Raw genomic sequence first — 55,519 nt, 5'->3', positions numbered from 1 at the left:
CAAGACCTGGGGATCGATGGCCAGGGTGCGGGCCAGGGCGGCGCGCTGGCGCATGCCACCCGACAACTGGAAGGGGTAGTGGTCGGCAAAGCCTTGCAGGTGGCAGCGTTTGAGCAGATCTTCAGCGATCGTCTGGCGTTTGGCCGCAGGCATGCCCTGGATTTCCAGGCCCAGCTCGACATTGCGGCGGATGCTGCGCCAGGGCATCAACAGGTCCTTCTGCAGCATGAAGGCGACCTTGGAGACGGGGCCGTTCACTACTTCACCTCCGACCCGGACCTCGCCCTCGCTGGGGCGGTACAGGCCCGATCCCATGTTGAGGATGGTGCTCTTGCCGCAACCGGAGGGGCCGATGATCGAAACCACTTCGCCACGGCGAATCGTGAAGTTCACGTCACGGATGGCGAAAGGCGCTTCGGACTGGCCTTTGGCCTTGAAGCATTTGCCGACATTGCGGAATTCGATTTCCGCGGGTGCCGGATTGTCCTGGGGGTGTGGAACATCCCAGCGCGGGGCAATTGCGTACATCTCTTTCACAGCCATTGGGGGAGCTCTCTGGTCTGTTTTATAGGTGATACGCCGTTTAGTGCATGAACAATGCCAGTTGCTGGAAAACCTTTTTTTAATTGAAAAGTCTTTATTAATTAATGGGTTGGTGTAGATGGATGAAAAATGGCATGTTTTATATATGAAACATGGTTTTTTATATGGCACGAAATTGCACAGCGAATGGGCACGCTATGTCGTCCGTGCGAGCGGAGGGGGCATTTCCGGTAACGCTGAAGAAACACATCGAGGAGGGGGTGTTTCGTAGGTGGAACGGCGCGGGGCGTATGCCCCGGCCAGTCATGAACCGATCTGAAGCCTTACGCGCGGCGGGCAGGCTTGAGTACCAGCCACAGGGCCGCGGCAATCAGCAGCCCGCCATACAGGTGCGCCATGGACAGCGGCTCGTCCAGCAGCCAGGCGCCCCAGAGCACGCCGAAGGCTGGGATCAGGAAGGTCACGGTGCTGGCCTTGACCGGGCCGATCTCGCTGAGCAGGCGGAAATAAAGGATGTAGGCGAACGCCGTGCACACCAGGCCCAGGCCCAGCAGCGACAGCCACACCGGCCAGCCGCCCCAACTGGCCGGAGGCTGGGTCAGGACGCTCCAGGCGAACAGCGGCAATAGCAGCAAGGTCGCGCCGAGCATACTGCCCAGGGCGGACAGGCGGCTGTCGAGGCCGCCTTGCTGGTCCAGCCAGTGGCGGGCGAGGTAGCCGGCGAAGCCATAGCAGGTGGTCGCCGCCAGGCACGAGGCCGCCCCCTGCAGCAGCGATATGTCCAGGGCCACCGGGCCGGCGCCACTGAGGATGCCGACGCCGAACAGGCCGAGGAAGATGCCGCACAGTTTGGCCAGGGTCATGGGTTCGCGGAAGAACAGCACGCCGATCAGTACGCCCATCAGCGGCGTGGTGGCGTTGAAGATTGCCGAGTAACCGGCTGGTAGCACCTGCGCCGCCACCGAATAGAAGGTGGCCGGGATCCCCGAGTTGATCATGCCCAGTATCAGGCAGACGCCGAGTTTGCCGTTGAAGTCCCAGCGCACCCGCATCACGGCCAGGATCACCATCAGCCCTAGGCAGGCGATCGACACCCGGAAAAAGGCAGTCGGCAAAGTGCCGAGGACCGGGGCGATGATGCGCATGAACAGGAAGCTGGCGCCCCAGACAGCGGCGAGTGTCAGCAGGCGGGTAAAGGCAATGGGGCTCACGCGGGTCTCCGGCAGGGGGGCAGGGCGCGAGTGTACGCCAGATCGGCGAAGGCCTTCTTGTCCTTTCTTGCGCTGTAATTGGACTGGCGCGCAACCGCGGACGCTGACTAAGCTCAGCGCTTGAACCCCTGCTGAGGTCTCGCTTATGCCCCCGTTATGGCCGGCTGCCGATATTGCCCGGATGATTCTCGATGGCTTCGATAACTACCGCGAGCATTTCCGCCAGATCACCATCGGCGCCCGCGAGCGCTTCGAACAGGCGTGCTGGCAGGAGAGCCAGCGTGCGGCCGCGGCGCGGATCAGCCTCTATGAAGAGAAGGTCGGCGAAGTCAGCGGTTGGCTGCGCAAGGGCTTCGCCGAGGACGTGCTGCTGGATGTGAGCCAGTGGCCGCTGGTCAAGAGCGCTTATATCACCCTGATCGACCCGCGCCTGGACGATGAGTTGTCCGAGACCTGGTACAACTCGATCTTCTGCAGCCTGTTCAGCCATGACCTGATCAGCGATGGTTGCATGTTCATCCACACTACGCGGCCCTCGCTCCGTAGCCACGAGCGCGCCGCGCAAACCCGGACCTACCGCCCCGAGGGCAGCCTGGCCGGGTTGCTGCAACGGATATTCGCCGATTATGGGTTCGACGTGCCCTATGGCGACCTTGGCACTGACCTGGCGCGCCTGGAAGCTCAGTTGCGCGAGAGCCTGCCCGACTGGGTGTGCAAGGACCCGGCGCTGGCGGTGGAGCTGTTCTCGCCGGTGCTGTACCGCAACAAGGGCGCCTACCTGGTCGGCCGTCTGTTCACCCCCGAAGAGCAATGGCCGCTGGTGATACCGTTGCTGCACCGTGAAGGCCATGGCATCGAGATCGACGCCCTGATCACCGACGAGGCAGAGGTGTCGATCATCTTCTCCTTCACCCGTTCCTACTTCATGGTCGATGTGCCGGTGCCGGCTGAGTTCGTCGGTTTTCTCAAGCGCATCCTGCCGGGTAAGCACATTGCCGAGTTGTACACCTCGATCGGTTTCTACAAGCACGGCAAGTCGGAGTTTTACCGCGCGCTGATCAACCACCTGGCCAACACCGACGACCGCTTCATCATGGCCCCCGGTGTGCGCGGCATGGTCATGAGCGTGTTCACCCTGCCGGGCTTCAATACCGTATTCAAGATCATCAAGGACCGCTTCTCGCCGTCCAAGACCGTCGACCGCGCCACGGTGATCGAGAAGTACCGGCTGGTGAAGAGCGTCGACCGGGTCGGGCGCATGGCCGATACCCAGGAGTTCGCCGACTTCCGCTTCCCGCTCAGCAAGTTCGAGCCTGACTGCCTGGCCGAACTGCTGGAAGTGGCGCCCTCCACCGTGAGCCTGGAGGGCGATACGGTGCTGGTGCGTCATTGCTGGACCGAACGGCGTATGACTCCGCTGAATCTGTACCTGGAGCAGGCCAGCGAAGCCCAGGTGCTCGAGGCCCTGGAGGACTATGGCCTGGCGATCAAGCAACTGGCGGCGGCGAACATCTTCCCCGGCGACATGCTGCTGAAGAATTTCGGCGTCACCCGCCATGGCCGCGTGGTGTTCTATGACTACGACGAAATCAGCTTTCTCACCGAGGTCAACTTCCGCCATATCCCGCCACCGAGGTACCCGGAGGACGAAATGTCTGGCGAGCCCTGGTATTCGATCGGGCCGCATGACGTGTTTCCCGAGGAATTCCCGCCGTTTCTCTTCGCCGATATCGGCCAGCGGCGGTTGTTCTGCCGGTTGCATGGGGAGTTGTACGACGCCGACTATTGGAAGGGGTTACAGGCCGCGATCCAGGACGGGAAGGTGATCGATGTGTTCCCTTATCGGCGCAAGGGGCGCTAGGCGGCCTTGGCCGTGCAGGCATTCAGCTTTTCAGGCACTTCAATGCGCTGAAGTCGGCCCGCACCTTGGTAAGGCGGTCCTGCAGGAACTGACGCTGGCCTGGGGTGCTGTGCTTGATCAGGTCCACCAGCAGGCTGCGGGCTTGTTGTTCGGTGCGTTGGAAGGCGATGCGGTATTCCGGGGTCCACAGGCTTTCGCGGTGCTGTAGCAGTTGGGCCAGGCGGGGCTCGAAGCTGGAGGTGTGGCGTTGTTCCATGAGTAGGCCGAACTGCTGCTGCCAGTGGGCGCGGTTGGCCAGCCACTGGCGGTTCTGTTCGCCCAGATCCTGGGACCAGGTCATCACCCGCAGGCGCTGGGCCGGGTTGAGTTCGCCCAGCCAAGGAGTCAGGCGTTTTTCCATGCGCTCGGCACGGCGCTCGATCTGCCGTGCCAGCGGGGTATCCACATACTTGGCCTGGCGTTCGCGGATGTCTTCGCTGAAGGCTTCGCGCATCTTGCGTACTTGCCTGTCGTCCATGTCGCGCAGCAGTTGCGCGGCAGAAGGGGTGATCGCTTCGGCGACACGGCCAATGGCCTGGCGGGCCTCGTTGGTACGCAGTTGCAGTTGCTGGTCGGTGACATCATCGCGGGCGACCATCTGCTGGATGCGGTCGAGCCAGTCCAGGTAACCGGGCAACTGCGTCTGGCAATGCCAGGCCAGGTGCTGCTTGAGGCGCTGGTCGAGCCAGGCCTTCTGCTGGCGGTTCATGTTCAGGTAGTCGCCCAGCGACCAGGGCACCAGTACATCGAGGTTGCGGTAGGCGAGGTCGATGCGGCTGCACGCCACCAGGGCCAGGATGAAGGCGGTCAACAACAGGAGCGGGCGCAGGGCTTTGGTCAGGCAGAGGGGCATGAGCGAATCCTTGCAAGGGCTAGCTGGCTGTAGACGCAAGAAGGCTCCGGCGGTTCCCGGGGATGTGCAGTCGGGCGATCCGGCAGGTTCAGGTGTAGAATAGCTGCCTTGTGATGAGGATTTTCCCAAATGGCTCTAGTCGGGCGTTACAACAGTTTGCAAATCGTGAAACACACGGACTTCGGTCTGTACCTGGACGGTGGCGCCGATGGCGAGATCCTGCTGCCCAACCGCTATATCCCGAAAGACACGCCCACCGAAGTCGATGACTGGCTCAATGTGTTCGTCTACCTGGACAGCGAAGACCAGTTGATCGCCACCACCGAGAAACCCAAGGTGCAGGTCGGCGAGTTCGCCAGCCTCAAGGTCAAGGACATCAATAGCATCGGCATCTTCCTGGACTGGGGGCTGGCCAAGGACCTGCTGATGCCGTACTCCGAAGAGAAGCATCCCCTGAAGGTCGGCGACTACTGCGTGGTGCACGCCTACCTGGACAAGCGCACGCGGCGCATCACCGCCACCGCGAAGCTGGACCGCTACCTGGACAACGCGCCGGTGGACTACAAGCCGGGTCAGCCTGTGGAGTTGCTGGTGGCCGGGCAGACGCCGATGGGCTTCAAGGCGATCATCAACAACCGGCACTGGGGCCTGATCCACAAGAACGAGGTGTTCAAGTTCCTGCGTTCGGGTATGCACGAGAAGGGTTATATCAAGGAAGTGCGCAGCGACGGCAAGATCGCCCTGAGCCTGCAGCCAGTCGGCCAGGCCCTGGCCAGCAGCCTGCCGGAGCAGATCATGGAGCGCCTGCAGGCCGCCGATGGTGTGCTGATGGTCAGTGACAAGAGCGATCCGCAGCTGATCAGCGAGCTGTTCGGCGTCAGCAAGGGCAACTTCAAGAAGGCCATCGGCTCGCTGTACAAGGAAGGCCGGATCGTCATCCTTGACGACCGGATCGAGCGGGTCTGATCACACCTGCAGGAAGGTCTTGAAGTCCAGGTTTTCACCGCCCGGGCGGGTATCGCGCAGCAGCGAGTCGCGGTCGGCGCTCAGGGCCAGGCTGATGGTCGAGCGGCGTTTGCCCGGGTGGCGGACCTCCATCTGCTCCTGATGGGCGCGCAGGTAGCTGGTCGGCACCTTGAGGTGCTGCAGTTCGTCGGTTTCCGGTGTGTGCAGCAACAGGTTGACCCAGTCGGGCTGGCCCTTGCGCAGCAAGGCCACCGGTACTTCGAACCACCACAGGTTGCGCTTGCGGTCGAGGATGGCGAACAGGGTGTTGTCGCGGTTCAGCGCCGGCTTGGCCAGCGCTTCGTTGCGGCGGGCGATGGCGGTGGGCTTGTCGAGTTTCATGCAGGTTCCTGCGGTTGACGCGTAAAAGACCCGCCATTGTGCGGGGCCCCCGATCGCGGGGCAAGCCTGCGTCTGTTCAGCTCATCCCGGTGCTGGAGCCTGCGATAGTGTCGCCTAGGGGCTTTCGGCTTCAGCGCCGCAGCGGTTGGCTCAGCTCCGATGTGGCGCCATCGGCCGTGGTCACGGTCGCCGTGAAGCTATGCAACGCACCGGCACCTTCCAGCACATACTCGAACCGTGCCTTGCCCTGGGCATCACTGCTCACCTGTACATCCCCCAGATACTGTTCCGCCTCGCGCGCATCCGCCGTGGCATTGCCGAACAACTCCACACGCAGCAGGCTCGACGGCGGTCCCTGTACTTCACCCAGCAGACGATCACCCTCCAGCCCGGTCAGGCGTGGCGGCTGTTGGTTGTGGTTGGGCAGCGGCTGGCAACCGGCCGGGGCGCCTTGGGCGTCGCAGATGATCGCTTGGTCCTTCTCCGCCAGGTCCGCGCCGATGCCCCGCGAGCCTACGTACAGCGCGTGAGCCTGGGCCGGTACGCCGAAGACGATGGCGCCGGTGCGTTGGTCCGGCACGCAGGAGCCCCCGGCTTCGCAGCGGCGGATGTCCTGGCCGTTGTTCCAGATGCGGTTGGCGCTCAGGCGGGTGCGGGTGACGTCCGGTTCCGGACGCAGGGCTATGCCGATGCGGTTGCCGTGGATCAAATTGCCGTCGAGGATGTTGCCTTCGCCGGTGACGCTGACGCCGATGGAGTTGCCGCTGAAGGTGTTGGCACCCAGGTAGTTGCGGTGGCCCCAGTTGATCTGCAGGCCATCGGAATAGTTCTCGAAGCGGTTGCGCACCACACTGTTGTCGTTGCCCAGGAGGATCTCGATGCCCTGGGACGGCTCCGGGTTGGCCGGGGTCGAGCGGAACAGGTTGTCGGCCACCAGGTTGAAGGCGGCGCCACGGGTCAGCTCCAGGCCGTCGCCATTGTCGATCAACTGGTTGCGCAGCACCTTGTTGTTGACGGTGCTGGTGGCGGTCGGATTGCCCTTGCCGTCGTCACCGGTGAGCATGATGCCGGCACCGCCCTTGTTGGCGACGATGCGGTTGTCCTGGATGACGTTGTGGCTGGCGCGGTTGACCAGGATGCCGATGCAGAAATTGCGTACTTCCAGGCCGCTGATCTGCACGCCCTGGGTGTCGCGCAGCACCAGCCCTGGCCCAGTGGTGGTGCGCACGTTGGTGCCGTACTGGCCGGGCAGGGCACCCGGGCAGGCGCGGGTACCTTCGCCCTTGATGTAGGCCGAGCCGTCGATGGCAATGTATTGGCCGTCGCGTGCCCAGGCGCTGCCGGTCACCTGCACTGGCCCCTGGATCGGTGGCAGGGCGCGGGTCGGGCGGATCACGTAGGGCGGCTGGCCGACCGCCTGGATCTCGATGCGGTACTGGCCGGGGTTCTGGTTGTTGGTCTCGATGGCCCAGCGCAGGCTGCCGGGCTGGTCGTCATCGGCGTAGCGGTCGACGCGCAGCACGGTTTCGGGCGCACTGGCGAAGACAGACAAGGGAAGCAGCGGCAGCAGGGCTGCCAGCACAGGCAATACGCGCATGGGGCGGAGTTCCAGTAGCTGTTGTTTTTATCAGCGGCGACCCTGTGGCCCCGCTCGGGCCCGGATTCTAGGGCAGGAGGCTGCCCAGGCGCAGCGCAAGCGAGCGATTCGGTGCGGTATTCGCCCGCTGTTTTACCGTCCAGCCTGCAGAGAGCAAATAATTGAAACTCTGCTGAAGGCGGGCAGGTCGACTCTCTGTCGGCACGGTTCCCCGTGTCTTTTCCTTCAGGAGAATTTCCATGAGTGGCACCAAGGACAAAGTCAAAGGCGTGGCCAACGAAGCGGTTGGCAATATCAAGCAAGGCGTCGGCAAGGCCACCGACAATGACAAGCTGCGTGCCGAAGGCAAGGCTCAGGAACTCAAGGGCGAGGTCCAGCAGGCCGTCGGCAAGGTCAAGGATGCCGTGAAGAAACCATGACACTTAGGCAGTACATATGACGGTCACCGAGGGTGGCCGTTTTTCATGGCGCGGTTAATGAGTAGTAACGGCGGGAGCATGGTCTATTAGACTAAGTGGCAGTCACGGGCGCCCCAAGGGGGGGTGACCTGTTCCGATGACAGTCGAGCGGCGAAAGGAGACGCTATGATTTTCCCCTCCCTACAAGGTCAACCCCTGCATCGTGTGCTGGTGCGCACCGTCAGTGAGTTCCTTGATGACGAGATGTCGACCTATGCGTCAGCCCTGGCCTACCAGATGCTGTTTTCCCTGTTCCCTTTCCTGCTGTTCCTGATTGCCCTGATCGGTTTCCTGCACCTGCCGGACTTCTTCACCTGGCTGCGCCTGCAGTCGGAGCTGGTGTTGCCGCCCCAGGCCCTGGAGCAGGTCAACCCGGTGATCGACCAGTTGCAGCAATCCAAGGGTGGGTTGTTGTCGGTGGGTATCGTGATCGCCTTGTGGACTGCCTCGGCCGGCGTGCGGTTGATGATGAGCGCCATGAACGCCGCCTACGATGTGTCGGAAGGCCGTCCGGTATGGAAGCGCATTCCGCTGTCGATCTTCTATACCGTGGGCATTGCCGGCATGTTGCTGGCAGCGGCGGCGCTGATGGTGCTCGGGCCGCAGGTGATGGAATGGATCGCCGCGCAGATCGGCATGAAGGAGTTCATCGTCACCGTATGGACCATCCTGCGCTGGCCGGCGATCATCATTCTGATGATGGTGGCGGTGGCGCTGATCTACTACGTCATGCCCGATGTGAAGCAGGAGTTCCGCTTTATCACGCCTGGCTCGGTGCTGGCTGTGGTGGTCTGGATCGTCGCCTCGCTGGCGTTCGGTTACTACGTCAAGACCTTCGCCGACTACAACGCCATGTACGGCAGCATCGGTGCAATCATCGTCCTGTTGCTGTATTTCTATATCTCCGCTGCCGTGCTGCTGCTCGGCGCGGAAATGAACGCGGTGATCGAACACATGTCGGCCGAGGGCAAGAACCCTGGCGAAAAGGAAGCCGACAGTACGCAGGAGGCGCAGCCCAAGAAGCCATTGAGCGTACTTGGGCACGAGCATCCGCAACCGACGCCCTCTCATCCTCCTGAGTCGAACCACTGATGATCCGTGACATCCTGAAAATGGGCGATGAGCGCCTGCTGCGCATCGCCCCGCCGGTGCCAGAGAAGCTGATCGGCAGTGCTGAACTGCAGCAGTTGATCGATGACATGTTCGAGACCATGCGCCATGTCGGCGGCGTCGGCCTGGCGGCGCCGCAGATCGGTATTGACCTGCAGTTGGTGATCTTTGGCTTCGAGCGCAGCGAGCGCTACCCCGACGCGGAGGCCGTGCCGCAGACCATTCTGCTCAATCCGCTGATCACCCCCTTGACCACCGAGGTCGAGGACGGCTGGGAAGGCTGCCTCTCGGTGCCCGGCTTGCGTGGCGTGGTGCCGCGCTACAAGCACATCCGCTACGAAGGCATCGACCCCCAGGGCGAGCCGATCAACCGTATCGCCGACGGTTTCCACGCCCGGGTGGTGCAGCATGAGTGCGACCACCTGATCGGCCGTCTGTACCCGTCGCGCATCCATGACTTTAGCAAGTTCGGTTACACCGAGGTGCTGTTCCCCGGGCTGGACGTTCGCGAAGACTGAGCGCGGGCCAGGGCCACCAGGGTTTTGCTGCGTTGGTAACGGGCCAGGCGTTCGTCGAGGAGGGGAGGCAGGACGCAGGCTGGAGTGAAGCCCAGGCGCTGGTAGAAGGCTTGCAGGTCCGGGTGGCAGAACAGCCAGACATGGCCATGCGTATCCGCCAGCGCGGCTTCGACCAGTTGCGATGCGACCTGGCGCCCGCGCCATGGCGGGGCGACGAACAACCCGGTCAGCCATTGCCCGCCAGGCACTTCGCTCAGACTCAAACCGCCAACGATACCGGTGGTGCGTGCCACCCAGCGCTGGCCATCGGCGCTAGCGCGCATGCGCGAGCCGTGCTGGCGGTAGAAATGATCGAGCAGGCCGCGTTCGTGACTGAGTAGCGGGCTGCAGTTCAATATGGGCATGGGAATGTCCAGTAGAGGCTCTGGAGCGGCGCTTTTACACTGGAGGCGTGAGCCTTGTCGAGCGGCTTTTTCGGGGATTGTTACCATTTTTGCAACAGTGAATGTCCGAGTTCGGGATTCAAGTATTCAGGATGGGGAGTAAACTGTATCCATCCCCGGCAGTATGAAGCGGGATCGGTACTTCGTGTCATCTCCGCAGTTCGATATGACAACTTCTCCGCGCCATTCCGGCATATGAAGTCAATCAATCAGCTTGATTGCTTTTAAGGCCTAGAACCCATGAAACCATTACTGATTCTTGCATTGGTCGGTATGTCCTCGTTCGCCTTCGCCAACGAGTCCAGCACTGCGTCCACCCAGCCAGTTGTCCAGCAGTACGACTACTCGACCAACCTCGATATCAAGCGTGTCATCAGCCTTTCGACCATTCCCAATGTCTGTGAAGTGGTGCCTGCCACCATGACCTACGAAGACCACCAGGGCAAGGTCCACACCATTGAGTACCGCGCCATGGGCGAGGGTTGCAGCCAAGGCTGATTTCATCCCTGTGCCAGTGCCTGCCACACGGCTGCCAACGCCTGCTTGAGTAGAGCGGGGTAGGCAGCTGTAGGCAGGCTGTTGCGCATCTCAGGCAAGATAAGGTTTTACCTGTGTGATGCAGGGCGCTTAGGATCTGGGGTCAACCTTCCGGATTGATAGGTGACCCTATGTTCGATTTGCCTGCCCTGCAGGATGCTGCCCGACTGGTTCACGCCCATGTTCCCGCTACCCCGCAATACGCCTGGCCTCGGCTGGCCGAGCGGGTTGGTTGCGAGGTATGGGTCAAGCACGAGAACCATGCGCCGACCGGTGCTTTCAAGGTCCGCGGTGGGCTGCTCTATGTGCGCTCGCTGCTGGCCCGAAGCGAACCGCCCCGTGGCCTGGTCACTGCGACCCGGGGCAACCACGGGCAGAGCATGGCCCTGGCTGCGGGCCAGGCAGGCTTGCCTTTGGTCATTGTGATACCCCATGGCAACTCCCGGGAAAAGAACGCCGCCATGCGCGCGTTGGGCGCCGAACTGATCGAGCATGGAGTCGATTTCGACCAGGCCCGTGAAGAAGCGGCGCGCGTGGCCGAGCGGCTCGGCTATGAGATGGTGCCGTCCTTCCACCCGGAACTGGTGCGCGGCGTGGCCACCTATGCCTTGGAACTGTTCGAGGCGGTAGCGGACCTCGACTGCGTGTATGTGCCGATCGGCATGGGCTCGGGGATCTGCGGCCTGATCCAGGCGCGCAACCTGCTGGGGCTGAAGACGCAGATCGTCGGCGTGGTCTCCAGCGCTGCTGACGCCTATGCCCTCAGCCTGGAGCAGGGGCGCATCGTCACCACCGCCAGCGCGGACACCTTTGCCGATGGCATGGCCTGCCGCGTGCCCCATCCCGATGCTTTCGCCCTGATCCGCGAGCACGCCGCGCGTATCGTTCGCGTGGATGACGAAGAGATTGCCCACGCCATGCGCATCTACCATGAAGACACCCACAACACCGCCGAAGGCGCCGGTGCCGCGGCCCTGGCCGCCTTGCTGCAGGAGCGCGAGCGCCAGGCCGGGCGCAAGGTGGCAGTGGTGCTCAGTGGCGCGAATGTGGACCGGGAGCGCTATGCGCAGGTACTGGCACCGTCCTGCACTTGAGGCCGGCCAGCCCGGCCCTGCAGTGTCGGGATGACAAATTTTTTCCAGGGCCCTGTCGATTTCCTCTAGCGCCGTTCGACCAGTCATGAAGGCGCCGGATGCTCCGGCGCCACCCGCTCATGACAGGTCGGAGGAAATACCGATGAACACCACAGCCGAAACCGAGATCCGCCAACTGATCGAGCGCTGGGTGCAAGCCGTGCGTGCCCGTGACATGGACGGTATCGCCGCGCCCTATGCCGACGACATCGTGGCCTTCGATGCCATCAAGGAGTTGCAGTTCACAGACAAGGCCACTTACCGGGCGCACTGGGAAATGTGCATGAGTTTCTGTACCGGGCCGATGGTCTTCGAAGTCGCGCAATTGACCGTGTATGCCGACGGCGACCTGGGACTGGCCCACTGGCTCAACCGCTGCGGTCCGTCGGATGATGAAAGCCAGTGCGGCTTCATGCGCGCTACCGTCGGCTATCGTCGTATCGATGGGCAATGGAAGGTGATCCACGAACACTGGTCGGCACCGTTCGACATGGAAACCCAGAAGGCATTGTTCAACCTCAAACCGTGAGCTGAAAAAGCCAGGGCTTATCGCCAAACGCACTTTCCCAAACGGTGGAGACGACCATGAAATACCTGTGCCTGGTCTATTGTGACGAGGGGCTGTTGCACAGCCTGCCCGACAGCCCGGAAGACGCCGAATGCATGGCTTACGCCGAATCGCTGCACAGTTCCGGGCGCATGCTCGCGGCCGAGGCGCTCAAGCCAGTGCAGACGGCGACCACGGTGCGCATGCGCGGCGGCCAGATGAGCCTGACCGATGGTCCCTTCGCTGAAACCAAGGAGCAGTTGGCCGGCTTCTACCTGATCGACGCGCGTGACCTCAACGAAGCCTTGAGCATCGCCAAGGGCATCCCGGCAGCGCGGGTCGGCAGCGTCGAGGTCCGGCCGGTGCGGCAGTTGCAACCTTGAGCGCGCAATCCTGACAGACGGAGAACAAGAAAAATGAGCCTTGCACAAAGAGGCCAGGGAAAGGCGCAACATGAATTGTCCATCAGCCGCCTGATCGATGCACCGCCGGCGAAAGTATTCCGTGCCTGGACCGAGCCACAGTGGCTGGTGCAGTGGTGGGGGCCCCATGGCATGACCACGCCTGAGTGCGAGATGCAACTGTGGGTCGGGGGGCTGCTGCGCACCCTGATGCGTGCGCCCGATGGCACCGAGTACCCCAACCAGATGGTGTTCCTGGAGATCGCCGCACCCCGGCGACTGGTGTTCACCGATGCCTTCGGGCCCGGTTGGGTGCCGTCGGACAAGGCGTTCATGACGGCCGTCATCACTTTCGACGACGAGCAGGGCAAGACCCGCTACACGGCCAGGGCCTGGCACTGGAACGCCGACGATCGCCAAGCCCATGAGGAAATGGGCTTTTACGAGGGGTGGGGGGAGAGCCTGGATCGCTTGGTCGAGGTGGTGACCCAGCGGATGCCGGACTGATGGCTGATCCGGACCAGGTGCGTGCCCAGGTCGAGGTGGTCTATCGACGGGAGTCGCGGCGTATCCTGGCGACGCTGATCCGCCTGTTGGGCGATTTCGACTTGGCCGAGGAGGCCATGCATGATGCGTTCTTCATTGCCGTGGAGCGCTGGCAGCGCGATGGCATTCCGCTCAACCCGCGGGCCTGGCTGGTGTCCACCGGGCGCTTCAAGGCCATCGATGCCTTGCGCCGGCGTGCCCGTTTCGATCGCTCCCAGGCTGAGTTGGCGATGATGATCGAGGCCCAGGGGCAGGACCCGAGCGAGGAGGAACTGCTGGCTGACGATCGCCTGCGCCTGATCTTCACTTGCTGCCACCCGGCCCTGGCCGCCGACGCCCAGGTACCGCTGACCTTACGCGAAGTCTGTGACCTGACCACCGAGCAGATCGCCCGGTCCTTCCTGCAGAGCCCGGCGACCATCGCCCAGCGCATCGTGCGGGCCAAGGCGAAGATCCGTGATGCGCGCATCCCTTATCAGGTGCCGGTGCTGGCTGAGCTGCCCGAACGCCTGGAAAGCGTGCTGCGGGTGATCTACCTGGTGTTCAACGAGGGGTATTCGGCGTCTTCGGGCGAGGCGCTGATGCAGCATGAACTGAGCGACGAGGCCATCCGTCTGGGTCGGCTGTTGGCGCAGTTGCTGCCGGAGCCGGAGGTCCTCGGCCTGCTCGCGTTGATGTTGTTGCAGACGTCGCGACAGCGTGCGCGTTGCGATGCCCAGGGCGAATTGATCCTTCTGGATGAGCAGGACCGTAGCCTGTGGGACCGCGAACTGATCGCCGAAGGCTGCCAGCTGGTGCAACTGGCCCTGCGCAGCCGGGGCTTTGGCGCCTACAGCTTGCAGGCGGCGATCGCTGCAGTGCATGCCGAAGCCCCCAGTGCCGAGGAGACGGACTGGGCGCAAATCGTCGGGCTATACGATGTGCTGCAGCGTGGCTGGCCATCACCGGTGATCGAACTCAACCGTGCGGCGGCGCTGGCACGAAGGGACGGCCCCCAGGCCGGGCTGCGGGCGGTCGAGGCGATCCTGGCCCGGGGGCAGTTGCTGGACTATCACCTGGCCCACGCGGCCAGGGCTGAGCTGCATCGCCAGCTCGGTCATCCGGAGCAGGCCCGGGCGGCCTGGCGCAATGCCCTGGCCCTGACCCGCCAAGGCCCCGAGCGGCGCTACATCGAGCGCCGCCTGAGCGAGTTGCCGTGATCAGCCGAAGGTGATCGGCGGAGGGCTGACCAGCTCGACGGTCTGCTGCTTGCGGGGGGCGAGGATCTCGGCTTCGCCTTCGACCACCAACTCATCGTTCTGGTTGTAGACGTTGGTGGCGATGCGCACCTTGAACTTGGGCAACTTCTCGAGGATTTCCAGGCGCACGGTCAGACTGTCACCGATCTTGACCGGCTTCTGGAAGCTCATTTTCTGGCCCAGGTAGATGGTGCCAGGGCCCGGCAGGGTGCAGGCCACGGCGGCGCTGATCAGGGCGCCGCTGAACATGCCGTGGGCGATGCGCTCGCGGAACATGCTCTTGGCGGCGAACTCGGCATCCAGGTGCACCGGGTTGTGGTCACCGGACATGGCGGCGAACAGCTGGATGTCGCGCTCTTCGACGGACTTGCTGTACTCGGCGGTCTGGCCGACTTCGAGGGCTTCGTAAGGCGTGTTGGTGACCTGGGTCATCGATGTTTCCTTCAGTTCGGACAAGGGGCAATCATTCACTGCGGGTAGGGCGGCCAAGGGCCAGCGCTTGCTCCAGCCAGTCGATGATGTCTGCGGTGACCTCGTCGCGATTGGTTTCATTGAGCAGTTCATGCCGCGCTTCGGGGTAGATGCGCAGTTGCACATGCTGGTTGCCGGCCGCGCGCAGAGCAGTGGCCAGATCCTTGAGACGCTTGCCGGCACTGACCGGATCACATTCGCCGCCGATCACCAGGATCGGCAGGTTCGGATCGATCTGCGCCAGGTTCTTTGGCTGGCTGATCTGCTCCAGGCCTTGCAGCAGGTCGAGCCACAGGCGGTTGCTGCAGCGAAAGCCACACAGCGGGTCGGCGACATAGCGGTCGACCTCGCCTGTATCGCGACTGAGCCAGTCGAAGGCCGTCCGGTTGGGCTTGAAGGCCTTGTTGAACGAGCCGAACGACAGCCAGTCGATCAGCGTGCTGTGCCCCAGCGGGCCCTGGCGCCAGGCTTCGAACCGGGCAATCAGGGCTGCACTACGGTACAGCGCCGGTGGCTGGAAGTTCGAGCCACTGAGCACAGCGCCATGCAGGCTGGCGCTGTGATGCATCAGGTAGGCCTGGGCGATGTAGCTGCCCATGCTGTGGCCGAACAGGAACAGCGGCGTGCCTGGATACTGCTGGCCGATGTGCTGGCTGATCAAGGCCAGGTCGTTGACCACGGCATTCCAGCCATTTTTCCGGGCGAACAGGCCTAGGGTACCCAGCTCGGCGGTGCGTCCGTGGCCGCGCTGATCATGGGCGAGCAGGGCGAAGCCGGCCTCGGCCAGGGCGTGGCCCAAGCGCTGGTAGCGCCCGGCGTGCTCGGCCATGCCATGGGCCAGCAGCACTACCGCCTTGACTGGTGTGGCCGGCAGCCATTGGTAGACATACAGGCTGCAATGCTCACTGGCGGGCAGCCAGAACGCGTCGTGGTGCATGGCGGGTCCTTTGCGCACGGTTACCCGCACAGTGTATGCGCAATGCCTTCGATTGCAGGATGGGCAGGAATAATATTCAGAATGTTAATGACGGTACTTGGCATATTTGCCACCTGGGGCATAACTGCTAACGTCGGCTAAGCACCTTTTTGCCATCAAGGCATCCAGGTCCGGGACGGCCCAGGTAAGAGGAATAAGAATAAATGCAAGCTGATTTCTGGAATGACAAGCGCCCCGAGGGCGTGCCTTCAAGCATTGACATTAACGCTTACAAATCCGTCGTCGAGGTCTTCGAGCGTTCCTGCAAGCGGTTCGCCGACCGTCCGGCGTTCAGCAACCTGGGGGTGACCCTGACCTACGCTGAGCTGGAGCGTCAGTCGGCAGCTTTCGCCGCCTACCTGCAACAGCACACCGACCTGGCACCGGGCGACCGCATCGCGGTGCAGATGCCCAATGTGCTGCAATACCCGATCGCAGTCTTCGGCGCCATGCGCGCCGGGCTGATCGTGGTCAACACCAACCCACTGTACACCGAGCGGGAAATGCGCCATCAGTTCAAGGATTCCGGTGCCCGCGCCCTGGTCTACCTGAACATGTTCGGCAAGCGCGTGCAGGAGGTGCTGCCGGACACCCGTATCGAATACCTGATCGAAGCGAAGATGGGCGACCTGTTGCCGGCGGCCAAGGGCTGGCTGGTGAACACGGTGGTAGACAAGTTGAAGAAGATGGTCCCGGCCTACAACCTGCCGCAGGCCGTGCCGTTCAAGCAGGTGTTGCGGCAAGGCCGCGGGCAGCCGGTGAAACCGGTCAGCCTGAGCCTGGACGACATCGCGGTGCTGCAGTACACCGGCGGCACCACCGGCTTGGCCAAGGGTGCCATGCTGACCCACGGCAACCTGGTGGCCAACATGCTCCAGGTGCTGGCCTGCTTTTCCCAGCACGGTCCTGATGGCCAGAAGCTGATCAAGGACGGGCAGGAGGTGATGATCGCGCCGTTGCCGCTGTACCACATCTATGCCTTCACCGCGAACTGCATGTGCATGATGGTCACGGGCAATCACAACGTGCTGATCACCAACCCGCGCGACATTCCCGGCTTCATCAAGGAATTGCAGAAGTGGCGGTTCTCGGCACTGCTGGGTTTGAACACGCTGTTCGTCGCGCTGATGGATCATCCGCAGTTCAAGTCGCTGGACTTTTCCGCGCTCAAGGTCACCAACTCCGGCGGCACTGCGTTGGTCACGGCTACCGCCGAACGCTGGGAAAGCCTTACGGGCTGCCGCATCGTCGAGGGCTATGGCCTGACCGAAACCTCGCCGGTGGCCAGCACCAATCCCTATGGCCATCTGGCTCGCCTGGGCACCGTCGGCATTCCTGTCGTCGGGACCGCGTTCAAGGTCATCGATGACCAGGGCAATGAGCTGCCGCTGGGCGAGCGCGGTGAGCTGTGCATCAAGGGGCCTCAGGTGATGAAGGGCTATTGGCAGCAGCCGGAGGCCACCGCCGAGACCCTGGACAGCGAAGGCTGGCTGAAGACCGGCGACATCGCGGTGATCGACCCGGATGGCTTCACTCGCATCGTCGACCGCAAGAAGGACATGATCATCGTCTCGGGTTTCAACGTGTACCCAAACGAGATCGAGGAAGTGGTCATGGGCCATCCACAAGTGGCCAACTGCGCCGCCATCGGCGTGCCGGACGAACGCTCGGGGGAGGCGGTCAAGCTGTTCGTGGTGGCGCGCGAAGGCGGCGTCAGCGTCGAAGACCTCAAGGCCTACTGCAAGGCCAACTTCACCGGCTACAAGGTGCCCAAGCACATCGTCCTGCGCGATTCGCTGCCGATGACGCCCGTCGGCAAGATCCTGCGGCGAGAACTGCGGGACATCGCGTAGACGCGTGTTCGATGCCGCTCCTACAGAGTCCTACTAGATCAATGGGTTATGTGTTGTTCTGTGGGAGCGGCCTTGCGCCGCGGTGGCTGCGTAGCAGCCCAGCATTAGGCTATAAGAGAGGCCATGAACCGGCCAAATGCGACCTTTAGTTTTTTTACTCTAAAAATGACCAGTAGTATTCTTTAAGTCATTTTTGTGACTGATTGGGCCGTTATGGCTCTAGTCGACCCTTGGCAAAGCTGCTACTCTCGGCGCGCTTCCAGGTGATCCGGTTTGCAATGAGCCGTCATCCCATATCAATAATAATCGCATCGATGCGATGAAGAATTCGCTGTTGCTGAAGGAGTGGGCTTCCATGATCGAACATTTTTGGAAGGATAAGTACCCAGCGGGGATTGCGGCTCAAATCAACCCTGACGAATTTCCGAACATCCAGGCGGTACTGAAGCAATCCTGCCAACGCTTTGCCGACAAACCGGCCTTTAGCAACCTGGGCAAGACCATCACCTATGGCGAGCTGTATGCCTTGTCGGGGGCTTTCGCCGCCTACCTGCAACAGCATACCGACCTCAAGCCGGGCGATCGCATTGCCGTGCAACTGCCCAATGTCCTGCAATACCCCGTGGCCGTGTTCGGCGCCATGCGTGCCGGGCTGATTGTGGTCAACACCAACCCGTTGTACACCGCACGGGAGATGGAGCACCAGTTCAACGACTCCGGCGCCAAGGCGCTGGTGTGCCTGGCGAACATGGCGCACCTGGCCGAGAAGGTGGTGCCCAAGACCCAAGTCCAGCACGTCATTGTCACCGAAGTGGCTGACCTGTTGCCACCGCTCAAGCGCCTGTTGATCAACAGCGTGATCAAGTACGTGAAGAAGATGGTGCCGGCCTACCACCTGCCCAGGGCTGTGCGCTTCAACGACGCCTTGAGCAAAGGCCAGGGCCAGCCGGTGACCGAGGCCAACCCGCAGGCCAACGACGTTGCCGTGCTGCAATACACCGGCGGCACCACCGGCGTGGCCAAAGGGGCCATGCTGACCCATCGCAACCTGGTGGCCAACATGCTGCAATGCCGGGCGCTGATGGGCTCGAACCTGCACGAAGGCTGCGAGATCCTCATCACCCCGCTGCCGCTGTATCACATCTATGCCTTCACCTTCCATTGCATGGCGATGATGCTGATCGGCAACCACAACGTCCTGATCAGCAACCCGCGCGACCTGCCGGCCATGGTCAAGGAACTGTCGAAGTGGAAGTTCAGCGGCTTCGTGGGCCTTAACACCCTGTTCGTTGCCCTGTGCAACAACGACACTTTCCGCAGCCTGGATTTCTCGGCACTGAAGATCACCTTGTCGGGCGGCATGGCCTTGCAGATGAGCGTGGCCGAGCGCTGGAAAGCCGTGACCGGGTGCGCCATCTGCGAAGGCTACGGCATGACCGAGACCAGCCCGGTGGCCGCGGTCAACCCGGCCGAGCGCAACCAGATCGGCACCATCGGCATCCCGGTGCCTTCGACCCTCTGCAAGATCATCGACGACAGCGGGCATGAACTGCCGCTGGGAGAAACCGGCGAGCTGTGCGTCAAGGGCCCGCAGGTGATGAAGGGCTATTGGCAACGCGAGGATGCCACCGCCGAGATCCTCGACAGCGAAGGCTGGCTGAAGACCGGTGATATCGCTCTGATCCAGCCGGACGGCTACATGCGTATCGTCGACCGCAAGAAGGATATGATTCTGGTCTCGGGCTTCAACGTGTACCCGAATGAACTGGAAGACGTGCTCGTCGGCCTGCCCAGTGTCTTGCAATGCGCCGCGATCGGTGTGCCAGACGAGAAGTCGGGCGAGGTGATCAAGGTGTTCATCGTGGTCAAGCCGGGCATGACCCTGACCAAGGAGCAGGTGATGGAGCACATGCGCGCCAATGTCACCGGCTATAAGGTGCCACGCTACATCGAGTTCCGCGATGCGCTGCCGACCACCAATGTCGGCAAGATCCTGCGCCGTGAACTGCGCGATGAAGAGCTGAAGAAGCAGGGCCTGAAGAAGATCGCCTGAGCCGTTGGAGCCTTCCCGGTTGTAGTGCCTGTTCGCGGGCAAGTCGGTGTGCCGACTTGCCCGCGAATGCGTAGTAGAGGCCACCAGTCGCCTCGGTGTGGGCCAAGCGCGTTATGCCTCTCAGCGCAGTTTTTCCAGCATCTGGTAGTACCACATCCCCGCCGCCAACAGCGGATTCCCCAACAGCTCGCCCATAGGCACCTTGATGTGCTTGCAGCCGGCGAAGGTATCGAACTTCTCCAAGGTCCCGGTCAACGCTTCGGCCATGATCTCGCCCATGATGTGGCTGGTGGCGATGCCGTGCCCGGAGTAGCCCTGGCAGTACCAGACGTTGTCTGACAGCTTGCCCAGTTGCGGGATGCGGTTGACCACGATGCCCATGGCGCAGCTCCACTGGAACTCGATCGGTACGCCCTTGAGCGCCGGGAAGGTGCGCTCGATGCAGGGGCGCAGTTCGCCGGCGATGTCCCGTGAATCCCGTCCCGAATAGTTGGCGCCGCCGCCGAACAGCAGGCGCTTGTCGGCGGTCAGCCGGTAGTAGTCGAGGACGAAACGGCAGTCGTACACGGCCAGGTCCTGAGGGTTGATCTGCTCAGCCAGGTCGCCTAGTGGCGCGGTGGTGACGATGCCGCCCATGGCCGGGAAGATCTTGCCCTTTAGTTGGCGTGGTTCGAGCTTGTGATAGACGTCACCGGCCAGCAGTACCTGGCGCGCCTCGATGCGGCCTTGGGCGGTGACCACGGCCGGGCGCGGACCGTGGACGATGTCCAAGACCTGCGAATTCTCGAACACCAATGCTCCAAGCCCATGGGCGGCGCGGGCTTCGCCCATGCACAGGTTGAGCGGGTGCAGATGCAGGTTGCGGCGGTTCTTCAGGGCGCCCAGGTACAGTGGGCTCTGCAGGTGTTCGCTGACCGCCTGGCGGTCGAGCAACTGCACCTGCTCGCCCATGCCACGCCGCTGGGCCTCGGCCTCGAAGGCACGCAGCTCGTTCATGTGCGAGGGCTTCATGGCGGCATGCAAGTGGCCGCGCTTGAGGTCGCAGTCTATTCGATAGCGCTGTACCCGTTGTTCGATGATCTGGTGCCCGCGCCAGCGCAGGTGCCAGATGAAATCGTCCACCTCGCTGCCGAGCCGTGCGCGCATCTGGTTGCGCATCGCTTCGTCGCCCGAGAGGCTACCGGTGACCTGGCCGCCGTTGCGCCCGCTGGCGCCCCAGCCGATGCGGTTGGTTTCGACGATGGCGACCTTCAGGCCTCGTTCGGCGAGTTCGACGGCGCTGGCCACGCCGGTGAAGCCACCGCCGATGATCGCCACGTCCACTTGCTCGGTGCCCTTGAGGGTTGGGTACTGGACTGGGTCGTTGAGACTGGCGGTGTAGTAGGACGCGCTGCGCTGGGCCGGGCCACTGTTCACTGCTGCATTCATGGGTGTTTCCTTGGTGCGAAAAGGGGGAGGGGATCAAGCCTGGGTCAGGTACCAGCGCCAGTCCTGCTCGCTGACTTCGGCCATGAACTGGCGGTACTCGGCGCGCTTGACCTTCAGGTAGACGCCGAGGAAGTCCTCGCCCAGGGCTTCCCGTGCCCACTGCGAGCGCTCCAGGGCCTGGAGGGCGGTGAGCCAGTCGCTGGGCAAGTGTTCGGTGGCCTGGGCATAGCCGTTGCCTTCGACCGGTGCGCCCGGATCGAGTTGTTCACGGATGCCGCGGTGGATGCCGGCGAGGATCGCCGCGGCGGCCAGGTAGGGGTTGGCGTCGGCGCCGCAGATACGGTGCTCCACATGCCGGGTCTTGGCCGGGCCGCCGGGCACGCGCAGGCTGACGGTGCGGTTGTCGACACCCCAGGTCGGCGCCAGCGGTGCGTAGCTGTTGGCCTGGAAGCGCCGGTAGGAGTTGGCGTTGGGGCAGAACAGCAGCAGCGAGTCGAGCAGGCTGGCGAGCATGCCGCCGACCGACTGACGCAGCAGTGGGGTGCCGACTGGGTCTTCGCTGGCGAACAGGTTGTTGCCCTCGGCATCGGCCAAGCTGACGTGCATGTGCATGCCGGTGCCGGCGAGGTCATCGAACGGCTTGGCCATAAAGCAAGCTTGCATGCCGTGGGCATGGGCCACGCCCTTGACCAGGCGTTTGTAGCGCACGGCCTGGTCCATAGCCGCCAGGGCCGGGCCGTGTTCCAGGGTGATTTCCACCTGGCCGGGCGCGTACTCGGAGATGGCCGTGCGCGCGGGGATACCCTGGGCCTTGCAGGCGGCGTAGAGGTCCTTGAGGAAAGGCTCGATCTGCTCCAGTTCGCGCAGGCCGTAGACCTGGGTCTGGCGTGGACGGCCACCGTCCTGGTCCAGTGCCGGTTGCGGTCGGCCCTGGGCGTCGCGCTGCTGGTCGAGCAGGTAGAACTCCAGCTCGCAGGCCATGACCGGGTGGTAACCTTCGGCCTGCAGTTGCTCGATCACTTGGATCAGCGCTCGCCGTGGATCGGCTACCGTGGCTGGCAGGCCTTCAGTGGGGTGCATCGAGACCTGCACCGCCGCCATGGGAATCTGCCGCCAGGGTAAGCGCACCAGGCTGCCTTCCAGCGGGTAGGCGCGGCAGTCGATGTCGCCCACGTCCCAGACCAGGCCGGAGTCTTCCACGTCATCGCCGTTGAGGGTCAGGCCGAGAATGGTACTGGGCAGAGGACGGCCGCTTTCATAGACCGTTAGCAGCTCATCACGGTGCAACAGCTTGCCACGCGGCACGCCGTTGGCGTCGAGGATGAACAGTTCGATCATTTCGATATCGGGGTTGTCAGCCAGGAAGTTCCGGGCCTGCTCTACAGGGGCAAAGTGCATAGGGTTCGCTCGCGCCTATGGGCGCACGGGACCGGCCACAGCTGTGCGCTCGGTCGGACTGAGGAGATCGGCCAGCGGTGGCCGGGCCGGTTCAGTAGGAAGCGAGCGAAATATCCGGTGGGCGGGCATGGCGGCAGTGCCACAGGGCCCAGAAGGCGAGGATCACATGCACCAGCGGGTTTTCACCGGAACGTGCCCGGGCCTTCGGTTGCGAAGGGCAGGACAGCGGGGGTGGCGTACACGGGATGCAGGACATGGCTGGATACTCCCACGCAGAACAAGGTTGATTAAATCAGCGTTTGACTACCTTCAGTTGCAGTATGGCTAAACAAAGATCCTATCGCTTCGAACCCACGGTGCAGGCTGTTCTTCCCTGTATTTCCCCTCTGAGTCAGGCGCCGTGCCGTGGCCCGGCAAATCTGCGACAATCGCAGCCCTGCAAAATGCCGATCATGAAAAAGCAGGCTCACCTGCATCACTAAAAAGCCCCATGACAGACCACGCGATAGACCAACTGCTGAAGAACCTCGACCACGCCATGATTGCCGACCGCCATCGCCTGCGCCGGCAATTGCATGAGTTGCGCAAGCGCCCGGACGAGGCGCGCCTGGCCCAGTGGGTGGAGAAGGTCCAGGCCTCTTGCGCCCAGGTCACCGCCCGCAACGCCAGCGTGCCGCACATCCGCTACGACGACAACCTGCCGATCGCAGCCAAGCGTGACGAGATCAAGAAGGCCCTGGCCGAGCACCAGGTGCTGGTCATCGCCGGCGAGACCGGGTCGGGCAAGACCACCCAGTTGCCGAAGATCTGCCTGGAAATGGGGCGCGGCCAGCATGGCCTGATCGCCCATACCCAGCCACGCCGGATCGCTGCGCGCAGCGTTGCCACCCGTGTCGCCGAAGAACTGGGCACGCCATTGGGCGGGCTGGTCGGCTACCAGGTGCGCTTCGAGGACCAGAGCGACGCCAATACTCTGGTCAAGCTGATGACCGATGGCATTCTGCTGGCCGAGACCCAGCACGACCGCTTCCTGGAGCGCTACGACACCATCATCGTCGACGAAGCCCACGAACGCAGCCTGAACATCGACTTCCTGCTCGGCTACCTGAAGACCCTGCTGCACCGGCGACCGGAGCTGAAACTGATCATCACCTCGGCGACCATCGACCTGGAGCGCTTTTCCAAGCACTTCGACAATGCGCCGATCATCGAGGTGTCCGGGCGTACTTACCCGGTGGAAACCTGGTACCGGCCGCTGGCCAGCGAGCAAGACGAAGAGGGCAACCGGGTCGAGGACGACCTGACCGTCGACCAGGCGATCCTCGCTACCTTGGACGAGATCGCCGAGCATGAGCGGCGTGAGCGCAAGGGGCCGGGCGATGTGCTGGTGTTCCTGCCGGGCGAGCGGGAAATCCGCGATGCCGCGGAGATCCTGCGCAAGGCCCCACTGCGCCATACCGAGATCCTGCCGCTGTATGCGCGCTTGTCGCCTGCCGAGCAGCAGAGGATCTTCCAGTCCCATGCCGGGCGGCGTGTGGTGCTGGCGACCAACGTCGCCGAGACCTCGTTGACGGTGCCAGGCATCCGCTACGTGATCGACAGCGGCACCGCGCGCATCAGCCGCTACAGCTACCGCGCCAAGGTCCAGCGCTTGCCGATCGAGGCCGTTTCGCAGGCCAGCGCCAACCAGCGCAAGGGCCGTTGCGGCCGGGTCGAGCCGGGCATCTGCGTGCGCCTGTACAGCGAGGAAGACTTCAACGCCCGCCCAGCATTCACCGACCCGGAGATCCTGCGCACCAACCTGGCCGCGGTGATCCTGCAGATGCTGCACCTGCGCCTGGGCGCCATCGATGCTTTCCCCTTCATCGAGCCGCCCGATGGCAAGGCCATCAGCGACGGCTTCAACCTGTTGCAGGAGCTCTCGGCGGTCAACCGTGAGAACCAGCTGACCCCGCTGGGGCGTCAGCTTGCGCGCCTGCCGATCGATCCGCGTTTGGGTCGCATGCTGCTAGAAGGTGCACGCCTGGGCAGCCTGCAGGAAGTGCTGATTGTCGCCAGTGCCCTCTCCGTGCAGGACCCACGCGAGCGCCCGCCGGAGCGCCAGCAGGCCGCCGACCAGGCCCATGCCCAATGGAAGGATGCCGACTCCGATTTCGCAGCCCTGGTCAACCTGTGGCGTGGCTTCGAGGAGCAGCGCCAGGCACTGACCGCCAACCCGCTGCGCAACTGGTGCCGCAAGCACTTCCTCAACTATCTGCGCCTGCGCGAGTGGCGTGATGCCCACCGCCAGTTGGGCCTGATCTGCCGCGATCTGCAACTGACGGTCAACAAGGACCCGGCCGACTACCCACGGCTGCACAAGGCCATCCTCAGCGGCCTGCTCAGCCAGGTCGGGCACAAGGCGGAAGAGGGCGATTACCAAGGGGCGCGCCAGCGACGCTTCTGGATTCACCCGTCCTCGGGCCTGGGCCGCAAGCGTCCACAGTGGGTCATGGCGGCCGAACTGGTGGAAACCACCAAGCTCTATGCGCGCATGGTCGCCAAGATCGAGCCGGACTGGATCGAGCCACTGGCTGGGCACCTGGTCAAGAAGAACCACTTCGAGCCGCACTGGGAGAAGAAGCGTGGACAGGTGGTGGCCTATGAACAGATCACCCTCTATGGCCTGATCCTAGTCGGTCGCCGACCGGTGCATTACGGGCCGATCGACCCGGTGGTCTCGCGCGAGCTGTTCATCCGCGAAGCCCTGGTCGGTGGCGAGATCCAGTCGCGGGCCAAGTGCCTGTCGGCCAACAAACGCTTGCTCGAACAGCTCGATGAGCTGGAGGCCAAGGCCCGCAGGCGCGACATTCTGGCGGACGAGGAAACCCTCTACGGTTACTACGAAGAGCGTCTGCCGGCGGAGATCCATCAGACGGCAACCTTCGACGCCTGGTACCGCATCAACAGCCAGAAAGACCCACAACTGCTCATCATGCGCGAGGAAGATGTGCTCGCTCGCGAGGCCAGCGAGGTCACGGCCGCGCAGTATCCGAACAGCATGCACGTGGGCGAGCTGAGCCTGCCGCTGAGCTACCACTTCGAGCCGGGACACCCGCGTGACGGGGTCACCGTGCGGGTGCCGGCGCCGCTGCTGCCGAGCCTGCCGGGCGAGCGCCTGGAATGGTTGGTGCCGGGCCTGCTGGAGGCCAAGTGCATTGCCCTGGTGCGTAACCTGCCTAAGGCGTTGCGCAAGAACTTCGTGCCGGTCCCTGACTTCGTCAAGGCCTCGCTGCAGCGCATGACGTTCGGCCAGGGCGCCTTGCCCCAGGCCTTGGGCCAGGAGCTGCTGCGCATGACCGGAGCGCGGGTCAGCGACGAGGCCTGGGCGGAAGCGGCTGGCCTGGTAGAGGGCCACTTGCGCATGAATATCGAGGTGGTCGACGGCCGGGGCAAGTTCCTCGGCGAAGGCCGTGACCTGGCCGAGCTGACTGCTCGCTTCGCCGCGGCCAGCCAGGCCGCGTTGGCGGTGCCGCGCAACGACAAGAGCGACGAGCCAGTGCAGGCCAAGGCTTTTGCCGAGGTGGCGCAGACCGCCCAACAGAAGATCGCCGGACTGTCCATGACGGTCTACCCGGCATTGATTGAGGACAATGGCACGGTCAAGGAGGCGCGCTTCTCGACCCAGGCCGAAGCCGAGTTTCAGCACCGCCGCGCCCTGCAGCGCCTGTTGCTGCAACAGTTGGCCGAGCCGGCCAAGTTCTTGCGCGGCAAGCTGCCCGGGCTGACCGAACTGGGCCTGCTGTACCGCGAATTAGGACGGGTGGACGCGCTGGTCGAGGATATCCTCCTGGCCAGCCTCGACAGCTGCATTCTCGACGGTGAAGACAGCCTGCCGCGTGATGGCGCCGGCCTCGCCTCGCTGGCCGAGCGCAAGCGTGGCAGTTGGGCCGAACATGCCGAGCGCCTGGCGCGCCAGACCCTCGAAGTGCTCAAGCTCTGGCACGGCCTGCAGAAGCGCTTCAAAGGCAAGATCGACCTGAGCCAGGCGGTAGCCCTCAACGACATCAAGCAACAGTTGGCCAACCTGGTCTATCCCGGCTTTGTCCGCGAGACGCCGGGTGCCTGGTTCAAGGAATTACCGCGCTACCTGAGGGCGGTCGAATTGCGTCTGGAGAAGCTCGGGTCGCAGGTGCAGAAGGACCGGGTATGGAGCGGCGAACTGGGTAACCTGTGGGCCCAGTACAAGGCCCGTGCCGACAAGCACGGCCAGGAGGGCAAGCGTGACGAGCAACTGGCCTTGTACCGCTGGTTGCTCGAGGAATACCGGGTTTCGTTGTTCGCCCAGCAGTTGGGTACCAAAGTCCCGGTTTCCGACAAACGATTGAGCAAGCAGTGGAGCCAGGTGGAAGCCTAGTTGCGCTGATTTGTGGCAAACTTCCGAAGCTAGGGGCCGCTATGCGGCCCATCGCGACACAAGGCCGCTCCTACAGGAGATGTGTCTAACCTGTGGGAGCGGCCTTGTGTCGCGATCGAGGGCGCAGCCCTCGCAGAATTGAACGACGCAAAGCTCTTTTTCAGCAGGTGCATTGCGGATACAAATTGGCACCAAAGTGCCATTATGCCCCTATCCCGGCCAACGCCCGCCAGGTGATGGCCACTTGAACAGAGGAACGACCGTGCATAACGTCGTGATCAGCGGCACCGGCCTGTATACCCCGGCCCAGAGCATTTCCAATGAAGAGCTGGTGGAGTCTTTCAATACCTGGGCGCACCAGTTCAACAGTGATAACGCCGATGCCATCGAACGTGGCGAGGTCCAAGCCCTGGCCGAATCCAGCGTTGCCTTCATCGAGAAGGCCTCGGGGATCAAGAGCCGTTACGTCATGGACAAGGCCGGTATCCTCGACCCGCAGCGGATGAAGCCGCGCCTGCCGGAGCGTTCCAACGACGAGCCGTCGGTCCTCTGCGAGATGGCTGTGGCTGCGGCCCGTCAGGCCCTGGAGCGTGCCGGCCGCAGTGCCGCCGATGTCGACGCGGTAATCGTCGCCTGTTCCAACCTGCAGCGCCCATACCCGGCCATTGCCATCGAAGTGCAGCAGGCGCTGGGCATCCAGGGCTTCGCCTTCGACATGAACGTGGCCTGCTCCTCGGCCACCTTCGGCATCCAGACCGCCTGCAACAGCGTGCAACTGGGCCAGGCTCGTTCCGTGCTGGTCGTTAGCCCGGAGATTTGCACCGGCCATCTGAACTTCCGCGATCGTGACAGCCACTTCATCTTCGGTGATGCCGCCACGGCGGTGCTGGTCGAGCGCGCCGACCTGGCCACCTCGGAACATCAGTTCGACATCGTCAGTACCAAGCTGCTGACCCAGTTCTCCAACAACATCCGCAACAACTTCGGCTTCCTCAACCGGGCTGCCGAAGAGGGCATCGGTGCGCCGGACAAACTGTTCGTCCAGGAAGGTCGCAAGGTATTCCGTGAGGTCTGCCCGATGGTCGCCGAACTGATCGGCCAGCACCTGGCCGAGAACAACCTCAACGTTGGCGACGTCAAGCGTTTCTGGCTGCACCAGGCCAACCTGAGCATGAATCACCTGATCGTCAAGAAGCTGCTTGGCCGCGATGCCTTGGAAGAAGAGGCGCCGGTGATCCTCGACCGCTATGCCAACACCAGCTCGGCAGGGTCGGTGATTGCCCTGCACAGCCACCAGGACGACCTGCCCAAGGGCGCGCTGGGTGTGCTCAGTTCGTTCGGGGCGGGGTATTCGATCGGCAGCGTGATCCTGCGTAAGCGCTGATCGAGGGATTTGCTTCCCTCCTGTAGGCGCGGCAGGCAAAAAAACAGGCGGGAAGCGCTGGATGGGGTCAGCGCTTCCCGCCTTTACTGCCTGGTGAAGCCGTTGCTTAGAACTTGGCTTCCAGGTCGACCTGCAGGGTATCGACGTCAGCATTGCTGTTCGGCAGCTGGGACAGGTCGGTCTTGGCCATCAGGTAGGCCGCGCCCAGGGAGAAGTTCTTGTCGATCTCGTAGCCGACCTTGAACTTGTGGCCGCGCGAGCCAGTGAAACCTGCACCGAAGTCGGAGTCGGTGAAGGCACTGACCACCGCGTTGCGTTGCACGTCGCGGTAGTTGTAGTCGAGGCTCCAAGAGCCCAGTTTGGTCTTCAGACCAGCCAACCATGCTTGGTCTTCGCCGTCGGTGCTGTCGGTGTTCTTCACGTATTGGCCGTAGGCCGACAGTGGGATGGCAAAGCCGGTGAAGTCCACCTGACCGAAGCCTTCCACCAGGTTGAACTCGTTGGTGGTGTTGCCGAAGGCCCGCAGGGCGGCGGATTCCTTGTCGTTGTCATAGCCGTAGATGCTGGCGCCGACGGTGAACTTGAGGGCATCGGTCGCGGCGAAGCGCGCGCCCAACTGGCCATGGTACAGCTGTGCATCGTGCTTGAACTGCACGCCGTCGCCGTCGACGTTGTCCTTGAGGGTGTAGTGACCGGCGCTACCGAACAGTTCGGTGCTGCCAAGGTCGGTCTTGTAGGTGACGGCTACACCTTCTGGGTTGATGTCGCTGTCCCAGATGATATCGCCCATGCTCACCCAAGGCTGTGGCATCTTGCCGCCGATCAGGTGCAGGTTGGGGATGGCGGTCGGGTGCCAGTCGAGGTAGGCCAGGTCGACCCACAGCGATTTCTTCTCGAAGTAGTTGTCCAGGCTCTGGTTGGTGGAGCGGGCATCGGCGCTGCTGCCGGTGGCTACGCGCACGCCAGCGTCGACCTGTGGGTTGATCTCGCTGTAGATGCCTACGCGGGCACGCACGCGCTCCCGGTCTTGGTTGCCGCTGCGGCTGTTGGGGTTGTCGACATTGACATCTTCGTAACGCAGGCGCACGTCACCCTTGATCTGCGTCTTGGCGGCCCATGCCACTTTTTGTTCAAAAGAGTTCAGGCGTTCGCTCTGGGCCTTCTGCTCGGCTTTTTCCTTGGTTTCGTTGGCAAGGTCAGCTTGCAGTTCGGCGTATTGCGCCTCGTTGATCGAGCCATTGGCGCGGAGCATTTCAAGCAGCTTGGCGTCGACTGCAGCACTGGCCGGAGCACTCAGAGCCAGCATCATGCCGGTGCAAAGGCTCGCTCCGGTGAGTGTAGTGACAAGACGCATAAGGTTCTCCCTCTTGAAAAAAATGGGGAGGCTAGCGCCTGCCCCCGTATTGGCATGTCTTCGGAAAGGGCCTGACTAGACAGGTTCTGGGGTTCCGAAAAACAGGCGCAAGTATTGCGAGGGGGAGTGACAGAATAATGTCTAATTAGTGGCACTGTTGTTAAGTGATGCTGTTTCTGATCTATGGGCGCTGTGGGATTTTTCTGGGACACTGATGTCCCCTGGCGACGAGTCGACACCGTGACCACTCTGCACACCCTTGCTCATTTGCGAGACTTGCCAGCAGCGACCTGGGACGCCCTGGTGCCCGATGGCCAGCCTTTTCTGCGCCATGCTTTCCTCAGTGCCCTGGAAGACAGTGGCAGCCTGGGGCCGGACAGCGGTTGGGCCAGCGAACACCTGGTGCTACAGCGCGAAGGACAGGTCCGTGCGCTGTTGCCGGCTTACCGCAAGTGGCATTCGTTCGGTGAGTATGTCTTCGACCATGGCTGGGCCGATGCTTGCGAGCGCGCCGGTATCGCCTATTACCCCAAGCTGCTTGGCGCCGTGCCGTTCAGCCCGGTCACCGGCCCGCGCCTGCTGGCGGCGGACCCTGCTGACGCCATGCTCTTGCTGCACACGCTTCCCGACTATCTGGTTCAGGCCGGCCTGTCTGGTGCCCACTTGAACTTCACTGATAGCACACTCGATGAGCAGGTCGCACAGGTGCCGGGGTGGATGGAGCGGTTGGGTTGCCAGTTCCATTGGCGCAACCGCGGATATCGGGATTTCCAGGATTTCCTCGACACCTTGAGTTCACGCAAGCGCAAGCAGATGCGCAAGGAGCGCGAGCAGGTGGCCGGGCATGGCATTGGTTTTGACTGGTATCGCGCTGATGAGTTGAGCGAAGCCCAATGGGATTTCGTCTATGCCTGCTATGCCAACACCTACGCTGTGCGGCGGCGCGCGCCCTATCTGACCCGGGACTTCTTCAGCCTGCTGGCCGAACGCATGCCCGAGTCGGTCCGCGTGGTCATGGCTGTGCAGGGCGGGCGCGAGGTGGCCATGGCCCTGAGCCTGGTCGGTGGTGGCAGCCTGTACGGTCGTTATTGGGGTTGCCTGGACGAGTTCGACCGGCTGCATTTCGAAACCTGTTTCTATCAGGGCATGGACTTCGCTATCCGCGAAGGCCTGGAGCGTTTCGATGCTGGTGCCCAGGGCGAACACAAGCTGATTCGTGGTTTCGAGCCCGTGTTGACGCGTTCCTGGCATTACCTGCTGCACCCGGGCTTGCGTCGAGCGGTGGACGAGTTCCTCGGGCAGGAGCGGGCTGGGGTAAGGGCCTATGCCGAGGAGGCTTGGGCGGCGCTGCCGTACCGCAAGGACTGAGGCCTTGCTGTGCCCGTAGGGGCGCCGGGCCGGCGCCCAGACTCGTCCCCGAGGTCTCAGTCCACCCCGACGAACCCGCCGGTCTGGTGATGCCACAGGCGTGCATACAACCCTTGCTGGGCGAGCAGTTCGCTGTGGCTGCCGCTTTCGACGATATGCCCCTGGTCCAGCACCACCAGGCGGTCCATGCGGGCGATGGTCGAGAGGCGGTGGGCGATGGCGATCACGGTCTTGCCTTGCATCAGGGTTTCCAGGCTTTCCTGGATCGCGGCCTCGACCTCCGAGTCCAGCGCCGAGGTGGCTTCGTCCATGACCAGGATCGGAGCGTTCTTCAGCAGCACCCGGGCAATGGCAATGCGTTGGCGCTGGCCGCCGGACAGCTTGACCCCGCGTTCGCCGACCTGGGCGTCGAAGCCGGTACGGCCTTGGGCATCGGAGAGCAGCGGGATGAAGGCGTCGGCACGGGCCCGGCAGACGGCTTCCCAGAGTGCCGCTTCACTGGCCTGAGGGCGGCCGTACAGCAGGTTGTCACGGATGGAGCGGTGCAGCAGCGAGGTGTCCTGGGTGATCATGCCGATCTGTGCGCGCAGGCTGGCCTGGCTGACAGCGGCGATGTCCTGGCCGTCGATGAGGATGCGCCCGCTGTCCAGGTCGTAGAGGCGCAGCAGCAGGTTGACCAGGGTCGACTTGCCGGCGCCGGACGGGCCTATCAGGCCGATCTTTTCGCCCGGGCGGATATCCAGATTCAGGCCATCGATGACCTTGCCGCTCTTGCCATAGTGGAAGTCGACATTCTCGAAACGTACCGCGCCACGCGTGACCTTCAGCGCCGGCGCGTCGGGCTTGTCGGTGACGGTGACCGGTTGGGCGATGGTCTGCAAGCCGTCCTGCACGGTGCCGATGTTCTCGAAGATGCCGTTGACCACCCACATGATCCAGCCAGACATGTTGACGATGCGGATCACCAGTCCGGTGGCCAGGGCAATCGCGCCGATGCTGATCAGCGACTGGCTCCACAGCCATAGGGCGAGGCCCGTGGTGCCAACGATCAGCAGGCCGTTAAGGGTGGTGATGACCACATCCATGCTGGTGATGACTCGTGATGCCAGCTGGGTTTTCTCGGTTTGCTCGCTGATGGCTTCGCGGGCGTACTGCTGTTCGTAGTCGGTATGGGCGAACAGCTTGAGGGTGGCGATGTTGGTGTAGCCGTCGACAATCCGCCCCATGAGCTTGGAGCGGGCATCGGAGGAAATCACCGAGCGCTCCTTGACCCGGGGCACGAAGTAGCAGAGCGAGGCGATGTAGCAGAAGATCCAGGCGGTCAGTGGCAGCATCAGGCGCCAGTCGGCTTCGGCGAACAGCACCAACGCGCTGACGGCATAGACCAGCACGTGCCATAGGGCGTCCATGGCCTGTACCAGTGAGTCGCGCAGTGAGTTGCCAGTCTGCATGATGCGCTGGGCGATGCGCCCGGCGAAGTCGCTCTGGAAGAAGTTGAGGCTCTGCTTGAGCACGTAGGTGTGATTCTGCCAGCGGATCATGCTGGTCATGCCCGGGCTGATGGCCTGATGCACCAGCAGGTCATGCAGGCCGACGAACACCGGACGCAGCAACAGGGCAACCACCAGCATCCACAGCAGTTCGCCGCCGTGCTCGCTGAAGAAGCGCTCGCCGGGCGTTGTCTGGGCCAGGTCGATGATCCGGCTGAGGTAGCTGAACAGCGCCACCTCGATCAGGGCGACAATCAAACCCACCACCAGCAAGGCGAGGAAGGTCGGCCAGACCTGGCGCAGGTAGTACAAGTAGAAGGACAGGACACCACTAGGCGGAGCCTCGGTCGGGGCTTCGCGGAAGATGTCGATCAGTTGCTCGAAACGGCGGTACAGCATGAAGATCATGACTCCTGTTCAGCTCGACCCGAGATCGAGTTCACGTCCCTGTGAAGCTCTGGGTCAGTCGAGGCGCTTGGCGGACTTGATGAAGACCGGGTCGGTTGGCACATCACGCATGCCTTTCTTGATGGTGGTCGGCGAATTGACGATCTGGTCCACGACTTCCATGCCCTTGGTCACCTTGCCGAAGACGGCATAACCGGCATCGCGGCCTGGGTCCAGAAAGGCGTTGTCGGCCACGTTGATGAAGAACTGGCTGGTGGCCGAATTCGGGTTGGAGGTGCGGGCCATGGCCAAGGTACCGCGCGTGTTGTGCAGGCCGTTGCTGGCCTCGTTGCGAATCGGGTCCTTAGTGTCCTTCTGCACCATCTGCTCGGTGAAGCCGCCGCCTTGGACCATGAAGCCCGGGATGACCCGGTGGAAGATGGTGTTGTTGTAGAAACCGCTGTCCACGTATTGAAGGAAGTTCTTCGTGCTGATTGGCGACTTCTCTGCATTCAGTTCGACTTCGATCTGACCGAAGCTGGTGTCCAGCAGGACACGGGGTTGTTTCTCGGCAGCCATCAGGCTGGTGGCGAAGACGACCGAACAGGCGGCGAGCATGAGTTTTTTCAGCATTGGCTCAATGTTCCTTGGGAGGTGGAAGCGGCTGCAAGAAACTGCAGCAGGGTCTGGTTGAAGACCTGGGGTTGGTCCAACGGCGTAGCGTGCCGCGAATCCTCGATGACCGCCAGCCGCGCGTGGGGCATCAGGGCGACATAGCGCTCTTTCAGTTGTATCGGGGTGTAATCATGATCGGCGCTGATCACCAGCGTAGGACAGTGGATCTGGCCGATGCGTTCCGCCACGCCCCAGTCGACGATGGCATCGAAACTGGCCAGGTAGGCGCGTTTGTCGTTGCGCGCCCAGCGCTGTGCCATTTTCTGGCGCAGGTCGGCTTGCTGCGGTTTGGGGAACAGGCGTTCGGCGAGGCCTTTGCCGACCGTTTCGACGCTGAGCAGGCGCGCCAGGCTCCAGCGCTTGGCCCACCAGATCCAGTCGTTGCGGGTGCGGCGCTTGACCTCCGGGGCACTGTTGACAATGCACAGGCTGCGCAGCCAGTCCGGGTGGTCGACGGCGAACTGGAAGCCGACCATGCCACCCATGGACAGGCCAACGAAGTGCACGGGGCCGGTCTGCAGGTGCTCGAGCAAGGCCAGCAGGTCTGCGCTGAACGTCGCGATGCTGTAGCCGTCGCGGGGCTTGTCGGAGCGGCCGTGGCCGCGGATGTCCATCAGGATCAGCCGGTAATGACGGCTGAACTCCGGGACCTGCAGCTCCCAGTCCTGGCAACTGGAGCCCAGGCCATGCAACAGCACCAGTGGTTCGCCCTGGCCGTATTCCTCGTAGTGCAGCGAGCAACCTTCGTGTTCGAAAAAGGCCATGGGCGCGGTCCTGTCAGGCTTGGGCGGGGGCAGCGAAGGGCACGTCCAGTGGCGCAGTGTCGAAATTGCGCAGCAGTTCGATGAGGATCTGCGTGGCTGGGCCCATAGTCTTGTCCTTGTTCGAGTAAAGGTAGAACAGTGGATGGCGACTGCCACCCTGATCTAATGGCAAAGGCTTGAGCACGCCGTCGCGCAGTTCACGCTCGATCATGTGCCGAGGCAGCCAGGCGAAGCCCAGGCCGCTGGCGACGAAGGTGGCGGCGGTGCCCAGGCTGCCGACGGTCCAGCGTTGTTCGGCACCGAGCCAGCCGACATCGCGGGGTTGGGCGCGGCCGGAGTCGCGGATCACCACCTGTAGTTGGCTTTCGAGGTCTTGGAAGGTGAGCTCGCGTCCGAGGCGGTGCAGGCTGTGCTCCGGGTGGGCAACGGCGATGAATTCCACGGCGCTCAACTCTGTACCCAGCTGGCCCTGGATGTTGAAGCTGCTGATGGCAAGGTCCGCGATGCCTTCATGGAGCACTTCCTCGACGCCGGACAACACTTCTTCGCGCAGGCGCACGCGGCACCCGCGGCTTTGTGGCATGAAGGCGCTCAGGGCCCGGACCAGGCGGGCGCTGGGGTAGGCGGCGTCCACCACGACGCGCACTTCGGCTTCCCAGCCCTGTTCCATGTGGTGGGCCAGGTCTTCCAGCTGGCTGGCTTGCTTGACCAGTTGCCGCGAGCGGCGCAGCAGCACGTTGCCGGCCTCGGTCAGCACCGCTTTGCGTCCGTCGATACGCAGCAGCGGCACGCCCAGTTGTTCCTGCATGCGCGCCACGGTGTAGCTCACTGAGGATTGCGAGCGGTGCAGCGCCTCGGCGGCCTGGGCGAAACCGCCATGATCGACCACTGCCTGCAGGGTCCGCCACTGGTCCAGGGTTACGCGCGGCGCTTTCATGTTCGGCTCCTGTTGTCCTAAGCTGCGCTCTTTCATGGAGAGCGCCATATGAAGAAATACTGTGCGGTACTGCTGTTGTTCCTTCCCCTCAGCGCCATGGCTTACCCCATCGACGTAGAAAAGGAAGTGACCGGCGTCAAGCTCGACTACACCGCCTATGACACGGATCGCGACATCGGCTCCATCGCCCTGAACAACTATGGCGAGGTCCCGGCCCAGTGCCGGGTGACCTTCCGCAACGGCCCCGAGGCGCCTCGGGTGCGCCGGGTTCTGGTGCCGGCGGGCAAGAGCGTCGATGTGACCGCCAAGTTCAACCGGGAGATCATCAAGCTACGGATCGCCTTGAGCTGCAAAGCTCAATAAAACAAGTTACTCGATAGATTGATCCCACTTTTTACGCTTTTTTATCGATAGGTCAACCTCTAATCTAGCCTCCATCGACTCGCACCCCTTATGCCGATGGAGGCAACCATGTCCCGTGTACTGATCGTAGAAAGCAGCGCCCGCCAGCAGGACTCCGTTTCCCGTCAGCTGACCCGCGACTTCATCCAGCAGTGGCAGGCGGCTCATCCGGCCGACGAGATCACAGTGCGCGACCTGGCTGTTACCCCGGTGCCGCACCTGGACGCCAACCTGCTTGGGGGCTGGATGAAGCCCGAAGAGCAGCGTAGCAGTGAAGAGCTGCAGGCCCTGGCGCGCTCCAACGAGCTCACGGATGAACTGCTGGCGGCGGATGTACTGGTCATGGCCGCTCCGATGTACAACTTCACTATTCCCAGCACGCTCAAGGCCTGGCTGGACCATGTGCTGCGCGCCGGCATCACCTTCAAGTACACCCCGACCGGTCCCCAGGGCCTGCTGACTGGTAAGCGTGCCTATGTGTTGACTGCCCGTGGTGGCATCCACGCCGGTGCCGCCAGCGATCACCAGGAACCGTACCTGCGTCAGGTCATGGCTTTCATCGGGATCCATGATGTGACCTTCATCCACGCCGAAGGCCTGAACATGAGCGGTGAATTCCACGAGAAGGGCCTGAACCAGGCCAAGGCCAAGCTGGCTGCGGTGGCCTGAGCGACGACGAATTCCCAAACCTGACACCTGTTGCTCCTTGGGTGTGCCTGCCCGGTCGAAGCCTTGCGCTTGGCCGGGTTTTTTTATGGTTCTTTAGATCCCGCGCCGTGCGGGCGGCTTGGGATCTAAAGAGCGCCCCAGGACTCAAGGCATACTTGCCCACCGATACCCGAACCGCTAAGGTCGCCGCCTTGTTTCTCGAGAGGCAATCATGGGCTACCTGATTATCGTCGCGCTGATCCAGGCGTTTTCCTTCAACCTGATCGGCGAGTACCTGGCCGGGCATGTCGATAGCTATTTCGCCGTGCTGGCGCGGGTGGTGCTGGCTGGGCTGGTGTTCCTGCCGCTGACCCGCTGGCGCCAGGTCGAGCCGCACTTCATGCGTTCGATGCTGCTGATCGGTGCCCTGCAGTACGGCATCACCTATGTTTGCCTGTACCTGAGCTTCCGCGTGCTGACGGTGCCCGAGGTGCTGTTGTTCACCATCCTCACGCCTCTGCACGTGACCCTGATCGAAGATGCCTTGAATCGGCGCTTCAATCCCTGGGCTCTGCTGGCCGCCCTGGTGGCGGTGGCTGGCGCCGCGGTGATCCGCTTCGATAGCATCAGCCCGGACTTCTTCATCGGCTTCCTGCTCCTGCAACTGGCCAACTTCACCTATGCCGCCGGCCAGGTGCTGTACCGTCACCTGGTCGCCCGTCACCCCAGCGACCTGCCGCACTACCGGCGTTTCGGCTATTTCTACCTGGGCGCCTTGCTGGTGGTGCTGCCGGCCTTCCTGTTGTTCGGCAACAGCCAGAACCTGCCCAGCACCGATGTGCAGTGGCTAGTGCTGCTGTTCCTTGGCTTGTGCCCGACGGCCTTGGGCCTGTACTGGTGGAACAAGGGGGCGTGCCTGGTTTCTGGCGCGACCCTGGCGGTGATGAACAACCTGCACGTGCCGGTGGGGCTGCTGCTCAACCTGCTGATCTGGAACCAGGATGAGCCGTTGGGCCGGTTGTTCATCGGCGGCGGGGTGATTTTGGCTTCCGTCTGGATGAGTCGGCTTGGTAATCGACCAGCCATGCCATTAGGTGGAAAAACCTAACTCGCCTCTAGCTAGTGCCTGTGGAATGTTTTGACTACATAACATGAGCGAGTTTCTGATTGCCGAACGGATTGGTCGAAGCATTGAGTCCATGCGCAAACACCGAGGGCTCACCAAGGTGCACGCATAGGGATCACGAGACAAAAGCTGGGCGAGATAGAGAAGGGGTCGACCACTGTAGCGATGTCCTATTACTGTCGAGCGCTGAGTGCAGTGGGATGTGAGGTGGAAGTCATCCCCCGCCGCATGCCCACCTTGGATGAGCTGGACGAGGTATTTGCATGAATGGCGAGCTTTGGGTTTCGACACCTGAAGGGGAGAGTGGTCGAATCTTCCTGAATACAGAGGGGGACTTCATCTACCGCTATGAAGGTCTGGAGAGTAGCCGACGTATCAGCCTGACGTGAAGATTACGTACGCAGGGAACTTCAGATGAATCTTCCCGAGGGCTATGTGCTTGAGCAACTGAAGTATCGGCTCGTCATATCCTGCGTTCGGGTATTTCCGGTGTGCAGCCCAAAGTGCTGGTTCCTGAACTGGCAGAGCCGCCAATGAACGCCACAGCGACAACTGCGGAGCTGATCGTAAAAAGTGTCAGGGAGGCCTTCCCGCACTTGGCAATCAGAAATCCTTGTTAGCCTCACGTCTGCACTTGCTTGAGTTTGGTCGCCGCTGCCGGGTAGATGATCCGCAGGAAAGGATCAGAGAGAGATTCTCCAAGCCGTGGAGGGCACATTCCTGCATCAGCAGGACCTGGTGCAGGCAGCCCCTGAAATCGCCCAGGCCATCAGGAAGAGCACCGAGCCCTTCGAGATGGCCTTTGGGTGAAGATCGTGTCAAGGCTCGGCCGTCTCGACAGCGAGCGTGCGCTGCAGGTCGGGCAGGCTGGCCGGTAGCAGGCCTGCGCGCAGGTCGCTGCCGCTTGGCTGCTGGTACAGGCTCAGACCGAACTCCGGCATCACCGCGAGCAGGTAGTCGAAGATATCGCCTTGGATACGCTCGTACTCGGCCCACACGGTGGTGCGGGTAAAGCAGTAGATCTCCAGCGGCACGCCTTGGGCGGTGGTCTGCATCTGGCGGACCATGCAGGTCATGTGTGGCTGGATGTCGGGGTGGTTTTTCAGGTAGGCCAGGGCATAGGCGCGGAAGGTGCCGAGGTTGGTCAGGCGGCGGCGGTTGGCCGACAGCTCGGCCACCGGCCCCTGGGCCTCGTTCCAGCTGAGCAGCTCGCTGCGCTTGTGCTCCAGGTAGTCGCCTAGCAGGCGTACCTGAGTCAGGCGCTGTTCTTCATGGGGTTGCAGGAAACGCACTCCGGCGGCGTCGATGAACAGGCTGCGCTTGATGCGGCGGCCGCCGGACTGCTGCATGCCGCGCCAGTTTCTGAACGACTCGGACATCAGGCGCCAGGTCGGAATGGAAACGATGGTCTTGTCGAAGTTCTGCACCTTGACCGTATGCAGGGTGATGTCCACCACGTCGCCGTCCGCCCCGACCTGGGGCATCTCGATCCAGTCGCCGACGCGCAGCATGTCGTTGCTGGTCAGCTGCACGCTGGCGACGAACGACAGCAGGGTGTCCTTGTACACCAACAGGATCACCGCCGACATCGCGCCCAGGCCGGACAGCAGTAGCAGCGGAGAGCGGTCGATCAGGGTGGCGACGATGACGATAGCGGCGAACACGAACAGCACCATCTTGGCCAACTGCACGTAGCCTTTGATCGAGCGGGTGCGAGCGTGTTCGGTGCGGGCGTAGATGTCCAGCAGGGCATCGAGCAGGCAGGAAAGCGCTAGGGTCAGGAACAGGATGGTGAAGGCCAGGGCGACATTGCCGAGGAAGTGCTGGCTGGTGGTGCTGAGCTCCGGCACCAGCTTCAGGCCGAACTGCACCACCAGCGACGGGGTGGTCTGGGCCAGGCGATGGAAGACCTTGTTGTGGCGCAGGTCGTCGAGCCAGGCCAGGGCCTGCTGACGGGCCAGCAGGCGGGTGGCATGCAGCACCACGAATCGTGCCACGCGCCCCAGCAACAGAGCGATCAGCAGCAGGATGGCGAGGCCGAAACCGGCGTGCAGCACGGGATGTTGGTCGAGGGTGCCCCAGAGATCCAGGGCGTTACTCCAGAGTTGTTGAATATCCATACCGAATCAAGACAGTCTGTGTTGTGGAACGAGGGGGCATTAGAGCCCGGAATGGCGCGAAGTTGCCAAAAGAAATTCGGCTCCGGCGCCGGAAAACGTTACCCTATGCAACTGAATTTCCGCACTTGCCCGAGGTAACACCCGTGTTTTCCCAATTCGCCCTGCACGAACGCCTGCTCAAAGCCGTGGTCGAGCTGAACTTTGTCGAGCCGACCCCGGTGCAGGCGGCGGCCATTCCCTTGGCCCTGCAAGGGCGTGACCTGCGCGTCACCGCGCAGACGGGCAGCGGCAAGACCGCGGCCTTCGTCCTGCCAATGCTCAACCGCCTGGTCGATCTGCAGCAGCGCCGCGTGGAGATCCGCGCCTTGGTGCTGCTGCCGACCCGTGAGCTGGCGCAGCAGACCCTCAAGGAAGTACAGCGTTTTTCCCAGTACACCTTCATCAAGGCGGGCTTGGTGACCGGCGGCGAAGACTTCAAGGAACAGGCCGCGATGCTGCGCAAGGTGCCGGATGTGCTGATCGGCACGCCGGGCCGCCTGCTGGAGCAACTCAATGCCGGCAACCTGCAACTGCAGGACGTGCAGGTCGTGGTGCTGGACGAAGCCGACCGCATGCTCGACATGGGCTTTGCCGAGGATGTCGAACGCCTGTGCGGCGAATGCGCCAACCGCGAGCAGACCATGCTGTTCTCCGCCACCACTGGCGGCGCCGGCCTGCGCGACATGATCGCCAAGGTGCTCAAGGACCCTGAGCACCTGATGCTCAACAGCGTTTCGCAACTGGCCGAGGGCACCCGCCAGCAGATCATCACTGCCGACCATGACCAGCACAAGGAACAGATCGTTCAGTGGCTGCTGGCCAACGAGACCTACCAGAAGGCGATCATCTTCACCAACACCCGGGCACTGGCCGACCGTATCTATGGCCACCTGGTGGCCAAGGACGTGAAGGCTTTCGTGCTGCACGGCGAAAAGGACCAGAAGGACCGCAAACTGGCCATCGAGCGCTTCAAGCAGGGCGGTTCCAAGGTCTTGGTGGCCACCGACGTCGCCGCCCGCGGCCTGGACATCGATGGCCTGGACCTTGTGATCAACTTCGACATGCCGCGCAGCGGTGACGAATACGTGCACCGTATCGGCCGTACTGGCCGTGCGGGGGGCGAAGGCCTGGCGATCTCGCTGATCTGCCACAACGACTGGAACCTGATGTCGAGCATCGAGCGCTACCTCAAGCAGCAGTTCGAGCGCCGGGTGATCAAGGAGGTCAAAGGCACCTACAACGGGCCGAAGAAGGTCAAGGCGTCGGGCAAGGCTGCTGGCACCAAGAAGAAAAAAGTCGAGAAGAAGGGTGACAAGAAGGCCGTTGCCAAGCGCAAGCCAGTTGCCCGACCTAAGACCAAGGCGCCACTGGCCAGTTCCGATGGCATGGCACCGCTCAAACGCCGCGCGCCAGCTGCCGAGTAAGCGTCAGCCTATCACGGGGCAAGCCGGTTCCCAGGGTCTCATGGGAGCCCGCTTGCCCCGATGCATTTCTAGGTCTTCCTCTCGGCTTCCTTCAGCTCCTGTAGCCGCTGGTCTATCAGTTTGCACTTGTCCGGCAGGTCCTTGCTCGCCGTATCGAGATTCATGCCTTGCAGTTCATCGTTGATCTCCTTGGCCTTCTGCGGGTCCTGTTCGGTCAGCTGGGTCACTAGCCTGGCCAGCTCCTCGCGTTTTTCCGTGGCTTCTTCCAGCGTGCAGGCCCAGGTGGGCAAGGCGCAGAAGAGGGTGGCGACGAAGGTGATACGGTGCAGGTTGTTCATGGGTTTGGCCTCGCAGGGGCAGATATCCGGTTGAGGCCATCGGGGTAAGGAAAGTTCAGACAAAGCGCCGTGATGCTGAGTGACATCACGTCTCTCAGCCTGGTCATGCCAGCCTGAAGCGTTTTCCTGCTTGCCGTAGTTCTTTTCCCAAAAAGCAGGCTGTGACAATCCGCCTGAATGCCGATGTCCTGGCATGGTTCAAGGGTCAGGGGGGCGGGTATCAGACGCGTATCAACCAGTTGCTACGCCAGTACATGCAGGCTCACCAACGGCATCACTAACGATCCGTCGGAACGCTTGCCTGTCTGCTCCGGTCCCAATCTGTGTACCCCATCTCTTCGCAGCAGGAGGTCGCCTCATCATGAGCACCTACGACTGGGACCTGATCGAACGATTGCTGCACGAAGTGCAGAACGGCGGCGGTCATAGCTTCACCCCACGCCCCTATGCCGAGCAGCATGCCGCCGCACAGGCCGCGCAAGGCGAGCCGATTGGGGACCTGGATGTCCTCAAGACTCGTGCTTGCGAGTATGAAAAGCTGCTGTTCGAGCGTGGCTTCATCGAAAGTCGCCCCCAAGAGGATGGCGGCAACGGCGAAAACTTCGTTCTCACGGCGCGCGGTTCGCGGTTGTTGAGCCTGATCGACAGCAGCATCCCGGGCAACGAGCACCCACGCCAGGTGCTGGACGAGCAGGAGGACGCGCTGGACGAGGCGACTTTCGAGCGGGTATCGGCAAAGGCGCAGATTGCCTGAGGGCAATTGGAGGCTGGCAAGTGCGGCGCTGGTAAACCCATAATCGGCGCTGGATCCATTCTTACTGCCGAGCCTTTCAATGCCACCGACCACACAAGGGGCTAGCCTATGAGCCAGTCCCGCAAGAATACCGATACCTTCGCCCTGCAGGTGATGCTGCTGCTTTGCCTGATCTGGGGTAGCCAGCAGGTCATGATCAAGTGGGCCGCTGTCGATATCGCTCCGGTGATGCAGGCGGCCTTCCGTTCCGGGATCGCCGCGGTACTGGTGGGCCTGCTGATCTGCTGGCGCGGTGGCTGGGAGCAGGTCGGCAGCACCTGGCGTGCCGGATTGCTGGCAGGCGCCTTGTTCGGTCTGGAGTTCCTGTTCATTGCCGAAGGGCTGAAGCTGACCTCGGCGGCACACATGTCGGTATTCCTCTATACCGCGCCAGTGTTCACGGCGCTGGGCTTGCACTTCATGCTGCCCAGCGAGCGTCTTCGATTGCTGCAATGGCTAGGCATCCTGCTGGCCTTTGCCGGGATAGCTACGGCCTTCGCCGGGGGCCTGTCACTGGAGCACCTGGATAGCCGCATGTTGCTCGGCGATGCCTTCGGCGTGTTGGCCGGACTGGCCTGGGGCGCGACCACAGTGGTCGTGCGTGGCTCGCGGTTGTCGGAGGCACCGGCGACCCTGACCCTGTTCTACCAATTGTTGGTCGGTTTCGTCGGCCTGCTGTTGATGGCCCTGGTCAGCGGCCAGATCGGCATGGTCTCGCTGACCACATTGGCCGTGGGCAGCGTGCTGTTCCAGGGGCTGGTGGTGTCTTTCTTCAGCTACCTGACCTGGTTCTGGTTGTTGCGCAAATACCTGGCGTCGAACCTGGCGGTGTTCTCCTTCATCACGCCGCTGTTCGGCGTCACCTTCGGCGTGTTGCTGCTGGGTGAACCCTTGAGCTTGAACTTCGTGCTGGGCGCCATCATGGTTCTGCTCGGGGTGGTCCTGGTCAGCGCAGAGCCTTGGGTGCGCGGGCAATTGCGCAAGGTGTTGGGCTAGACGATGGCGTTTCCCCGGGACGGACACCTGGCTCTTGCGCTGTCTTTGGCCAACAACATCAGCACGCCGGCCAGGCCAAGGCCGCTGGCGGCGAGCACCAGTGCGGGCTGCAGGCTGCCGCTGAAATGGTTGCTCAGGGCCGCCAGCAGCGGCCCGCTGAGTTGGCCGAGGGCGAAGCAGGCGGTCAGCAGTCCTGCGTTGCGCTGGGCCGTGTGAGGGGCCAGTTCCCGCGAGCGCTGCATCACCAATTGCATGCAGGCCAGGAATGGTGTGCCACACAGCACCACACCCAAGGCCAGGCCAATACCGTTGCCCAGCAGGCAGGCGAGTACGCCGGCAGCCTGCAGCCAGAGGGTGGCGATCAGCCAGGGTGTCGTGCGGCCCGGACGGCGCAGGCCGACCAGCACCACACCTAGCGCTGCCGCCAGGCCGAAGGCCGGCCAGAACAGGTCGGCTTGCCACTGGCCGTGAAAGCGCTGGCTGGCCATCTGCGATAGGAAGGTGGCCGGCAGGATGTAGCCGATCCCATACAGGGCGTAGACCAGGCCCAAGCGGCCGATGCCGGTGTGGTGGGGCGAGCGCAGGGTGGCGGCTGGGCTGACAGGGGCTGCCTGGGCCTGCGGACGGGGCAGCCAGGGCAGCGCGGCCAGCAGCATCAGCAAGGCACTGGCGGCATAGACCAACCAAAGTGTCGCCGAGTCCAGGCCCAGCAGGTGCGCAGCCAGAGCCAGCAAGCCCGTCAGGGCGATCCCCACGCCGGGGCCGGCAAACACCAGGGCGCCGAGGCGCGGACGGTTGTGCGCCGTCGCCAGTTGCTGGGTAAGGCTGGTGATCATCACCAGTACCCAGGCACTGGCGATCCCCGTGCCGAAGCGCAACAGCAAGTGACTCCAGAAGCCATGCGCCGCCCAAGAGAGCAAAGTCAGCAGCACGCAAAGCCAGAGGCCGGTATGCAGGCGCAGGCGCACTTGCGCCGGCCGGCGGGCGAACATGGCATCCACGGCACCGAGGAAGTAACCCAGGTAGTTCGCTGCAGCGACCAGCCCGGCAGCCGTCAGGTCGAACTGGCCTTCGGCGATCAACTGCGGCAGTTGCGGGGTCAGGGCGAAGCGGCCGATACCCATGGCCATCATCAGAGCCACGGCGCTGGCCAATAGTTGTATGAGCGGTGACATAACAGACGACCTAGGTGTTGAGTTCGATGAGTGACAGGGTAGGGCGCATTGACTTTCAGAAAAATTGAATAATGATGATTAAGTTGTTCTGTTTTGGAGAATGCAATGGACTTCAGCCAACTACGCATCTTCCAGGCCGTGGCCGAGGAGGGCTCGGTGACCCGCGCTGCCGAGCGCTTGCACCGGGTGCCATCGAACCTGTCGACACGCCTACGCCAGCTCGAGGAGCAATTGGGTGTCGAGTTGTTCCTGCGGGAACGCCAGCGCCTGCAACTATCACCGGCAGGCAAGGTGCTGCTGGATTACGCAGGGCGCTTGTCGGCTCTGCGCGATGAGGCCATCGTGGCGGTGCAGGGAGGACAGCCGGCAGGTGATTTCGCCCTGGGCACCATGTACAGCACTGCGGCTATCCAGCTGCCGGCCTTGCTGGCGCGCTATCACCAGGCTTATCCGGCGGTGAACCTACAGGTCCAGTCCGCGCCCAGCGGCGAATTGCTCGAAGGCTTGCTCAGCCATCGCTTGGACGCAGCCTTGGTGGATGGCCCGCCGAGCCTGGCAGGGCTCGATGGAGTGCCACTGTGCGATGAAACCCTGGTGCTCATCACCAGTCCCGAGCACCCGCCTGTGCGCAGCGCCCGGGATGTGGCCGGGCGTGCGGTGTTCACCTTCCGCCAGGGATGCTCCTACCGCATGCGCCTGGAGGCCTGGTACGCCCATGACCATACCCCCATGGGGCGGGTGATGGAGATCGAGTCTTATCCGAGCATGCTTGCCTGCGTGATTGCCGGGGCTGGGGTGGCGTTGATGGCACAATCGATGCTGGACAGCCTGCCCGGCCGTGAGCGGGTGATGGCCCACCGACTGCAGGCGCCGTTCGACCAGGCGCAGACCTGGCTGATGTGGCGCCAGGGCATGTGTGGAGCGAATTTGCAGGCCTGGATCGACTTGCAACAAGGCGAAACAGTTATCCAACCGTCGGAAGTCGCCGCCTCCGCTTGATCCAAGGCAAACTTACCCCCATCTATAGGAATAGTGGCATGCGTAATACAGGACATCGGTCTATGATCTGTATGAAGCATCGCAGGATTGATCTACCGTGAGGCTGACCCGTCAAGGGGGCACTATGAGAAAGCAAATGTACAACTGGCTCCATGATCTGGCTGTCGCCCTGGGGCTGATCCCGCCACCGCTGCAGCCGGTGCCGATCCCCACCGACGAAGAACAACGCAAACGCCAACCCCGCCGCTAGGATCTGTCGACGTCTCATTCGCGGTTGTGAATGAAGCGGCAACAGAACCCTATGCACAAAAAGGCCGCCTACACCGTTACCGGTGCGGCGGCTTTTTTGCGTGCGGATCAGGCCAGGTTTACGGCGCTTACCGGGCGCCGGGACAGCAGGCTGACCAGTACGAAGCTCACCAGGCCGACGGCCAGGCTGTAGTAGATCGGCGTATTGGCTTCCAGCCCGTCCTTGATCATGAAGACCAGCACAGTGAGGAAGCCCAGGGTCATGCTGGTGATGGCGCCTGCGGTGCTGGCGCGTTTCCAGAAGATCGCTCCGATCAGCGGGATCAGCATGCCGCCGACTAGCAGGTTGTAGGCCAGGGTCAAGGCGCTGATCACGTCATTCACCGCCAGGGCGATGCCCAGCACTACCAGGCCGGTGAGCAGGGTGAACAGGCGGTTGATGCCCAGGCTCGACTGCTTGCCGCCACGCAACTTGGGCAGCAGGTCCTCGGTCAAGGTGGTAGAGGCCGCCAGCAAGCCGGCGCTCGCCGTCGACATCATCGCGGCAAGGGCAGCGGCCATCAGCAGGCCACGGATACCGTCAGGCAGGGTGGTCTTGATCATCGCTGCGAAGGCGTTGTTCGGGTTGGCCAGGTCCGGCATCAGCACATGGGCGGCCATGCCGATCAGGGCGCAGGCCAGACCGTACAGCACGCAATAGATACCTGCGGTGGTGCCGGCACGCTGGGCCACTTTCTCGTCACGGGCGGTGAACACCCGCTGCCAAATGTCCTGGCCGATGAGGATGCCGAAGAAGTAGATCAGGAAGTAGGTGATGATGGTGTCCCAGCCGATGGTGGTCCAGTTGAAACTGGCCTCCGGCAGCTTGGCCACCAGTTGGTCCCAGCCGCCGACCTTGTACAGGCACACCGGCAGCAGGATGAACATCAGGCCTACGGTCTTGATCACGAACTGGACGATATCGGTCAGGGTCAGCGACCACATGCCGCCGATGGTCGAGTAGATCACCACCACGCCGCCGCCAAGCACCAGTGCCAGCCAGAACGGCAGGTCGAGCAGCACCTGCAGTACGGTGCCCATGGCCAGGGTCGAGGTGACGCCGATCATCAGCGCGTAGGCCAGCATGATTGCCGCGCTGGCCTGGCGCGCCATAGGGTTGTAGCGGCGCTCCAGCACCTGGGTCACGGTGAAGATGCGCAGGCGCAGCAGGGGTTTGGCGAGGAACAGATTGAGGGCGATGATGCCCAGGCCTAGCGCGGCGCACAGCCAGAAGCCGGAAATCCCGTAGACATAGCCCAAGCGCACCGTACCGACAGTGGACGCGCCGCCCAGCACGGTAGTGGCCATGGTGCCCATGTACAGGGTCGGGCCGAGGTTGCGTCCGGCTACCAGGTAGTCTTCGTGGGTTTTCGCCCGACGCATGCCATACCAGCCAAGGCCGAGCATGCCGACGGCATAGATCAGTACAACGAATATGTCCAAGGCCATGGGTGTCTCCGATTATCTTTATTATGCGAGATCGACCGTTCGGACAGGTGCACCCGCCCGTCGGTCTCGTAGGTCTGGCGGGTCGTCACCGCGACCCTGCCAAGGTGGCTCCTGCCTTGGTACCGCTCCTTGCCGCTGTGGATCAGCGGCGCACTACGCCCGGGAGCACGCAGAGCATCTCGAACAGCAGGTTGGCGCCCAGCAGCGAGGTGTTGCCGGTGGTGTCATAGGGGGGCGAGACTTCGACCAGGTCGCAGCCGATCAGGTCAAGGCCGTGGCAGCCACGGATGATTTCCATGGCCTGGATAGTGGTCAGGCCGCCGATTTCCGGGGTGCCGGTGCCTGGTGCCCAGGCCGGATCGATACCGTCGATGTCGAAGGACAGGTACACCGGGCCACCGCCTACCTTTTCACGCACTTCGGCCATCAGCGGTTCCAGCGACTTGTGCCAGCATTCCTCGGCCTGGACCACGCGGAAGCCTTGGCGGCGGCTCCAGTTGAAGTCATCGGCGGTATAGCCCTGCGCTCGCAGGCCGATCTGCACCACGCGGTCGCAATCGAGCAGGCCTTCTTCGACGGCGCGGCGGAAGGTCGTGCCGTGGGCGATCTTCTCACCGAACATATGATCGTTGACGTCGGCATGGGCGTCGATATGTACCAGGCCGATCTTGCCATGCTTCTTGTGCAGGGCGCGCAGGATCGGCAGGGTAATGGTGTGGTCGCCACCCAGGGTCAACGGGATGATGTTGTGCTCGAGGATCTCGTCATAGGCCTCTTCGATGATCCGCACCGCATCCAGCAGGTTGAAGGTGTTGATCGCCACGTCGCCGATATCGGCTATCGAGAGGGAGTCGAACGGCGCGGCACCGGTGGCCATGTTGTACGGGCGGATCATCACCGATTCGGCGCGGATCTGCCGAGGGCCGAAGCGGGTGCCGGAGCGCAGCGAGGTGCCGATGTCCAGAGGCACGCCGATGAAGGCCGCGTCCAGGCCCTCGGCGCTCTGCAGGTGGGGAAGACGGAGCATGGTGGCGATGCCGCCGAAACGCGGCATTTCGTTGCCGCCCAGTGGTTGGTGGAGAATCTTGTCCACGGTGGGCCTCATCAGTCGATTGTTCTCGTTGTTCGAACCTGTGCCAGGGGCGCTTGAGGCGCACGATCTTGCCGGCGGACAGGGACATTTCGACCAAGTCTGCAAAAGGTAGTGCTGGAGAAGAATCGCTACCGGCAAATACTTACTTCAGGTTTTTCTAAACTAATGCCAGTGGGGCGGGTAGACTCTGGCCATCTGCCGCCTTCCGGAGCCGCTGTACCATGGCCTCTGCCTTGCCCGATCTGAAACTGTTGCGCATTTTCGTCAGCGTGGTGCGACACCAGGGTTTCGCCAATGCCCAGCGGGAGCTGAACCTGTCGACCTCGGCCATCAGCACGTACATGAGCCAGCTGGAGGCGGCACTGGGCATCGTTCTCTGCCACCGTGGCCGAGGTGGGTTCAGCCTGACCAGCAAGGGGGAGTTGTTCCACCAAGAGACGCTGCGCCTGCTGGCGGAAATGGATGGCTTCGAACAGTATGCCGCCGCCCTCAAGGGCGAGCTGCGTGGCACCCTCAACCTCGGGGTGATCGACTCCACTGTCGGCGACCGGGCCTTGCCCCTGGCAGAGGCCATTGGCGCCTACAGCCTCGAGCATCCGGCGGTGCACCTGCACCTTTCGGTTTCCAGCCCTTACGAGCTGCAACTGGGGGTGCAGGACAACCGCCTGGACCTGGCCATCGGCGCCTTCTCCTCACGCATGAGCGGCCTGGTCTATCAGCCGCTGTACCGTGAGCAGCACTGGCTGTACTGCAGCAGTCGTCATCCGCTATTCCTGGAGCGGAGGATTCCTGAGCAGGTGATCACCCAGCAGCGCATGGTTGGCCGTGGCTACTGGAGCCAGGCAGAGCTGGCACGCCATGGCTTCAAGCACAGTGCGGCGACCGTCGAGAGCATGGAGGCGCAGCTGATCCTGGTGCTGTCTGGCGCCTACATCGGTTACCTGCCCGAGCACTACGCCCAGGCTTGGGTCGACAAGGGCGACCTGCGTGTCCTGTCACCAGCGACCTTCGGTTATCAGGCGCCATTTTCTCTGATCATCCGCCGTGGACGCAGCCGTGAACCCCTGATCCAGACCTTCCGGGATCTGCTCAAGGCCCAGCTCAACGTCGGCTGATCGATGTCGTTTTTAGAGCATTGCGACATGTAGGGAACTTTTCCTACAAAACGTAATAACGGACGCGAACAGGCTCTGCTAAACCTTTAATCTACCGTGATGAAACTTCCCCCATCTCCACGCAGGGAATGCCCCAGATGCGCATGAATTTGCCCGTCACCGACCACGAAAGAACCTTTTCGACCGACCAGCGGTTGATTTCCACCACTGACCTCAACAGCCGCATTACCTATTGCAATGATGCATTCGTAGCGATCAGCGGCTTCACCTACGACGAGCTTGTGGGCCAGACGCACAACCTGGTGCGCCACCCTGATATGCCGCCGTCGGTATTCGGCCATATGTGGGAAACCATCAAGCAAGGCAAGCCCTGGATGGGGGTGATAAAGAACCGTGCCAAGAATGGCGATTACTACTGGGTCAGCGCATACGTCACCGCGATCTATGAGAATGGCCGGATCAGCGGTTACGAATCGGTGCGTTCGGTGCCGACCCGGGATCAGATCCGCCGCGCTGAGGCGCTGTATGCGCGCTTGCGCGCCGGGCGTGCGGCGGTGCCTTGGGCTGCACGCCTGGGGCATGGCCTGGCGCACGGCTGGCCGCTGCTCGGGGCCGGCCTGCTGTCGGCCGCAGGTTACCTTTGGCTGCCACAGTACGCGGCGCTAGGGCTGTTGATGGCCAGCTTGCTGACGGCCTGGTACCTGATCGAGAGCCGGCAGAACCGTACTATCCAGCGCACCCTCAGTGAACACCCCAAGGCCTTCACCAGCCCGCTGGTGGCCCTGACCTACAGTGACAACCCCGGCCTGCAGGGCCAGTTGGACCTGGCCATCCTCAGCGAGGAAGCACGCCTGCAGACCGCCCTGACGCGCCTGGTGGACGCTGGCGTCGGGGTCAAGTCGCGGGCTGCGCAGTCGGCTGGCCTGTCCGATGCCCAGGCCCAGATGCTTGATCGCCAGCGCAGTGAAACCGACCAGTCGGCCACTGCTATTGCACAAATGGCGGCGACCATCCAGGAAGTGACCCACAACGTGCAGAGCACTGCCCATGCCGCCGGCGACGCCAATCAACTGGCCCAGCAGGGCAGTGACCTGGCGCAGCAGAGCCTGCGTGCCATGGGTAGCATGAGTGAGGCGGTCAACGATATCGGCCAGGCGGTCAACGCCCTGGCCGAGCAGACCCAGTCCATCGGCAGCGTGGTCGATGTGATCACCTCCATCGCCGAGCAGACCAACTTGCTGGCGCTCAACGCGGCCATCGAGGCAGCGCGGGCGGGCGAGCAGGGGCGTGGCTTTGCCGTGGTCGCCGATGAAGTGCGCTCTCTGGCCCAGCGCACCCGCAGCTCGACCGAGGAGATCCATCAGATCATCACCTCGTTGCGTGCCGGAGCCGAGCGGGCTGTGGCCACGGCCAGCCGGGGCGAGCAGATCTCCCTGGACAGCGTGCACAGTGTCGAAGCGGTGCAATCGGCCTTGACCGGCATCGCCCAGGCGGTCAGCCGCATCACGGGCATGAGCCAGCAGATGGCGACCGCCTCGGAACAGCAGAGCCATGTGGCCGAGGACATCAACCAGCAGATCACCCGCATCGCCCATCTATGCGACCAGAGTGCCGGCCAAGCCAAGCAGGGCGCCGAGATCAGCCAGGATCTCGAACGTATGGCCGAGTACCTGCACAGCCTGGCGGAGCGTTTCAACCGCTAAGGGGTTCGTCTTCCCCACAGGGATGTGGGGCTTTTCCGGGAGGCTGTGGCACACTGGCGCCAGCCAGGAGAACCCGATGTCCAGACCCCGTTGCGAACGCTGCCAGCGCCCGCAAGGCCACTGCCTTTGCCCCCTGATTCCCCACCTCGGCAGCCGTACCCGCGTGGTGCTGCTGCAGCACCCCAGTGAAACCACCCATGCCCTGAACACGGCGCGGCTGGCGGCCCTTGGGCTGGACAATGCCGAGCTGCGCGTGGGCGAGGTGTTCGAAGACCTGCCGGCATTGCTGGCCAGGCCAGGTTACCGTCCGGCGTTGTTGTTTCCTGGGGAGCAGGCGCAGGTACTGGAGGCCTATGGCGCGGACGATGTGCCGCCGCTTTTGCTGGTCGTCCCTGATGGCACCTGGCGCAAGGCACGCAAGATGCTGTACCTGAACCCGCTGCTGGCGGGGTTGCCCCGCGTTACCCTCGGACAGGTGACACCATCGCGCTACCGCCTGCGCAAGGCACCGGAGCCGGGCGCCCTGTCGACCTTGGAGGCGGTGGTGCAAGCGCTGAATGTGCTGGAAGCACCGGCCGGTTTCGATGCCTTGTTGCGGCCTTTCGATGCGCTGATCGAAGGACAGATCGACGCCATGGGACGGGAGACGTTCGAGCGCAATCATGGCGGGGGATCGAGCGTCTGAATGCTTGCGGCCAACGCTATCCCTGTAGGCGATCACCCAGCCCTGGGCTGTGATGGGCAGCTCAGCGCTCCCGCATCGCCTCGGTCCTGGCTTTGAGCACGGGCTTGAGCAGGTAGTCGAGCACGCTCTTCTGTCCGGTGATGATGTCCACCGTGGCAGTCATGCCGGGGATGATCAGCAGCGGCTTGTCGTCGCCGCCCAAGTGGTTTTTGTCGGTGCGCACCTGGATCAGGTAGAAGGCATTGCCTTTGTCATCGGTGACGGTATCGGCGCTGATCAGCTCCAGCTTGGCCTTGAGGCCGCCATAGATGGTGTAGTCATAGGCGCTGAACTTGACCATCGCCGTCTGCCCAGGGTGCAGGAAGGCCACGTCCTGGGGGCGGACCTTGGCTTCGATCAGCAGGTTGTCCTCGATTGGCACGATCTCCACCAGGTCGCTGCCCGGCTGGACCACACCGCCGATGGTGTTGACCTTGAGCAGCTTGACGATGCCGCGTACCGGCGACTGCACCGTGGTGCGGGTGACCCGGTCATCGATGGCGATGCTCGAGGCGGTGATCTTCGACAGCTCCGTGCGCTTGTCGTTGAGCTCCTTGGCCGCCTCCGAACGGAAGCTCGCTTCGGACTCCTCGATCTTGCTCTTGATCTCGGCCACCGCCGCTTCGGCACGGGGGATGGCCAGGCTGGTGGCGTTGAGCTGGCCACGCGCTTCTACGGTGCTGCGCTTGAGGCGCAGGATCTCCACCGGCGAGATGGCGCCAGTACCTACCAGTGGCGTCGACATGTTCAGCTCCTGCTGGAGCAGGCCCAGGGCGGAGCGGTACTGCTCGAGCTTGGAGCGGAACTCGGCCAGTTCCTGGGTTTTTTGCCGCAGTTGCTCGTTGAGGGTTTGCTTCTCGCTGGTCAGGCGGCGCTTGCGCGACTGGTACAGGGCGGTCTCGTCCTCGGCCACTTGCGGTGCCTTGCTGCGCACCTCGGCGGAGACTTCGAAGGGCCGGCCTTCGGACTCTGCCGACAGGCGTTCGACCTGGGCGCTCAGGGCGTAGCGGTCGGCCTCGCTTTCGCCCTTGTTGGAGCGAAAGCGGGTGTCGTCCAGGCGCAGCAGGGTGGCGCCCTTGTCCACCATCTGCCCTTCGCGGACGAAGATCTCGGTGACGATGCCGCCTTCGAGGTTCTGCACCACCTGGACCTTGCTCGATGGAATGGCCTTGCCTTCGCCCATGGTCACTTCATCGAGCACGGCGAAGTTGGCCCAGGTCAGGGCCACCAACAGCAGCGCGGCGGTCAGCCACACGGTCAGGCGTGACAGGCGTGGCGAGTCCTGTAGCGTGGCGCCGGCCAGTTCCGGCATGTAGTCGCGTTCGGCGCTCTTGCCGAAACTCTGGAGGTAACCGCGCACGCCAGGACTGAGAGACATGATGAGCTCCTAGAGGGCCGCGCCGACGCGGCCTTTGCGCAGGGCATCGATGACTGCTTCCTTGGGGCCGTCGGCGACGATCTTGCCGTTGTCCAACACCAGCAGGCGGTCGACCAGGCTCAGCATCGAGGTACGGTGGGTGACCAGCAGCAGGGTCTTGCCTGGCACCCAGGCCTGCAGGCGCTGGCGCAGTTGTTCCTCGCTGCTGTTGTCCATGTGGCTGGTGGGTTCGTCGAGGATCATGATCTGGGGCTCCAGCAGCATCGACCGGGCCAGCAGCACGGCCTGGCGCTGGCCGCCGGAGAGTAGTTGGCCACGCTCGCCCACCGGGCGGTCGAAGCCCTGCGGGTGCTGCCGGGCCAGTTCGCTGACGCCGGTCAGCTCGGCCACTTCGAGCATGCGCGCATCACTGACGTAGCGGGCGCCGAGGGTCAGGTTGTCACGCAGGCTGCCGGCCAGTAGCGGCAGATCATGGGCGACATAGCCCAGTTGGCTGCGCAGGTCGGCGATGTCCAGTTGGCGCAGGTCGAGGTTGTCCAGCAGGATTTGCCCTTCGTCCGGGTTGTAGAAGCCCATCACCAGCCGCGCCAGGGTGCTCTTGCCCGAGCCACTGCGGCCGATGATGCCGATGCGTTCGCCGGGTTTGACGCTGAAGTTGATGTCGTTCAGCGCCAGGGCGTTCTGCCCGGCGTAGCGGAAGCTGACATGGCAAACCTCCAGGCCGCCCTTGAGTTGGGTGTGCTCCAGGGTTTGCTGTTCGGCCTGGCGCTCCTGGGGCAGGCTCATCAGGGCATCGGTGCTGCGCATGGTCAGTTGCGCCTGCTGGTAGCGGGTGACCAGCCCGGCGATCTGCCCGAGCGGGGCCAGGACCCGGCTGCCGAGCATGTAGGTGGCGACCAGGGCGCCAACACTGAGGTTGCCGGCGATGATGCTGTAGACCCCGGCGACGATGGTCGCCATGCCGCAAAACTGTTGGATGAACAGGGTGCCGTTGGTGGCCAGGGCCGACAGGTTGCGGGCATGGGCGTCGAGGCGGGCGAGGGCGCCGTTGGTGCTTTCCCACTGGTACTGGCGTTCGCTTTCGGCACCGCAGGTCTTGAGGGTTTCCAGGCCGCCGAGGGTCTCGATCAGCAGGGCCTGGCGCACTGCGCCCAGGCTCAGGCTCTTCTGCACGGTGTCGCGTAGGCGCACTTGGATGAGCAGGGCGAAGCACAGGGTCAGGGGAAAGGCCAGCAGTGGGATCACTACCAGCCAGCCACCGAGCAGGCCGATGACCATCAGCATCAGCGCCACGAAGGGCAGGTCGATAATGCTGGTCAGCGTCACGGCGGTGAGGAATTCACGCAGGCCCTGGAAATCATGAATGCTTTGCGCAAAACCGCCGATGGTGGCCGGGCGGGCCTTCATCGACATGCCGGTGATGCGTTCGAAGAGAGTGGCGGACAGTATCAAGTCGGTCTTCTTGCCGGCCTGGTCCAGCAGGTGAGCGCGGACCACACGCAGGACCAGTTCGAAGGTGGTGCCGATGAACAGGCCGATGGCCAGCACCCAGAGGGTCGACAGGGCTTGGTTGGGCACCACGCGATCGTAGGTTTGCATGACGAACAGCGGCACCATCAGCCCCAGCACGTTGATCAACAGGCTGGCCAGCAGGGCGTCGCTGTACAGCCAGCGCGACAATTTCAAGGTGTCGCGGAACCAGGCATGAACCCTGGGCAACAGGGGGCTGCGCACTTCTTCAAGGGAATGCCGGGGGCGGGCGAACAGGGCCTGGCCGCTGTAGGCATCGAGCAGCTCCTGGCGGCTGACCCACTGTTCGCCGCCCTCGGCCTCGCAGGGCAGGATCAGTGCGCGGTCGTCCTCGCTCCAGCGCCGCAGCACCGCTGTGCGGCCGTCATTGAGCAGTAGCAGTACCGGCAGGTTCAGCGCCGAGATCGCCGCCAGTTCGCGGCGCAGCACCCGTGCCTGCAGTCCGGCCCGGGCGGCAGCACGGGGCAGCAGGTCCAGGCCCAGGCGTTGCTCGGCCAGGGGCAGGCCGCTGCTCAGGCTGGCCCGGCTGACCGGGCAGCCGTGCAGCTTGCACAGGATCAACAGGCCATCGAGCAGCGGATCATCGAAACTCAGGCGCGGTTCTGCAGCCGGGCCTGGCGCTTGCATACTGGTCACAATGGCCTACTCCTGCCGCAGGGAAGGGGGTCAACGCATGTCGGGTAACCGCGCTTCACTGCGCACTTCGCTCTTGGCGATGGCCTCCGGTGGCAGAGAAATGCGTTGCTTGCTCAGCAATGCGCCCATGTTGGCCAGGACCCGGTACATGGAGAACTCTTCGGTGTAACGCACTTCGGTGTAGCGACGGTTGGCGTTGTACAGCTCGTTCTCGCTGTCGAGTACGT

At 63.0% G+C, this 55,519-nt stretch carries 51 protein-coding genes and 3 pseudogenes (2 of these 54 cut by a window edge); 29 read left to right on the top strand and 25 right to left on the bottom strand.

Features of this window, described 5'->3' with window-relative positions:
- Positions 1-528, bottom strand: the 5' portion of a protein-coding gene (locus ACYU03_RS18815) for an ABC transporter ATP-binding protein (protein WP_461886137.1). It extends 309 nt beyond the left edge of the window; 528 of the gene's 837 nt are visible here — the first part of the coding sequence; its start codon is at positions 526-528; its stop codon lies off the left edge, out of view.
- A 338-nt stretch (positions 529-866) separates the two neighbouring features.
- Complete coding sequence (locus tag ACYU03_RS18810; protein WP_461886136.1) at positions 867-1,754, bottom strand: DMT family transporter; 888 nt, start codon at positions 1,752-1,754, stop codon at positions 867-869.
- Between the two features lie 145 nt (positions 1,755-1,899).
- Here ACYU03_RS18810 and aceK point away from each other — a divergent pair, with 145 nt between their 5' ends.
- Positions 1,900-3,615, top strand: a complete 1,716-nt coding sequence (gene aceK / locus ACYU03_RS18805) for a bifunctional isocitrate dehydrogenase kinase/phosphatase (protein ID WP_461886135.1) — start codon at positions 1,900-1,902, stop codon at positions 3,613-3,615.
- 22 nt (positions 3,616-3,637) lie between these two features.
- On the opposite strand, the gene ACYU03_RS18800 is transcribed toward aceK, so the two are convergent.
- The gene (locus tag ACYU03_RS18800) at positions 3,638-4,507 is read right to left on the bottom strand and encodes a DUF6279 family lipoprotein (RefSeq protein ID WP_461886134.1); all 870 of its coding nucleotides are present in this window, start codon (positions 4,505-4,507) and stop codon (positions 3,638-3,640) included.
- 129 nt (positions 4,508-4,636) lie between these two features.
- Between ACYU03_RS18800 and ACYU03_RS18795 the strand changes: the two genes are divergently transcribed.
- Positions 4,637-5,473: a CvfB family protein gene (locus ACYU03_RS18795; RefSeq protein WP_461886133.1), complete on the top strand. Its 837-nt coding sequence runs from the start codon at positions 4,637-4,639 to the stop codon at positions 5,471-5,473.
- On the opposite strand, the gene ACYU03_RS18790 is transcribed toward ACYU03_RS18795, so the two are convergent.
- The 3 genes from ACYU03_RS18790 to ACYU03_RS18780 form a co-directional block, all read right to left on the bottom strand.
- The gene (locus ACYU03_RS18790) at positions 5,474-5,854 is read right to left on the bottom strand and encodes a hypothetical protein (protein ID WP_461886132.1); all 381 of its coding nucleotides are present in this window, start codon (positions 5,852-5,854) and stop codon (positions 5,474-5,476) included. It abuts the gene before it with no gap.
- Positions 5,855-5,984: 130 nt separating this feature from the next.
- Complete coding sequence (locus ACYU03_RS18785) at positions 5,985-7,451, bottom strand: right-handed parallel beta-helix repeat-containing protein (protein ID WP_461886131.1); 1,467 nt, start codon at positions 7,449-7,451, stop codon at positions 5,985-5,987.
- Positions 7,452-7,518: 67 nt separating this feature from the next.
- Complete coding sequence (locus ACYU03_RS18780) at positions 7,519-7,692, bottom strand: hypothetical protein (protein WP_461886130.1); 174 nt, start codon at positions 7,690-7,692, stop codon at positions 7,519-7,521.
- On the opposite strand from ACYU03_RS18780, the gene ACYU03_RS18775 reads away from it, so the two are divergent.
- The 3 genes from ACYU03_RS18775 (at position 7,691) to def (ending at position 9,537) form a co-directional block, all read left to right on the top strand.
- Complete coding sequence (locus tag ACYU03_RS18775) at positions 7,691-7,870, top strand: CsbD family protein (protein WP_461886129.1); 180 nt, start codon at positions 7,691-7,693, stop codon at positions 7,868-7,870. The two genes, ACYU03_RS18780 and ACYU03_RS18775, sit on opposite strands and share 2 nt — an antisense overlap.
- A gap of 165 nt (positions 7,871-8,035) precedes the next feature.
- The gene (locus tag ACYU03_RS18770; protein WP_461886128.1) at positions 8,036-9,001 is read left to right on the top strand and encodes a YihY/virulence factor BrkB family protein; all 966 of its coding nucleotides are present in this window, start codon (positions 8,036-8,038) and stop codon (positions 8,999-9,001) included.
- A complete protein-coding gene (def, locus tag ACYU03_RS18765) occupies positions 9,001-9,537 on the top strand; it encodes a peptide deformylase (RefSeq protein ID WP_461886127.1) in 537 nt (178 codons plus the stop codon). Before ACYU03_RS18770 ends, def begins: the two co-directional genes overlap by 1 nt.
- On the opposite strand, the gene ACYU03_RS18760 is transcribed toward def, so the two are convergent.
- Positions 9,492-9,941, bottom strand: a complete 450-nt coding sequence (locus ACYU03_RS18760; protein WP_461886126.1) for a GNAT family N-acetyltransferase — start codon at positions 9,939-9,941, stop codon at positions 9,492-9,494. The two genes, def and ACYU03_RS18760, sit on opposite strands and share 46 nt — an antisense overlap.
- Positions 9,942-10,220: 279 nt before the next feature.
- On the opposite strand from ACYU03_RS18760, the gene ACYU03_RS18755 reads away from it, so the two are divergent.
- The 6 genes from ACYU03_RS18755 to ACYU03_RS18730 all read left to right on the top strand — a co-directional run bounded on the left by ACYU03_RS18755 (position 10,221) and on the right by ACYU03_RS18730 (position 14,343).
- Complete coding sequence (locus ACYU03_RS18755; protein ID WP_461886125.1) at positions 10,221-10,478, top strand: DUF2790 domain-containing protein; 258 nt, start codon at positions 10,221-10,223, stop codon at positions 10,476-10,478.
- Between the two features lie 170 nt (positions 10,479-10,648).
- On the top strand, positions 10,649-11,611 hold the full coding sequence (locus ACYU03_RS18750) for a threonine dehydratase (RefSeq protein ID WP_461886124.1): 963 nt from the start codon (positions 10,649-10,651) through the stop codon (positions 11,609-11,611).
- Positions 11,612-11,753: 142 nt separating this feature from the next.
- Complete coding sequence (locus ACYU03_RS18745) at positions 11,754-12,179, top strand: YybH family protein (protein ID WP_461886123.1); 426 nt, start codon at positions 11,754-11,756, stop codon at positions 12,177-12,179.
- 56 nt (positions 12,180-12,235) lie between these two features.
- Positions 12,236-12,580, top strand: a complete 345-nt coding sequence (locus ACYU03_RS18740) for a YciI family protein (RefSeq protein ID WP_461886122.1) — start codon at positions 12,236-12,238, stop codon at positions 12,578-12,580.
- A gap of 33 nt (positions 12,581-12,613) precedes the next feature.
- Positions 12,614-13,105, top strand: a complete 492-nt coding sequence (locus tag ACYU03_RS18735; protein ID WP_461886121.1) for an SRPBCC family protein — start codon at positions 12,614-12,616, stop codon at positions 13,103-13,105.
- Complete coding sequence (locus ACYU03_RS18730; RefSeq protein ID WP_461886120.1) at positions 13,105-14,343, top strand: RNA polymerase sigma factor; 1,239 nt, start codon at positions 13,105-13,107, stop codon at positions 14,341-14,343. Before ACYU03_RS18735 ends, ACYU03_RS18730 begins: the two co-directional genes overlap by 1 nt.
- Here the strand turns inward: ACYU03_RS18730 and ACYU03_RS18725 are convergent, their stop codons facing one another.
- Entirely contained in the window at positions 14,344-14,814 is a 471-nt protein-coding gene (locus tag ACYU03_RS18725) for a MaoC family dehydratase (RefSeq protein ID WP_461886119.1), read from the bottom strand. It abuts the gene before it with no gap.
- Positions 14,815-14,845: 31 nt separating this feature from the next.
- Positions 14,846-15,790, bottom strand: a complete 945-nt coding sequence (locus ACYU03_RS18720) for a lysophospholipase (protein ID WP_461886118.1) — start codon at positions 15,788-15,790, stop codon at positions 14,846-14,848.
- Between the two features lie 203 nt (positions 15,791-15,993).
- Between ACYU03_RS18720 and fadD2 the strand changes: the two genes are divergently transcribed.
- Positions 15,994-17,682, top strand: coding sequence for a long-chain-fatty-acid--CoA ligase FadD2 (gene fadD2, locus ACYU03_RS18715; RefSeq protein ID WP_461886117.1), 1,689 nt, complete (start codon positions 15,994-15,996; stop codon positions 17,680-17,682).
- A 355-nt stretch (positions 17,683-18,037) separates the two neighbouring features.
- The gene (gene fadD1, locus ACYU03_RS18710) at positions 18,038-19,735 is read left to right on the top strand and encodes a long-chain-fatty-acid--CoA ligase FadD1 (protein WP_461886116.1); all 1,698 of its coding nucleotides are present in this window, start codon (positions 18,038-18,040) and stop codon (positions 19,733-19,735) included.
- Between the two features lie 120 nt (positions 19,736-19,855).
- Here the strand turns inward: fadD1 and ACYU03_RS18705 are convergent, their stop codons facing one another.
- The 3 genes from ACYU03_RS18705 to ACYU03_RS18695 all read right to left on the bottom strand — a co-directional run bounded on the left by ACYU03_RS18705 (position 19,856) and on the right by ACYU03_RS18695 (position 22,817).
- Complete coding sequence (locus tag ACYU03_RS18705; RefSeq protein WP_461886115.1) at positions 19,856-21,163, bottom strand: NAD(P)/FAD-dependent oxidoreductase; 1,308 nt, start codon at positions 21,161-21,163, stop codon at positions 19,856-19,858.
- Between the two features lie 33 nt (positions 21,164-21,196).
- Positions 21,197-22,561: a glutamine synthetase family protein gene (locus ACYU03_RS18700; RefSeq protein WP_461886114.1), complete on the bottom strand. Its 1,365-nt coding sequence runs from the start codon at positions 22,559-22,561 to the stop codon at positions 21,197-21,199.
- A 91-nt stretch (positions 22,562-22,652) separates the two neighbouring features.
- Positions 22,653-22,817, bottom strand: coding sequence for a hypothetical protein (locus ACYU03_RS18695; protein WP_461886113.1), 165 nt, complete (start codon positions 22,815-22,817; stop codon positions 22,653-22,655).
- Between the two features lie 234 nt (positions 22,818-23,051).
- Between ACYU03_RS18695 and hrpA the strand changes: the two genes are divergently transcribed.
- Both hrpA and ACYU03_RS18685 read left to right on the top strand, forming a co-directional pair.
- Complete coding sequence (gene hrpA, locus ACYU03_RS18690) at positions 23,052-26,957, top strand: ATP-dependent RNA helicase HrpA (RefSeq protein ID WP_461886112.1); 3,906 nt, start codon at positions 23,052-23,054, stop codon at positions 26,955-26,957.
- Positions 26,958-27,219: 262 nt separating this feature from the next.
- Positions 27,220-28,341: a beta-ketoacyl-ACP synthase III gene (locus ACYU03_RS18685; RefSeq protein WP_461886111.1), complete on the top strand. Its 1,122-nt coding sequence runs from the start codon at positions 27,220-27,222 to the stop codon at positions 28,339-28,341.
- Between the two features lie 106 nt (positions 28,342-28,447).
- On the opposite strand, the gene ACYU03_RS18680 is transcribed toward ACYU03_RS18685, so the two are convergent.
- Positions 28,448-29,695 carry a putative porin gene (locus ACYU03_RS18680; protein WP_461886110.1) on the bottom strand — a complete coding sequence of 416 codons (1,248 nt, stop codon included), beginning with the start codon at positions 29,693-29,695 and terminating at the stop codon, positions 28,448-28,450.
- 240 nt (positions 29,696-29,935) lie between these two features.
- Here ACYU03_RS18680 and ACYU03_RS18675 point away from each other — a divergent pair, with 240 nt between their 5' ends.
- Positions 29,936-31,063 (top strand): GNAT family N-acetyltransferase, encoded by a 1,128-nt coding sequence (locus tag ACYU03_RS18675; protein ID WP_461886109.1) that lies wholly within the window; start codon positions 29,936-29,938, stop codon positions 31,061-31,063.
- Between the two features lie 56 nt (positions 31,064-31,119).
- Here the strand turns inward: ACYU03_RS18675 and ACYU03_RS18670 are convergent, their stop codons facing one another.
- From ACYU03_RS18670 to ACYU03_RS18655, 4 genes are all read right to left on the bottom strand, one after another.
- Entirely contained in the window at positions 31,120-32,952 is a 1,833-nt protein-coding gene (locus ACYU03_RS18670; RefSeq protein ID WP_461886108.1) for an ABC transporter ATP-binding protein, read from the bottom strand.
- Positions 32,953-33,015: 63 nt separating this feature from the next.
- Positions 33,016-33,573: a peptidylprolyl isomerase gene (locus ACYU03_RS18665; protein ID WP_461886107.1), complete on the bottom strand. Its 558-nt coding sequence runs from the start codon at positions 33,571-33,573 to the stop codon at positions 33,016-33,018.
- Positions 33,567-34,379 (bottom strand): alpha/beta fold hydrolase, encoded by an 813-nt coding sequence (locus tag ACYU03_RS18660; RefSeq protein ID WP_461886106.1) that lies wholly within the window; start codon positions 34,377-34,379, stop codon positions 33,567-33,569. Before ACYU03_RS18660 ends, ACYU03_RS18665 begins: the two co-directional genes overlap by 7 nt.
- Before the next feature lie 13 nt (positions 34,380-34,392).
- On the bottom strand, positions 34,393-35,316 hold the full coding sequence (locus ACYU03_RS18655; RefSeq protein ID WP_461886105.1) for a LysR family transcriptional regulator: 924 nt from the start codon (positions 35,314-35,316) through the stop codon (positions 34,393-34,395).
- 48 nt (positions 35,317-35,364) lie between these two features.
- Here ACYU03_RS18655 and ACYU03_RS18650 point away from each other — a divergent pair, with 48 nt between their 5' ends.
- From ACYU03_RS18650 to ACYU03_RS18640, 3 genes are all read left to right on the top strand, one after another.
- Positions 35,365-35,679 (top strand): 3-phosphoglycerate kinase, encoded by a 315-nt coding sequence (locus tag ACYU03_RS18650; RefSeq protein WP_461886104.1) that lies wholly within the window; start codon positions 35,365-35,367, stop codon positions 35,677-35,679.
- 108 nt (positions 35,680-35,787) lie between these two features.
- A complete protein-coding gene (locus tag ACYU03_RS18645) occupies positions 35,788-36,387 on the top strand; it encodes an FMN-dependent NADH-azoreductase (RefSeq protein ID WP_461886103.1) in 600 nt (199 codons plus the stop codon).
- Positions 36,388-36,598: 211 nt separating this feature from the next.
- On the top strand, positions 36,599-37,474 hold the full coding sequence (locus ACYU03_RS18640; RefSeq protein ID WP_461886102.1) for a carboxylate/amino acid/amine transporter: 876 nt from the start codon (positions 36,599-36,601) through the stop codon (positions 37,472-37,474).
- 836 nt (positions 37,475-38,310) lie between these two features.
- Here ACYU03_RS18640 and ACYU03_RS18635 read toward each other — a convergent pair.
- Positions 38,311-39,612 carry a mechanosensitive ion channel family protein gene (locus ACYU03_RS18635; RefSeq protein WP_461886101.1) on the bottom strand — a complete coding sequence of 434 codons (1,302 nt, stop codon included), beginning with the start codon at positions 39,610-39,612 and terminating at the stop codon, positions 38,311-38,313.
- Positions 39,613-39,755: 143 nt separating this feature from the next.
- Here ACYU03_RS18635 and ACYU03_RS18630 point away from each other — a divergent pair, with 143 nt between their 5' ends.
- On the top strand, positions 39,756-41,075 hold the full coding sequence (locus ACYU03_RS18630; protein ID WP_461886100.1) for a DEAD/DEAH box helicase: 1,320 nt from the start codon (positions 39,756-39,758) through the stop codon (positions 41,073-41,075).
- A 68-nt stretch (positions 41,076-41,143) separates the two neighbouring features.
- Here the strand turns inward: ACYU03_RS18630 and ACYU03_RS18625 are convergent, their stop codons facing one another.
- Positions 41,144-41,413, bottom strand: a complete 270-nt coding sequence (locus ACYU03_RS18625; RefSeq protein WP_461886099.1) for a hypothetical protein — start codon at positions 41,411-41,413, stop codon at positions 41,144-41,146.
- Positions 41,414-41,559: 146 nt separating this feature from the next.
- On the opposite strand from ACYU03_RS18625, the pseudogene ACYU03_RS18620 reads away from it, so the two are divergent.
- From ACYU03_RS18620 to ACYU03_RS18610, 3 genes and pseudogenes are all read left to right on the top strand, one after another.
- Positions 41,560-41,694, top strand: a pseudogene (locus tag ACYU03_RS18620) (BrnA antitoxin family protein); the annotation flags it as partial.
- A 77-nt stretch (positions 41,695-41,771) separates the two neighbouring features.
- Positions 41,772-42,167: a transcriptional regulator gene (locus ACYU03_RS18615; protein ID WP_461891498.1), complete on the top strand. Its 396-nt coding sequence runs from the start codon at positions 41,772-41,774 to the stop codon at positions 42,165-42,167.
- 108 nt (positions 42,168-42,275) lie between these two features.
- Positions 42,276-43,202 (top strand): DMT family transporter, encoded by a 927-nt coding sequence (locus tag ACYU03_RS18610; RefSeq protein WP_461886098.1) that lies wholly within the window; start codon positions 42,276-42,278, stop codon positions 43,200-43,202.
- Here the strand turns inward: ACYU03_RS18610 and ACYU03_RS18605 are convergent.
- Positions 43,199-44,377, bottom strand: coding sequence for an MFS transporter (locus ACYU03_RS18605; RefSeq protein ID WP_461886097.1), 1,179 nt, complete (start codon positions 44,375-44,377; stop codon positions 43,199-43,201). The two genes, ACYU03_RS18610 and ACYU03_RS18605, sit on opposite strands and share 4 nt — an antisense overlap.
- A gap of 105 nt (positions 44,378-44,482) precedes the next feature.
- On the opposite strand from ACYU03_RS18605, the gene ptrR reads away from it, so the two are divergent.
- Together ptrR and ACYU03_RS18595 are read left to right on the top strand one after the other, a co-directional pair.
- Positions 44,483-45,376: a putrescine utilization regulator PtrR gene (gene ptrR, locus ACYU03_RS18600; protein WP_461886096.1), complete on the top strand. Its 894-nt coding sequence runs from the start codon at positions 44,483-44,485 to the stop codon at positions 45,374-45,376.
- Between the two features lie 124 nt (positions 45,377-45,500).
- Positions 45,501-45,626 carry a PA1414 family protein gene (locus ACYU03_RS18595; protein WP_461886095.1) on the top strand — a complete coding sequence of 42 codons (126 nt, stop codon included), beginning with the start codon at positions 45,501-45,503 and terminating at the stop codon, positions 45,624-45,626.
- Between the two features lie 107 nt (positions 45,627-45,733).
- Here the strand turns inward: ACYU03_RS18595 and ACYU03_RS18590 are convergent, their stop codons facing one another.
- Both ACYU03_RS18590 and speB read right to left on the bottom strand, forming a co-directional pair.
- Positions 45,734-47,113: a sodium:solute symporter family protein gene (locus ACYU03_RS18590; protein WP_461886094.1), complete on the bottom strand. Its 1,380-nt coding sequence runs from the start codon at positions 47,111-47,113 to the stop codon at positions 45,734-45,736.
- Between the two features lie 142 nt (positions 47,114-47,255).
- On the bottom strand, positions 47,256-48,206 hold the full coding sequence (speB, locus tag ACYU03_RS18585; RefSeq protein WP_461886093.1) for an agmatinase: 951 nt from the start codon (positions 48,204-48,206) through the stop codon (positions 47,256-47,258).
- A gap of 221 nt (positions 48,207-48,427) precedes the next feature.
- On the opposite strand from speB, the gene ACYU03_RS18580 reads away from it, so the two are divergent.
- The 4 genes and pseudogenes from ACYU03_RS18580 (at position 48,428) to ACYU03_RS18565 (ending at position 51,709) form a co-directional block, all read left to right on the top strand.
- Positions 48,428-49,321, top strand: a complete 894-nt coding sequence (locus ACYU03_RS18580) for a LysR family transcriptional regulator (RefSeq protein WP_461886092.1) — start codon at positions 48,428-48,430, stop codon at positions 49,319-49,321.
- A 128-nt stretch (positions 49,322-49,449) separates the two neighbouring features.
- Positions 49,450-49,740 (top strand): annotated as a pseudogene (locus tag ACYU03_RS18575) (PAS domain-containing protein); the annotation flags it as partial.
- Positions 49,741-50,049: 309 nt separating this feature from the next.
- A pseudogene (locus tag ACYU03_RS18570) lies at positions 50,050-51,024 on the top strand (methyl-accepting chemotaxis protein); the annotation flags it as partial.
- A gap of 76 nt (positions 51,025-51,100) precedes the next feature.
- Positions 51,101-51,709 (top strand): tRNA-uridine aminocarboxypropyltransferase, encoded by a 609-nt coding sequence (locus ACYU03_RS18565; protein WP_461886091.1) that lies wholly within the window; start codon positions 51,101-51,103, stop codon positions 51,707-51,709.
- Positions 51,710-51,770: 61 nt separating this feature from the next.
- On the opposite strand, the gene ACYU03_RS18560 is transcribed toward ACYU03_RS18565, so the two are convergent.
- The 3 genes in view from ACYU03_RS18560 to ACYU03_RS18550 are tightly spaced (at most 39 nt apart) and all read right to left on the bottom strand, a layout consistent with a single transcriptional unit that may run on beyond the window.
- A complete protein-coding gene (locus ACYU03_RS18560; protein WP_461886090.1) occupies positions 51,771-53,126 on the bottom strand; it encodes an HlyD family type I secretion periplasmic adaptor subunit in 1,356 nt (451 codons plus the stop codon).
- 9 nt (positions 53,127-53,135) lie between these two features.
- On the bottom strand, positions 53,136-55,283 hold the full coding sequence (locus tag ACYU03_RS18555; RefSeq protein WP_461891497.1) for a type I secretion system permease/ATPase: 2,148 nt from the start codon (positions 55,281-55,283) through the stop codon (positions 53,136-53,138).
- 39 nt (positions 55,284-55,322) lie between these two features.
- A protein-coding gene (locus ACYU03_RS18550; RefSeq protein WP_461886089.1) for a TolC family outer membrane protein crosses the window boundary here: on the bottom strand, positions 55,323-55,519 show its end. It continues 1,177 nt past the right edge of the window; the window shows 197 of its 1,374 coding nt (coding positions 1,178-1,374); the start codon falls outside the window, past its right edge; the stop codon is at positions 55,323-55,325.

The organism is Pseudomonas sp. X10, assembly GCF_054889225.1.
Note: the sequence above shows the minus strand (reverse complement) of the source record. Positions and strands in the feature narration are given on the sequence as shown.

Bases quoted from the DNA above. Each gene is read 5' to 3' on its own strand.
- aceK (WP_461886135.1), top strand. From the start codon at position 1,900: ATGCCCCCGTTATGGCCGGCTGCCGATATTGCCCGGATGATTCTCGAT.
- ACYU03_RS18800 (WP_461886134.1), bottom strand. From the start codon at position 4,507: ATGCCCCTCTGCCTGACCAAAGCCCTGCGCCCGCTCCTGTTGTTGACC.
- ACYU03_RS18795 (WP_461886133.1), top strand. From the start codon at position 4,637: ATGGCTCTAGTCGGGCGTTACAACAGTTTGCAAATCGTGAAACACACG.
- ACYU03_RS18790 (WP_461886132.1), bottom strand. From the start codon at position 5,854: ATGAAACTCGACAAGCCCACCGCCATCGCCCGCCGCAACGAAGCGCTG.
- ACYU03_RS18785 (WP_461886131.1), bottom strand. From the start codon at position 7,451: ATGCGCGTATTGCCTGTGCTGGCAGCCCTGCTGCCGCTGCTTCCCTTG.
- ACYU03_RS18775 (WP_461886129.1), top strand. From the start codon at position 7,691: ATGAGTGGCACCAAGGACAAAGTCAAAGGCGTGGCCAACGAAGCGGTT.
- ACYU03_RS18780 (WP_461886130.1), bottom strand. From the start codon at position 7,692: ATGGAAATTCTCCTGAAGGAAAAGACACGGGGAACCGTGCCGACAGAG.
- ACYU03_RS18770 (WP_461886128.1), top strand. From the start codon at position 8,036: ATGATTTTCCCCTCCCTACAAGGTCAACCCCTGCATCGTGTGCTGGTG.
- def (WP_461886127.1), top strand. From the start codon at position 9,001: ATGATCCGTGACATCCTGAAAATGGGCGATGAGCGCCTGCTGCGCATC.
- ACYU03_RS18760 (WP_461886126.1), bottom strand. From the start codon at position 9,941: ATGCCCATATTGAACTGCAGCCCGCTACTCAGTCACGAACGCGGCCTG.
- ACYU03_RS18755 (WP_461886125.1), top strand. From the start codon at position 10,221: ATGAAACCATTACTGATTCTTGCATTGGTCGGTATGTCCTCGTTCGCC.
- ACYU03_RS18750 (WP_461886124.1), top strand. From the start codon at position 10,649: ATGTTCGATTTGCCTGCCCTGCAGGATGCTGCCCGACTGGTTCACGCC.
- ACYU03_RS18745 (WP_461886123.1), top strand. From the start codon at position 11,754: ATGAACACCACAGCCGAAACCGAGATCCGCCAACTGATCGAGCGCTGG.
- ACYU03_RS18740 (WP_461886122.1), top strand. From the start codon at position 12,236: ATGAAATACCTGTGCCTGGTCTATTGTGACGAGGGGCTGTTGCACAGC.
- ACYU03_RS18735 (WP_461886121.1), top strand. From the start codon at position 12,614: ATGAGCCTTGCACAAAGAGGCCAGGGAAAGGCGCAACATGAATTGTCC.
- ACYU03_RS18730 (WP_461886120.1), top strand. From the start codon at position 13,105: ATGGCTGATCCGGACCAGGTGCGTGCCCAGGTCGAGGTGGTCTATCGA.
- ACYU03_RS18725 (WP_461886119.1), bottom strand. From the start codon at position 14,814: ATGACCCAGGTCACCAACACGCCTTACGAAGCCCTCGAAGTCGGCCAG.
- ACYU03_RS18720 (WP_461886118.1), bottom strand. From the start codon at position 15,790: ATGCACCACGACGCGTTCTGGCTGCCCGCCAGTGAGCATTGCAGCCTG.
- fadD2 (WP_461886117.1), top strand. From the start codon at position 15,994: ATGCAAGCTGATTTCTGGAATGACAAGCGCCCCGAGGGCGTGCCTTCA.
- fadD1 (WP_461886116.1), top strand. From the start codon at position 18,038: ATGATCGAACATTTTTGGAAGGATAAGTACCCAGCGGGGATTGCGGCT.
- ACYU03_RS18705 (WP_461886115.1), bottom strand. From the start codon at position 21,163: ATGAATGCAGCAGTGAACAGTGGCCCGGCCCAGCGCAGCGCGTCCTAC.
- ACYU03_RS18700 (WP_461886114.1), bottom strand. From the start codon at position 22,561: ATGCACTTTGCCCCTGTAGAGCAGGCCCGGAACTTCCTGGCTGACAAC.
- ACYU03_RS18695 (WP_461886113.1), bottom strand. From the start codon at position 22,817: ATGTCCTGCATCCCGTGTACGCCACCCCCGCTGTCCTGCCCTTCGCAA.
- hrpA (WP_461886112.1), top strand. From the start codon at position 23,052: ATGACAGACCACGCGATAGACCAACTGCTGAAGAACCTCGACCACGCC.
- ACYU03_RS18680 (WP_461886110.1), bottom strand. From the start codon at position 29,695: ATGCGTCTTGTCACTACACTCACCGGAGCGAGCCTTTGCACCGGCATG.
- ACYU03_RS18670 (WP_461886108.1), bottom strand. From the start codon at position 32,952: ATGCTGTACCGCCGTTTCGAGCAACTGATCGACATCTTCCGCGAAGCC.
- ACYU03_RS18665 (WP_461886107.1), bottom strand. From the start codon at position 33,573: ATGCTGAAAAAACTCATGCTCGCCGCCTGTTCGGTCGTCTTCGCCACC.
- ACYU03_RS18660 (WP_461886106.1), bottom strand. From the start codon at position 34,379: ATGGCCTTTTTCGAACACGAAGGTTGCTCGCTGCACTACGAGGAATAC.
- ACYU03_RS18655 (WP_461886105.1), bottom strand. From the start codon at position 35,316: ATGAAAGCGCCGCGCGTAACCCTGGACCAGTGGCGGACCCTGCAGGCA.
- ACYU03_RS18650 (WP_461886104.1), top strand. From the start codon at position 35,365: ATGAAGAAATACTGTGCGGTACTGCTGTTGTTCCTTCCCCTCAGCGCC.
- ACYU03_RS18645 (WP_461886103.1), top strand. From the start codon at position 35,788: ATGTCCCGTGTACTGATCGTAGAAAGCAGCGCCCGCCAGCAGGACTCC.
- ACYU03_RS18640 (WP_461886102.1), top strand. From the start codon at position 36,599: ATGGGCTACCTGATTATCGTCGCGCTGATCCAGGCGTTTTCCTTCAAC.
- ACYU03_RS18635 (WP_461886101.1), bottom strand. From the start codon at position 39,612: ATGGATATTCAACAACTCTGGAGTAACGCCCTGGATCTCTGGGGCACC.
- ACYU03_RS18625 (WP_461886099.1), bottom strand. From the start codon at position 41,413: ATGAACAACCTGCACCGTATCACCTTCGTCGCCACCCTCTTCTGCGCC.
- ACYU03_RS18610 (WP_461886098.1), top strand. From the start codon at position 42,276: ATGAGCCAGTCCCGCAAGAATACCGATACCTTCGCCCTGCAGGTGATG.
- ACYU03_RS18605 (WP_461886097.1), bottom strand. From the start codon at position 44,377: ATGTCACCGCTCATACAACTATTGGCCAGCGCCGTGGCTCTGATGATG.
- ptrR (WP_461886096.1), top strand. From the start codon at position 44,483: ATGGACTTCAGCCAACTACGCATCTTCCAGGCCGTGGCCGAGGAGGGC.
- ACYU03_RS18595 (WP_461886095.1), top strand. From the start codon at position 45,501: ATGAGAAAGCAAATGTACAACTGGCTCCATGATCTGGCTGTCGCCCTG.
- ACYU03_RS18590 (WP_461886094.1), bottom strand. From the start codon at position 47,113: ATGGCCTTGGACATATTCGTTGTACTGATCTATGCCGTCGGCATGCTC.
- ACYU03_RS18580 (WP_461886092.1), top strand. From the start codon at position 48,428: ATGGCCTCTGCCTTGCCCGATCTGAAACTGTTGCGCATTTTCGTCAGC.
- ACYU03_RS18565 (WP_461886091.1), top strand. From the start codon at position 51,101: ATGTCCAGACCCCGTTGCGAACGCTGCCAGCGCCCGCAAGGCCACTGC.
- ACYU03_RS18560 (WP_461886090.1), bottom strand. From the start codon at position 53,126: ATGTCTCTCAGTCCTGGCGTGCGCGGTTACCTCCAGAGTTTCGGCAAG.
- ACYU03_RS18555 (WP_461891497.1), bottom strand. From the start codon at position 55,283: ATGCAAGCGCCAGGCCCGGCTGCAGAACCGCGCCTGAGTTTCGATGAT.